Consider the following 42,760-nt stretch of genomic DNA (forward strand, 5'->3'; position numbering starts at 1 on the left):
CGCCATCGCCCACGGCAATGGTCTGTTCCAGTTGCAAGCCCTCATCGCTGGCCAGTTTCTGCAGCAGTTCGGCCTTGCGCTGGGCATCGACGATCGGCTCGACCGCCACACCAGTCACCTTGCCATCCACCACTTCCAGCTCGTTGGCGAACACATAGTCGATACCCAGGCGCGCCTGCACCTGGCGGGCAAAATAGGTAAACCCACCGGACAGGATGGCAGTCTTGTAACCCAGGCGCTTGAGCTCGGCGAACAGGTTTTCCGCGCCTTCGGTCAGGCGCAGCGAGGCGCCGATTTCGTCCAGCACGCCCACATCCAGGCCCTTGAGCAGCGCCATGCGCTCCTTGAAACTGGCGCGGAAGTCCAGCTCGCCACGCATGGCCCGTTCGGTGATCGCCGCCACCTGCTCACCCACGCCAGCCGCCTTGGCCAGCTCGTCGATGACTTCGGCCTCGATCAGCGTCGAATCCATGTCGAATACCGCCAGGCGGCGGTTGCGGCGGAACAGGTCGTCTTTCTGGAAGGCAATGTCGACGCTCAGCGCCTGCGCCAGGGCGAAGAAATCGGCACGCAGGGCCTGGGCATCGCTCGGCACCCCACGCACGGATATCTCGACCGCCGCCTTGCCCTTGTCTGTGTCGGCGTCCAGCGCCACCCGGGCCGACAGCCGCTCGATGCGTTCGATCGTCAGGCCGTACTGGCTGATCACCGCACTGACCCGCTGCAGTTGCTCGGGGGTGATCTTGCGGCTGAGCAGGGTCACCACATGGCGCGCCTCACCATGGCCGTCGGCCCAGTGCTGGTAGTCCGCCTCGGAAATCGGCGTATAACGGGCCTGCAGGTTCAGCTCGTGGGCCTTGGCTTGCACACCCTGCAGCAAGGCAGTTGCCACTTCGTTGTCAGGGATATCGACCAGGATGCCGAACGACAGGGTGCCGTGCATGACCGCCAGGCCGATGTCGAGGATACTCACACCGCCCTGCAGCAGGACGCCGGTGATTGCCGCAGTGAGACCGGGACGGTCCTCACCGGTGATGTTGATCAGGACGATTTCGCGCACAACCTGGCTCCGACTTCGATGAAAAATGCGCATTCTACCGACTTTCCATGACCATCGGGCGCCAACGATACTTTGCCGACAAAACCCGGCTCGCTATACTCCCCCCACTTTCTTGCCATTAAGAGCCGAGCTCTGTGAACCGGCCCACGCCCGTCAAACCAGACAACTTCTTCCTGATGATCTATCGTGCCCTGAGTCAACGTCGCGTGCCGCTGGCACTGCGCATCGCCTGCACCAACATCTTCCTGGTGGCGCTGGCACTGGTGATCTACGCCTGTGTGATGGGCCTGCAGTTCAAGCAGGCCATGCACGAACAGGCCGACGCCCTCGGCCAGAGCCTGACCACGCAAACGGCCACTTCGGCGACCGAACTGCTGGTAGCCAACGATATCCTCAGCCTCAACGTGCTGCTGGGCAACCTGGTGAAAAACCCGCTGGTGGCCCACGCGGCCATCTACAGCGTGGACAACCGCATCCTCGCCGAAGCCGGGCAACGCCCGCGCAATAGCCTGCTGGGCGAGGCCGAAGGCGTGTACCAGACCAAGATCAGCTTCCAGGACGTGGCTGCCGGGCAGCTGCGCATCAGCCTGGACATGAGCCAATTCCAGCAACCCATGCTGATCAGCCTGCAAAGCATGGGCATTCTGGCGGCCATCCTGCTGGCGCTGGCCTTGGCCCTCAGCTTGCGCCAGGGCCGCTACATCACCCTGCCATTGCTGCAGTTGCGGGTATGGCTGCGCGACCCGCAGTACTACACGCCGGCCACCGACCGCCAGGATGAAATCGGCGACATCGCCCGCCAGTTGCATGCGCGCCTGGCGCCACCGCCGCCACCAGAGCCCGAGCCAGAGCCTGAGGAAGACGACGATGAACCGTTCGACGAGCCGCAGCACGTCAGCCCGGCACCCAAGGCCGCGCCGCGCGCCAAGGTCGCCGCAGTGCCAGACGAGGAAGATGACGAAGCGTTCGCCGGCCTGCTCGACGACGACACTGCACCAAGAACCGCAGTGGTAGACGAGTCCGACGAACCGCACTTCAGTGCCATCCTCGCGGTGCAGCTGGGCTCCCAGGAGCAACTGCGCCGTCTGCCGCGTACCCGCCTGACCGAACTGACCGAGCGTTACCGTGACTGCCTGGAGCATGCGGCATCGCTGTACGACGGCGAAACGCACACACTCAACGATGGCAGTACCCTGGTGCTGTTCCACAGCCGCGTATGTGGTGAGGACTACCTGACTAACGCAATCTGCTGCGGCGAGCTGTTGCGCGCCCTGGGCCATGCCCTGCAGATCGAAGTGGCCGACAGCGGCATCACCTTGCAATTGCAGCTGGGCCTGGTATTGGGCAACGATCTGCACGGGCTGGAGCTGGTAGACGTGTTGATCGCCGAAAAAGCCCAGGATGCCCTGGCGCTGTCGCAGCACAGCCGCAACCTGTTGCTGGTGGAGCGGCAGATCAGCGATGACGCACTGATTCGCCAGCGCGCACGCATTCGCCCGATTGCCAGCCCTGAGGGCGCCTGCTGCGTGGAGCGCCTGCTGGAACCGTACCCATCGATGCTGGAACGGCAACTGGCGCGCATGCACGAGCGTCGGGCCTGACAGGCTGCTCTGGGCACTGGGGCTGCGGCGCAGCCCCTTCGCAACGCCAGGCCGCGCCTACAGGGCCCGGGCCAGCTTCGCAATGGTTTGACGCAGACATGAAAAAGCCCGCAGCATCGCGGGCTTTTTTGCACCTGGCGGTTAGGTCAGAACCGATAGACTTCCATATCGGTGCGGATCGGCGAGGCCATCGGGATTCTGGACTTTTCCGGCGCCTTCTTCACCTGCACCGGTGCAGCCGGCTTTTTCGGCGTTTCTTCAGCGATTGCCGGCTGGTTGGCCAGCGGCTTCACCGCCGTGCTCAGCTGCTCGGCCAGCTTCTGCAGCAATTGGCCCTGGGCCTGTACCTGCGACGACTCGCTGCCCTCATGTGGCTGTTCGAGGTGCACGATACGGTTGTCACGTACGCGGCCACGGCGGTCCAGCAGGCGCCACTGGGCGTCGAGGATGGCCGGTTGGTCCTTGCCCGAGTCCAGGCGGGTAATCGACAGCAGCACCTGTACATCCGGCGTGAAACCGGCCGTTGCCGGGGCCAGTACCACACGCTGGCTGTCCAGGCGCCAGGCCAGCTGGCGCACCAGCAACTGGTCAATGTCCGACGACAGGCTACCCGCCCAACGACCGTCGGTCGCCGCGCTCAGGCTGCCATCGGCCTGGCGCTGCAGGAACGTCTCGCGCTGCAGGTAATCGGCCACCGATACCGGCCCGAGTACAACGGCCATGCCCGCACTCTGCGACGGCTGGCCAGGATCACCACTGTCGAGCTGGTACAAGGCGACAGGCTGGTGCATGGTGCACCCGCCCAGCCCCAGCAGGCCAGTCATCAACAGCGCAAGTGGAAGGCGCAGAAATTTCATCATCCCATCCAGGCGGCTGCCTACAGGCACACCGCAGTGATACATATAAATTCAAACGGGCACACGACCACGCCGGCGCCGCAAGGGCCATATCATCCGCGAAATAACCGTCCGACTCCAGTGTTTCTGCCCGGAACGGCGCTGTAATTGCCGTTCCAGACATTTCCACCGGTTACGCCGGCACTTCCACCTGCAAGCTATCGACGCGCTGGAACCCACGCGGCAGCTTGCTGCCGCGCCGGCCACGCTCACCCTTGTAGTGTTCCAGGTCGTCAGGCTTCAGAGACAGGGTACGCTTGCCGGCCTGCAATACAAGGGTCGCCCCGTCGGCGATCACGGCCAGGTCGGTGACGAACTCTTCGCGGCTGGCGACCCGGTCGCCGGGTACACCGATGATCTTGTTGCCCTTGCCTTTACCCAGCTGTGGCAAGTCGCTGACCTTGAACACCAGCAGGCGGCCTTCGGTGGTCACCGCCGCCAGCCAGTCCTGCTCACGGTTGGCCACCGGCCGCGGCGTCATGACCTTGGCGCCGTTGGGCAGGCTGAGCAAACCCTTGCCGGCCTTGTTCTTGGCCTGCAGGTCTTCACCCTTGACCACGAAGCCGTAGCCGGCGTCGGACGCGACCACGTACAGCGCATCGTCCTCTGGCAGCAGCACGCAATCGAAGGTGGCCCCAGGCGGAGGCGTCAGGCGCCCCGTCAGCGGCTCACCCTGGCCACGCGCCGAAGGCAGGCTGTGGGCGGCCAGCGAGTAGCTGCGCCCGGTCGAGTCGATCAGCACGGCAAACTGGTTGGAGCGGCCAGCAGCAGCGGCCTTGAAGCCGTCGCCTGCCTTGTACGACAAGCCGGTCGCGTCGATGTCGTGGCCCTTGGCACAGCGTATCCAGCCTTTTTCCGATAGCACCACGGTCACCGGCTCGGTCGGCATCAGCTCGTTTTCCGACAGCGCCTTGGCTTCGGCGCGCTCGACGATAGGCGAGCGGCGGTCGTCGCCATAGGTTTCGGCATCCTTGATCAGCTCGCTGCGCACCAGCTTGCGCAGTTTGGCTTCGCTGCCCAGCAGCGCCTGCAACTTGGCTTGCTCTTTCAGCAGTTCGTCCTGCTCGCCGCGGATTTTCATCTCTTCCAAACGCGCCAACTGCCGCAGGCGGGTCTCGAGGATGTAGTCGGCCTGGATTTCGGTCAGGCCGAAGCGTGCGATCAGCGCCTGTTTGGGGTGGTCCTCGGTGCGGATGATGTGGATCACTTCATCCAGGTTGAGGAACGCCGTGAGCAAACCGTCCAGCAGGTGCAAGCGCTTCTCGACCTTGTCCAGGCGGTGCTGCAGCCGGCGACGAACGGTATGGGTACGAAACTCCAGCCATTCCACCAGGATCGTGCGCAGGTTCTTCAGCTGCGGCCGGCCGTCGAGGCCGATGATGTTGACGTTGACCCGGTAGCTGCTTTCCAGGTCGGTGGTGGCGAACAGGTGCTGCATCAGTTCGTCGGCATCCACACGGTTGGAGCGCGGGATGATGACGATGCGGCAAGGGTTCTCGTGATCAGACTCGTCGCGCAGGTCGGCCACCATCGGCAGCTTCTTGGCCTGCATCTGCGCCGCGATCTGCTCCAGCACCTTGGCCCCCGAGACCTGGTGGGGCAACGCGGTTACAACGATGTCGCCGTCCTCGACGCGGTACACGGCGCGCATGCGGATCGAACCACGGCCACTTTCGTACATCTTGAGGATTTCGGCCCGCGGCGTGACGATTTCGGCCTCGGTCGGGTAGTCCGGCCCTTGAATATGCTCGCACAACTGCTCGATGGTGGCCTTGGGCTCGTCGAGCAGGCGCACGCAGGCGCTGGCCACTTCACGCAGGTTGTGCGGCGGCACATCGGTGGCCATGCCCACGGCGATACCGGTGGTGCCGTTGAGCAGAATGTTGGGCAGGCGTGCCGGCAACACGGCGGGCTCCTGCAAGGTGCCGTCGAAGTTGGGCACCCAGTCGACGGTGCCCTGGCCGACTTCGCTGAGCAGCACTTCGGCATAGCGGGACAACCGCGCTTCGGTGTAGCGCATCGCCGCGAACGACTTCGGATCGTCCGGCGCACCCCAGTTGCCCTGGCCATCGACCAGTGTGTAGCGGTAGCTGAACGGCTGCGCCATCAGCACCATGGCTTCATAGCAGGCCGAGTCGCCATGGGGGTGGAACTTGCCGAGCACGTCACCGACGGTACGCGCCGACTTCTTGTGCTTGGCATCGGCATCGAGCCCCAACTCGCTCATGGCGTAGACAATGCGCCGCTGCACTGGCTTGAGGCCATCGCCGATATGCGGCAGGGCGCGGTCCATGATCACGTACATGGAGTAGTTGAGGTAGGCCTGTTCGGTGAAGTCAGCCAGTGAGCGGCGTTCTACGCCGTCCAGGCTGAGTTCCAGTGAGTCGCTCATGCGGGCCTCGTCATTTCAGGTTCTGGCGCAGCAGCATGGTGCCACCGCGCTGGGTAAATTCAAGTTGTTGCAGGGCACTCATGCCCAGTAGCACGGTGGGGCCATCCAGGCCCGGCACGACAATGGCGCGTACGTTCTGCAGGTGGATGTCGCCCAGTTGCAGGCTGGCCAGCCGCGTGCGGTAGCCCTCGGTGCGGCCATTGGCGGTACTCAGCAGCACCGGGCTGCCACGCGCCAGGTTCAGGTCGCGGGCCAGCCCTTCGGGGATCGCGACGTCGGTGGCCCCGGTGTCCAGCATGAAGTGCACCACTTGGCCATTGATCGCGCCATCCACCACGAAATGCCCCTGGCCATTACTCAGCAGGCGCACCTCGATGAAACCTTGGCCGTGCTCCGACTGCACCTGGCGGTTGGGGTTACGTTGGCTGTCTTCCCACTGGCCGAAAAAGCGCGTGGCCAGAAACAGCGCAGCCGCCCAGGCGAGCACCATCAGCACCCGCCCTGCGCGCTTGCCCGGTGCCTGGCTCACGGTTTGGCGCCCCAGCCGCCCTGAGGCGCCTCGAAGCGCCATACGATCGGGCGCCGCTCGCCGTCGGCACGGTCAGCGTTGTTGTTGTCCAATCCAACCCAGGCGCCTTTGCCGTCGATCACCAGCGCCTCGGCCAAGCCGAACGGCTGATCGTAGCGGCGCATCGGCTCCAGCGCCTCGGCGGCGAACGACCAGCAGCGCTCGACCTCGCCGCTGTCAGCGTCCCGCCGGCATATCCGGTAGGTGTTGCGCTCAAGGGTGAACAGCTTGCCCTCGAACCAGGCGAGGTCGGAAAAGTCGCGCGACAGGGCCCGGGCCTCTGGCATTTGCGGCGGCTGCATCTCGACCCCAGCCTCGCTCAGCAGCACGCAACCGCGCCCGCAGGTCCATACCGACTGCTGCCGTTCGATGGCCACCAGGCCACGCCGCTCGCGCTCGGCCGCCAGCCACAGGCGGTCACCCGCCGGGTTGATTGCCAGCCCTTCGAACAGCGCATTGAAGTTCAGCAGCATGCCACTGGCCCGCGCCTGACGGACCATGGCCGGGTCGATCTTGAGCCAGTCGGGCTCACCTTCGGGCGGCAGTTGCAGCACCGCAGCGTGTGCCTCGCTGATCAGGTACAGGTTGTTAGCCTGGTCGCAGGTGATGCCTTCGAAGTCCAGCGCGCCGCCGCGAATGTACGACGCCGCCCAGTTGCGTGACTTCAGGCCCCACGGCAGGCCGCTTTCCGGCACCGGCGGCGCAGTGAAGGCAAGCGCCTGCGCGCGCCAGGTAGCGCTCTGCTGGTCGAAGCGGTAGATGCGGTCATCGTCGCGGTCGGACACGCCCCACAACGCCCCCCGGCAGAATGCCAGGCCAGACAGGTTGCCACCGCGCATACCGTCTATCGGGTGCTCGGCAGTCATCTTCAGCTCTGGCCAGTCGCCCGCCAGGCCCGGCAGCGCAACCAGCGCCAGCCAGGCCGCCAGCAGCAGACGAATCAAACCATGACCTCGGCGAGGTTACCTTTGGTTTCCAGCCAGTTCTTGCGGTCACCGGCGCGCTTCTTGGCCAGCAGCTTGTCCATCAGCTCGCAAGTCGCCTGCACGTCGTCCAGGGTCAGTTGCACCAGGCGCCGGGTGTTCGGGTCCATGGTGGTTTCACGCAGTTGTGGCGGGTTCATTTCGCCCAAACCCTTGAAGCGGGTGACTTGGGGTTTGCCGCGCTTCTTCTCGGCCACCAGGCGGTCGAGAATGCCATCACGCTCGGCTTCGTCGAGGGCATAGTAGATTTCCTTGCCCAGGTCGATGCGGTACAGCGGCGGCATGGCCACATACACGTGCCCGGCCTCGACCAGTGCACGGAAGTGCTGCACGAACAGCGCGCACAACAGCGTGGCAATGTGCAGGCCGTCGGAGTCGGCGTCGGCGAGGATACAGATTTTGCCATAGCGCAGTTGCGCCAGGTCGGTGGCACCGGGGTCGACCCCGATGGCCACGGCAATGTTGTGCACTTCCTGGCTGGCCAGGACTTCGCCGCCGTCCACTTCCCAGGTGTTGAGTATCTTGCCGCGCAGCGGCAGGATGGCCTGGAATTCCTTGTCCCGGGCCTGCTTGGCCGAGCCACCGGCCGAGTCACCCTCGACCAGGAACAGCTCGGCACGCATCGGGTCCTGGCCGGCGCAGTCGGCCAGCTTGCCGGGCAATGCCGGGCCCTGGGTGATACGCTTGCGCTCGACTTTCTTGCTGGCCTTGAGGCGGCGGCCGGCGTTGCTGATGGCCAGCTCCGCCAGTTGCATGCCCAGTTCAGGGTGGGCGTTGAGCCACAGGCTGAAGGCATCCTTGACCACGCCAGAAACGAATGCCGCCGCCTCGCGTGAAGACAGCCGCTCTTTGGTCTGCCCGGAGAACTGCGGGTCCTGCATCTTCATCGAGAGGACGAAAGTGATGCGCTCCCAAACGTCTTCCGGTGCCAGCTTGACCCCGCGCGGCAGCAGGTTGCGGAATTCGCAGAACTCGCGCATGGCATCCAGCAGGCCCTGGCGCAGGCCATTGACGTGGGTACCACCCTGGGCGGTAGGGATCAGGTTGACGTAGCTTTCCTGGATGCTGTCGCCGCCTTCGGGCAGCCACAGCAAGGCCCAGTCCACCGCTTCCTTGTTACCGGCCAGGCTACCGCAGAACGGCTCATCGGGCAGGCGCTGGAACTCGTTGACCGAATCGACCAGGTAGGAACGCAGGCCATCCTCGTAGTGCCATTCGACCTTTTCGCCGCTGGCCTTGTCCTCGAAGCTGACCAGCAGGCCTGGGCACAGCACGGCCTTGGCCTTGAGCACGTGCTTGAGACGGCTGATGGAGAATTTCGGCGAATCGAAATACTTGGGGTCGGGGCTGAAATACACGCTGGTGCCGGTGTTGCGCTTGCCGACCGAACCCACAACTTCCAGCTCGCTGGCCTTGAAGCCGTCGGCGAAGGTCATCTGGTACTCGTTGCCGTCGCGTTTGACACGCACGCGCACCTGGGTCGACAGGGCGTTGACCACCGAGATGCCAACGCCGTGCAAGCCACCGGAGAACTGGTAGTTCTTGTTGGAGAACTTGCCGCCGGCGTGCAGCTTGGTCAGGATCAGCTCGACCCCGGACACGCCCTCTTCGGGGTGAATGTCCACCGGCATGCCACGACCGTCGTCGCTGACTTCCAGCGAGTGGTCGGCATGCAGAATGACCTGCACGGAGCGGGCATGCCCGGCCAGGGCTTCGTCGACACTGTTGTCGATCACTTCCTGGGCCAGGTGGTTGGGGCGGCTGGTGTCGGTGTACATGCCCGGCCGCTTGCGGACCGGGTCAAGGCCCGAGAGGACTTCGATGGCGTCTGCGTTATAGGCGCTAGCGCTGGGATTGGCCATAGGGTCTCGTCGTCAGTCTGGTGAGTGCAAAAAAGTCAAAATACAGAAAAATCGAGCGCTGCATACTGCCCACGCGCAATACCGGCAAACGCCAGCAGGGCCGGCAGGCGCTCGGCAAAGCCCTGGAAACTGTGGTCACCACCGGCCTGGATGCGCAGGGCACAAGCACGGTAATAACGTTCGGCATGGCGGTAATCCAGGGTTTCGTCGGCGGTTTGCAGCCACACCTGATAGCGGCTGGCATCGACCGGCGCTGGCACTTCCAGCTCGGCCAGGGCCTCCACGTGGTCCAGGGTCAGCTCCCAGGTTTCATCGGTGTAGTGGTTGCGCTGGGTACCCAGGTAGCCGTCAAAGTGCTTGTGCGGGGTAACCGCCGGGTTGACCAGCAAGGCCTTGAGGCCATGGCGCTCCGCCAGACAGGTGGCATAGTAGCCGCCGAGCGAACTGCCCACCAGTAATGGCGCGCCCAGTTCGGCGATGGCCGCCTCAAGCTGGGCGATGGCCTGGCGTGGGTGATGGTGCAAGGCGGGCACCCGCAGTTGATCGGCCAGGCCGAGCCGCTGCATGACCGCTTCGAGCTGGCGCGCCTTGGTGGAAAGCGGCGAGCTGTTGAAGCCATGGATATAGAGGATGGAACCCGACATGCTGCCCCCGGAATCTGTGGCTTCGCGCCTGATGATGCGGGCGCAGGGACGCGCAGTGTAGCGCGTTCGCCGGGTTTTGACGCAGCGTCACGGGTTTCGCAACAATTTCTTCACCATAGCCGGCTGCAACAGGGCACCCTGTAGGAGCGGCCTTGTGTCGCGAAGGGGGTGCGAAGCAACCCCCATAATTTCAGCTTCGCCGCAGATATTGCCGGGGCCGCTTTGCGGCCCTTTCGCGACACAAGGCCGCTCCTACAGTTGACTGCGCAACCCGCTCAATAACCTGGGCTATCGAAGTCGAGCTTCACTTCAAAGTCCCACGCCCGCTCCACCCCGGTCTCCAGCCGCCCGTCGGCATGCAGGCGCAGCCAGCGGTACCCAGGCTGCTCTTCGCTCACCTTGAAGTCCTCGCTGCGGGCCGCGAACTGAATGCAGGTCGAAGGCGTAGCCAGCAGGCGCCGACCATCGCGCACTTCATCCCACTCCTGATGAACGTGCCCCCACAGCAATGCCCGCACCTGTGGGTAACCTTCAATGATGTCAAACAGCGCCTGGGCATTGCGCAAGCCGATCGGGGCGATCCAGGCGCAGCCGATGTCTACCGGTTGATGGTGGAAACACACCAGGCAATGGCGCCCGCCCGCCCCTTTCAGCGCGGCCTCCAGCACTGCCAGCTGGTCATCCCCCAGCAAGCCATGTGTGGCGCCGTGCACCGCCGTGTTGAGCATCACAATACGCCAGGCGCCGATATCGGTTACTGCCTGTACCAACTCCGGCGCCACTTCGGCCATGATCCGGGCCTCATCATGGTTGCCCGGCAGCCAACGGCTTGGTACGCCAAACGGCGCAGTCAGCTCACGAAAAGCTTCATAAGAAGCAATGCTGGCATCCTGGGACAAATCGCCCGTGCACAACAGCAAGTCGACAAGCGGTTGCTCGCGCCGCACCTGGGCTACTACATGGCCCAAACTTTCACGGGTCTTGAGGCCCAGCATGCTGCCGGCCGGGTCGGCGAAAAGATGGGCGTCGGTCAGTTGCACCACATGTACTGGGCGCGGGTGGTCTGCATGCATGTCAGCGAACGCTTGCCAATTCGTGGCCACAGGCCAGGCAGTGACTCAGCCATTCACCGAGGAACAGGTTGAGCTGGGCCTTTTCGTCTGGCTGGTGCATGGCCTCGTTCGGGTAGGGGTAGATGCTGCGCAGGCGCCGGGTATGTTCGGCGCTGATCACCTCGGCCATGCGCGCGTCGTGATACACCTGCACCTCCAGGTGCGGCACCGGCAGCCACGGCAAGCTGTGCTCCTGACGTATATGCAGGGTGGTGGTGTACGGGCAGGCCAGCACCACGTCGAGCACCAGCACGCCAAGCATCTGGTCGCCCTGGGTCATACCGATGCGGCGCGAGCTCTGGGTAGTACGCATGTCCGGCAGCAAGCGCATCAGCCGGGCATAGTTGGCCTCACAGGCAGCCTGCAGCCCGGCCAGGTCGACTCGATAGCGCTCGCGCAGCAGGTTCACTTCCACATACCTCGTACTTCGTCACGGTTCAGGGCCAGCCATTGCAAGCCGATGATGGTCGCCGCGTTGCAGATGCGCCCATCGCGCACGGCCTGCAAGGCATCTTCGAACGACCAGACCCGCACGCGAATGTCTTCACCCTCGGCCTCCAGGCCATGCAGCCCGCCTGCCCCTTCGCTGCTGCAGTGGCCAAGGAACAAGTGCACGTATTCATCGCTGCCGCCAGGCGACGGGAAGTAGCGGGTCATCGGCCACAGGGCACTGAAAGTCAGGCCCGCTTCTTCTTCGGCTTCGCGGTGGGCGACTTCCTCGGGTTGCTCGTCCTTGTCGATCAGCCCGGCGACCATTTCGATCAGCCAGGGGTTTTCGGCCTTGCCCATTGCACCGACGCGGAACTGTTCGATCAGCACCACTTCATCGCGCAGCGGGTCGTAGGGTAGTACACACACCGCATCGTGACGCACGAACAGTTCACGGCTGATCTCGCGCCCCATGCCGCCCGCGAACAGCTCGTGGCGCAAGTGCACCTTGTCGAGCTTGTAGAAGCCCTGGAAGCAGTTTTCCCGCTTGACGATCTCGACCGCCCTGGGCACTGAGTTCAACGTGTCTGACATGGAAATCCTCGCTACCTCAATCACAGCATCGCGCCATCCTACTCCGCACGCCAGCGCGTTTCACCCCTTTCCAGCAACCATTCGCACAGTCGGGACAGCACGTGCGCACTCTGTTAGCTTAGTGGCGAACCGAAGGCCGCGCAGACGGTCAAAGGCCGACTTTTCCCTGTTTTTGCAAGGATCATCATGACCATTGTCAAACTGACTTCCGTGGCCGTGCTGGCACTCGCTCTGGGCGCCTGCCAGAGCCTGTTCACGCCCAACTACCGGACCCCGCTAGAGGTCAAACGCGACGCCTGGGAGCATGTAAAACCCGGTTGCAGCGAAAGCGATTGCCCGCTGGTGAACATCGACATGGTGCACTTCCCGGCCCTGCCCAAGCTTGACGGCATCGTCGAAAAGCGCTTGCTGCAACTGACCGAAGACAATCAGCATGGCACCGCGCCGGCCACCCTGCAGGCCTATGAACAGCAATACCTGGCCAGTGCCGACAAACGTAACAGCAGCTACCTGCAAGCCAAGGTACGCGAGCAGCATGACGGCCTGGTGATCATCGAACTGTCCAGCTACCTGGACAGCGGTGGCGCACACGGCATGCCTGGGCGTGGTTTCATCAACTACTCCCGCAAGCTGGACAAGGTGCTGACCCTGCAGGACATGCTGCTGCCTGGCCAGGAAGAGACGTTCTGGAAAACCGTCGAAGAGTCGCACCGCGCCTGGCTGATGAGCGTGGGCATGGACAAGGACGCCGAGTTCGTCAAGACCTGGCCGTTCAAGAAGTCGCCGCACATCGCCCTGACGTACGGCGCGCTGGTGGTCAAATACGAGGTCTACGCCATCGCGCCCTATTCCATGGGCCACGTGGAACTGAAAATCCCCTACCCGCGCCTCAACGGCGTGCTCAAGCCGGAACTGTTCCCCGGCCGCGGCTGAAGCTCAACAGCCCGTGCAGCACACCTGCCAGCAGCAATGCTGGCAGGGTGGCGCCCAGCTCGGGGGCATTGGCGGCAATCAGGTGGTAGGCCGCCACCCCCGCGAACCAGGCCAGGAGCGCCTGCCAGTGCAAACCCTTGACCTGTACCGGCAGGCCACGGCGACGCACTACATAGTGGTCCACCAGCACTACGCCGAACAGCGGCGCAAACACCGAACCGATCAGCAACAGGAAGTTCTCGTACTGAGCCAATGGCGCCAGCAAGGCGATCAGGGTGCACAGCACGCCGATGGCCAGTGCCAGGTGCTCCACCTTCAACGGCAGCAGCACCCCGGTGGAGACCGCCGCCGAGTGGATGTCGGCGAATGCCTTTTCCGACTCGTCGAGCAGAATCAGCAGCAACGGAACCCCCATGCCGGCGCCAGCCAAGGCCAGCAACAACGCATTGACTTCGCCGCTGGCGGCGAAGGCCAGGGTGTAGGCCACGCCCAGGCTCATCAGCCAGGTATTGCCGATGAAGTACCCCAGCACGGTACCGCCGAACACGTGCCTGCCATTGCGGGCGAAACGTGAATAGTCGGCGATCAGCGGCAGCCACGACAGCGGCATGGCAATGACGATGTCGAAGCCTACTGCCAGCGACATCGAGCCATCCCCGGCGCGCCCCCACAACTCAGCCAGGTCGGCCTTGGCGAACAAGTTCCAGGTCAGCCAGACGCAGGCGCCCAGCAATAACCAGATACCCCAGGCGCGCAACACCTTGCGCACGAACGCCAGTGGCCCGCTCACCGCCAGCAAGGTCGCCAGGGCACCAAAGCACAGGGTCCACAGCATCGGGCTGTTCCAGGCGCTGTGCTCACCGAACGCACGTGCGCCCAGCAGGCTAGCGGCATCGCGCATGACGATGATCTCGAACGCCCCCCAGCCCACCAGTTGCAGCAAATTGAGCACCGCCGGCAAGCGCGTGCCATGGCTGCCCAGGCTGAGCTTCAGGGTGCCCATGGCCGACAGCCCGGTGTCACTGCCGATGACCCCGGCGGCGCCCAGCAACAGCACGCCCACGCCGGTGCCCAGGGCAATGGCCAGTACGGCGCCAGCAAGGCCCAGGCCCGGCGCGAGCATGGCGCCGACTTGCAGCACCATCAGGCCGATGCCCAGGGAAAACCAGAGGGAGAACAGGTCACGCGCGCCGAAAATGCGCTGGTGGGTGGGGACCGGGTGGTCGGGGGAGAACGGGCTGGGTGATGTCATGGTTGGCGCTCGCCGGCAATGTTGTTGGTGTTCCTGGCGAGGACTTCGTCCTCGTATCGCGACGCAAGGCCGCTCCCACAAAAAACGCCCTGGCCTTGAGCCTGGCGCGGTTCCTGCGGGAGCCGGCCCCAGCGTTCTCAGACTTTGTGGTACAGCTGGCTGCCTTCCTGGCGGAACCGCTCGGCCTGCTCACGCATGCCTTGCTCGACCGTGACGTCCACGGTTTCGATCTTGGCGGCGTACTCCCGCACTTCCTGGGTGATCTTCATCGAGCAGAACTTCGGCCCGCACATCGAGCAGAAGTGCGCGACCTTGGCCGACTCCTTGGGCAGCGTCTCGTCGTGGTAGGCGCGGGCAGTGTCAGGGTCGAGGCCGAGGTTGAACTGGTCTTCCCAGCGAAACTCGAAGCGCGCCTTGGACAGGGCGTTGTCGCGGATTTGTGCGCCGGGGTGGCCTTTGGCAAGGTCGGCAGCATGCGCGGCGATCTTGTAGGTGATGATGCCGGTCTTGACGTCATCCTTGTTCGGCAGGCCCAGGTGCTCCTTGGGCGTCACGTAGCAGAGCATGGCGCAGCCGAACCAGCCGATCATTGCCGCACCAATGCCCGAGGTGATGTGGTCATAACCCGGGGCGATATCGGTGGTCAGTGGGCCGAGGGTGTAGAACGGCGCCTCGTCGCAGCATTCCAGCTGCTTGTCCATGTTCTCCTTGATCAACTGCATCGGCACGTGGCCAGGGCCTTCGATCATGCACTGCACGTCATGCTTCCAGGCAATCTTGGTCAGTTCGCCAAGGGTTTCCAGCTCACCGAACTGCGCAGCGTCGTTGGCGTCGGCGATCGAGCCGGGGCGCAGGCCATCGCCCAGCGAGAAGCTGACGTCGTAGGCCTTCATGATTTCGCAGATTTCGTCGAAGTGGGTGTAGAGGAAGTTTTCCTTGTGATGGGCCAGGCACCATTTGGCCATGATCGAGCCGCCACGGCTGACGATGCCCGTGACCCGCTTGGCGGTCAGCGGCACGTAGCGCAGCAATACCCCGGCATGGATGGTGAAGTAGTCCACACCCTGCTCGGCCTGCTCGATCAGGGTGTCGCGGAACAGCTCCCAGGTCAGGTCTTCGGCCACCCCGTTGACCTTTTCCAGGGCCTGGTAGATCGGCACGGTACCAATCGGCACCGGCGAGTTACGGATGATCCACTCGCGGGTCTCATGGATGTGCTTGCCGGTGGACAGGTCCATGACCGTGTCCGACCCCCAGCGGATGCCCCAGGTCAGCTTGGCCACCTCTTCCTCGATGGACGAGCCCAGGGCGCTGTTACCGATATTGCCGTTGATCTTCACCAGGAAATTACGCCCGATGATCATCGGCTCCAGCTCCGGGTGGTTGATGTTGGCCGGGATGATCGCACGGCCACGGGCAATTTCCTGGCGCACGAATTCGGGGGTGATCTCTTTCGGAATGTTGGCACCGAAGCTATGCCCGGCATGTTGCGCGTGGAGCAGGCCGGCGGCGCGCGCCTCCTGCAGCTTCATGTTCTCGCGGATGGCCACGTATTCCATCTCGGCGGTAACGATGCCCTGGCGGGCATAGTGCATTTGCGAAACATTGGCGCCGGCCTTGGCCCGGCGCGGGTTGCGCACGTGGGCAAAACGCAGCTTGGCCAGCTCGGCGTCGTTCAGGCGCTGCTGGCCGAAGTCGGAGCTCAGCCCGGCCAGGCGCTCGGTGTCGCCACGCGCGTCGATCCAGGCCGACCGCACGTCGGCCAGGCCTTTGCGCACGTCGATGATCACACTGGGATCGGTGTAGGGGCCGGAGGTGTCGTAGACCAGTACCGGGGCATTGGACTCGCCACCGAAATCGGTCGGCGTGTCGGCCAGGCTGATTTCCCGCATGGGTACGCGGATATCCGGGCGCGAGCCCTGCACATAGACCTTGCGCGAACGCGGGAACGGCTGCACGGACTGCTGATCGACTTTTGCCGATTCGCTGAGGTTGAACGTTTTTTCTTGTTGGGTCATCACAGGCTCTCCAGACGGCTTCCTAGCAGTGGAATGTCGGGGTGAACCTGAATGGCGCGGACGCATCCATTAGTGGATGCAGTGCCGGATATGGGGGTGCCTTGAAGCTGCATGCAGCTGTGACAATCCCGGACCTGGCACAAGAGGCTCCCCGGGAAGGCGAGCAATCTTGTTCCCTACGCAGGCGCTAACCTGATCAGGTTCAACGGGATCCGCACCTCTGCGATCTCAGCCTTTGCTTCAAGGCACCCCGACAAGAACCTGCGCAGTCTAGACTGCTGTGGTCGGCAAAGCCAAGCGGGTTTCTACGCAGATGATGAAAGGCGCGCCCGGCGATTGTTGCCGGGGGCACATGGCACTAAACTGGCGCATCGCCAAATACTCAACGGTTCAGTAATTCAATTTCGTACAAGGATTGCCTTTATGCTGCGCAAACTCTCACTGGCAATAGCCGTGTCTTGTGCGTCCAACGGAGTGGCCTGGGCAGCGGACGCGCCCCAGACGGTCAAGACCGACCTGGTCAGCGTGTACCAGGAAGCGGTCGACAACAACGCCGACCTGGCAGCAGCACGCGCCGACTACGGCGCACGCCGTGAGGTGGTACCGCAGGCCCGCGCCGGCTTGCTGCCGAACCTGTCGGCCGGGGCCGAGATGATGAATACCCGCACCAAGCTGGACGAGCCGTCGATTACCTCCAACCGCAGCGGCAACGCCTGGAGTGCAACCCTGGCCCAGCCCATTTTCCGCGCCGACCGCTGGTTCCAGTTGCAGGCCGCCGAGGCGGTCAACGAACAAGCCGCCCTGGAGCTGTCGGCCACTGAGCAGAACCTCATCCTGCAAACGGCGCAAAGCTACTTTGCCGTGCTGCGCGCCCAGGACAACCTGGCCGCGACCAAGGCTGAGGAAGCCGCGTTCAAGCGCCAGCTCGACCAGTCCAACGAACGCTTCGATGTCGGCCTGTCGGACAAGACCGACGTGCTGCAGTCGCAGGCCGGCTACGACACTGCCCGGGCCAACCGGATCATCGCCGAACGCCAGGTACAGGATGCCTTCGAAGCGTTGGTAACGCTGACCAACCGAGAGTACAGCTCGATCCAGGGTGTGGTGCATAGCCTGCCAGTGCAGGTACCTACGCCGAACGATGCCAAGGCCTGGGTGGAAACGGCCGGGCGCCAGAACCTCAACCTGCTGGCGACCAACTATGCGGTGTCTGCCGCCGAAGAAACCCTGCGCCAGCGCAAGGCCGGCCATGCGCCCACCCTGGATGCGGTAGCCAAATACCAAAAGGGTGACAACGACAGCCTCGGCTTTACCAACCCTGCTCCCCAACAGAACGTTCGCTACAGCGGCGACGTCGAGCAGACCAGTATCGGCCTGCAACTGAACATCCCGATCTACAGCGGCGGCCTGACCAGCTCGCAGGTACGCGAGGCTTACCAGCGCCTGAGCCAGAGCGAACAGCAGCGCGAGAGCCTGCGCCGCCAAGTGGTGGAGAACACCCGCAACCTGCACCGCGCGGTGAACACCGACGTGGAACAGGTCCAGGCACGCAAGCAGTCGATCATCTCCAACCAGAGTGCGCTGGAAGCGACTGAAATCGGCTACCAGGTCGGCACCCGCAACATCGTCGACGTGCTCGATGCCCAGCGCCAGCTGTACACCTCGGTGCGCGACTACAACAACAGCCGCTACGACTACATTCTCGACAACCTGAGCCTCAAGCAGGCCGCCGGCACCCTGAGCCCGCAAGACCTGAAGGATCTGGGGCGTTACCTGAAGGCCGACTACAACCCGGACAAGGACTTCTTGCCACCGGATCTGGCGGCTGCTGCAGCCAAGAACTTCGAGCGCCGCCCTTGAAATCAGGGAGCACGCGGACAGTGTAGGAGCGGCCTTGTGTCGCGAAAGGGCCGCACAGCGGCCCCGACAATCTTGCGGTCGTGCGAAAATCCCGGGGGCGCTGCGCCCCCCTTTCGCGACACAAGGCCGCTCCCACAGGGATCGCGCCGCTGCGAATATCAGCGCATTAGCGCAGCCAGCCCATCGAGCAAGCGCTGCAATGCACCTTGGTTGGCCTGCATCACCGCCCTGCCGGCCGCGCCCATGCGCTGGGCATCCTGCGGTAATTCGACCAACCGCCGCACGGCCTCGGCCAGCCCGTCGGCATCGTCCACCTGCTGCAACGCCCCTGCCTCTACCAGCATTGCGCTGATTTCGAGGAAGTTGAACACGTGCGGCCCCATGATCACCGGCAAGGCCAGTGCTGCCGGCTCCAGCGGGTTGTGCCCGCCGGTCGGCACCAGGCTGCCGCCCACGAAGGCGATATCGGCCAGCGCATACAGAAACAGCAATTCGCCCATGGTGTCGCCAAGCAATACCCGGGTTTGTGCGTCGACGGGCGCGCCAGTGGAGCGGCGAATGGTGCTGAACCGTTCGCTGCAAAGCGCATGCACCGCATTGAACCGCTCAGGGTGGCGCGGCACCAGGATCAGCAAGGCATCGCCATGCACCTGCAACAGCTGCTGATGCGCCTGCAGCACCAGCGCATCCTCCCCCTCATGGGTGCTGGCCGCAATCCACACCGGGCGCTGCGTGGCGCCCCATTGCTCGCGCAACCCCCGAGCCCGTGGCAACAGCTGCTCATCGACCTTCAGGTCGAACTTGATCGAGCCGGTCACCTGCACGCAGTGCGGGCGGGCGCCCAGCTCACGAAAGCGTTGCGCCTCGGTTTCGGTCTGCACGGCAATCAGGTTCATCTCCGCCAACATCGGCCGCGTCAGCCTGGCAAAGCGCCCATAGCCACGGGCCGAGCGCGCAGAGAGGCGGGCATTGGCCAGTGCCACCGCAATACCGCGCTTGGCGCACTGATGAATATGGTTGGGCCACAGCTCGGTTTCCATGATGATGCCCAGTTTCGGCTGCACATGGTCGATGAAGCGCCCCGCCGCCCACGGCAGGTCGTAGGGCAGATAACAGTGCTGCACACGGGGTTCGTCGGCGAACATGGCGCGAATGCGCTCGGAACCGGTAGGGGTCATGCAGGTGAGCGTGATCGGCAGTTGCGGGTAGGCCTTGAGCAAGGCGCGCACCATCGGCGCCGCGGCAATGCTTTCGCCGACCGACACCGCGTGCACCCAGATACCGCCCTGGCGCATGGCCGGCAGCCTGAAGGCAAACCGCTCGGCGATGCGCTGGCCATAGGCCGGCGCCTTGCGCGCGCGAAGGTACAGGCGCAGCGCGACCAGCGGCAGGCCCAGGTGAAAGAGCAAGGTATAGAGGGTTCTGTTCATGGCAGCGGAGTTTACCCGATCGCGCGCAAGTGCACTGCAAAGCGCTCGGCCAACCATTGCGCAGCAGGGCCCAGGGGTTCATCACGGCGCCAGGCCAGTTCCGCCACCAACGCCGGTGGGCGCCACTCACTGTCCAGCTCCACCATGTGCGTCTGGTATGTGGGGTACTGCACGACATGCCGTGGCAACCAGGCCCAGCCGAGGCCGCGCATCAACAGCTCCGCCAGAACGTAGAAGCTGTCGGCACGCCACACCTGCGGGCTGATGGCCTCGCCGCCGGGGTAACCGCTTTGCTGCGGGGTGATCAGCAATTGACGATGGCGGGCCAGCTGTTGGCGAGTAACCCGGCCACGACCCGCCAGCGGGTGGTCGACCGCACAGACCGTGACCATTTCCACGCTGCCCAGGGCGCGCCGCTCCAGGGTTGCCGGGATGCTCTCGTGGTGAAAGAACAGCCCCAGGTCGGCGCGCCGCTCGACCAGTTTGCGCGCCACATCACCCTGGGCCCCGCTGGCCAGTTGCACCTCCAGCAGCGGAAAGTGGCTGGCCAATTCATCGAGGCTGTCAATCACCGGCTGGTAGGGCATGGCTTCGTCCTGCGCCACGCGCAGCAAGGCCTCCTGCCCGCGCATCAACGCCAGCGCACGGCCATCCAGGCGTTCGCACTGGCGCAGCAGTTCACGGGCATCTTCCAGCAGCGCGCTGCCGTTTTGCGTCAGTTTCGGCTGCCGGCCACTGCTGCGCTCGAACAGGGTGACGCCCAGGTCGGTTTCCAGCAAGGCGACCGCGCTGCTGATCGCCGACTGGGCCTTGCGCTGTTCACGGGCCACGGCAGAGAACGAGCGCAATTCTGCAACGCGCACAAAGGTTCGCAGTTGTTCGAGGTTCCACTGCTCGGCCATTGGCCTATCTCCAAAATTGATAGGTAATGACTTTACCGCATCCTGGTTGAGCCTAGAATGCCCGCCAGAACCGGAGGATCCCACCATGAATGCCTACACCTATCTCGCCATTGCCATCTGCGCCGAAGTCATCGCCACTGCTTCGATGAAAGCGGTAAAAGGCTTGAGCACGCCGTTGCCGCTGCTGCTGATGGTGGTGGGCTACGGCATTGCGTTCTGGATGCTCACCCTGGTGGTGCGCAGCATTCCGGTGGGTATTGCCTATGCCATCTGGTCGGGGCTGGGCATTGTGCTGATCAGTGTGGCGGCGCTGGTGATCTACGGGCAGAAGCTGGATGTGCCGGCGATGCTGGGGATGGCGATGATTGTCGGCGGGGTGGTGGTGATTCAGCTGTTCTCCAAGACCAGCGGGCATTGAGCTGTGCCCCGCGAGGCAAGCCAGCGCCCACGGGGTAGCACTGGCCGGGTTTGCCGGCGGTAGGGCCCGCTGGGGGATACCCTGTATACTTGCCAGCTGTCCCAGTCTTCGAGGTACCGCCATGCCATCTGCCATTTCCACTGACGTGCTGATCGTCGGCGCCGGGGTCGCAGGCCTCTGGCTCAATGCACGCCTGCGCCGCATGGGGTATTCGACAGTGCTGGTGGAGCGCGCCAGCCTTGGCGGTGAGCAGACTATCAAGTCCCAGGGCATTATCCATGGCGGCACCAAGTACGCCCTGCACGGTGCCCTGACCGGCGCGTCGGAAGCCATTGCCGACATGCCGCGCCGCTGGCGCGAAGCCTTGAGCGGCAGCGGCGAGCTGGATCTTGCCGGCACCCGCCTGCTGTCCGATGCCCACTACCTGTGGTCGCCAGGCACCCTGGCCGGCAACCTCACCAGCTTCTTTGCCAGCAAGGCCGTGCGCGGCCGGGTCGATCAGGTAAAGGGCGAGCAACTGCCACCCGCCCTGCAAGACCGCGCGTTCAAAGGCAAGGTCTACCGCCTGGCTGAACTGGTCATCGACGTGCCCAGCCTGCTGGCCAACCTGGCCGAACTGGCAGGTGACAGCCTGCTGGCTGGCGAGCACATCGAACCGCTGCGCGAAGGTGAAGAACTGGTCGGCCTGCGCGTGGACGGCCGTGACATCCGTGCGCAACGCATCGTACTCAGCGCCGGCGCCGGCACCGCCGACCTGCTGCATGCCGTGGGGCTGCAGCAGCCGGCCATGCAAACCCGCCCGTTGCACATGGTGCTAGCCAAAGGCGCCAACCTCAAACCGCTGTACGCACACTGCCTGGGCAGTGGGCCAAAGCCCAGGGTCACCATCACCACCCACCCCGCGGCCGATGGCCAGTGGGTCTGGTACCTGGGTGGCGACCTGGCCGAAGCCGATGGCGTCGCCCGCGAGCCTGCGGCACAAATAGCCGCCGCCCAGAAGGAAATCGCCAGCCTGCTGCCTTGGGTCGACCAAAGCCAACTGCACTGGGCCACACTGCGGGTCGACCGCGCAGAACCGGCACAGTCCGGCCTGGTACGCCCGGACAACGCCTTCCTCGCCGAGCAACACCGCCTGCTGGTGGGCTGGCCAACCAAACTGGCGCTGGCACCGGACTTCAGCGACCGCGTCATCAGCCATCTGCAACGTGACGGGATCCGCCCACAGGCGCATGCCGAGCTAGGCGACCTGCCTCGGCCGGTGCTGGGTGTGCCGGCCTGGGAGCGCCTGCTGCCATGAGCCTGCCCACCCTGCACGGTTTGCACCGCCCGCTGGGCAGCACCGGCTTTCAGGTTTCGCCACTCGGCCTGGGTACGGTCAAGCTGGGCCGCGATCAGGGCGTGAAATACCCCAATGGGTTCACCATCCCCAGCGACGACGAAGCCCGCATGCTGCTGGCCCAGGCCCGTGAACTGGGCATCAACCTGATCGATACCGCCCCCGCCTATGGCCGCAGCGAGGAACGCCTGGGCCCGCTGCTGCGCGGCCAGCGCGACGAGTGGGTGATCGTGAGCAAGGTCGGGGAAGAATTCGACGGTGGCCAGTCACATTTCGACTTCACCGCCGCCCACACCCGCCGCTCGGTGGAGCGCAGCCTGCGCCGCCTGGAAACCGACCGCATCGACCTGGTGCTGGTGCATTCCGACGGCAACGACCTGGCCATTCTTGAGCAGCAAGAGGTGTACCAGACGCTGGCCGCGCTCAAACAAGAGGGCAAGATCCTTGGCTACGGCCTGTCCGGCAAAACCGTCGCTGGCGGCCTGAAAGCCCTGGAGCATGGCGATTGCGCCATGGTCACCTACAACCTCAGCGAGCAGGCAGAACGGCCGGTGCTGGACTACGCTGCCGAGCACGGTAAGGCCATCCTGGTGAAAAAGGCGCTGGCCAGCGGGCACCTTTGCCTGGCGCCGGGTGTCGACCCTGTGAAGGCCAGTTTCGAACTGCTGTTCGCCCACCCGGGCGTCAGCAGTGCTATCGTCGGCACCATCAACCCGTTGCACCTGGCCCATAACGTGGCCACCGTTGCCCGTATCCTGGGCCAGCACTGAGTTACCCACGGCCCCTGGGCCTGGAAACTGACCCGACGCAAGGAGGAGCCTCGTGGCGCGAACGCTGATCCGCAAGAACCCGAGCAACTTCAAGACACTGCCATTGCACGTCGAGGCGAGCGCCGAAGGGCTGATTTACCAGAGCATCGGCATGCCGCTGAATTTCGCCCAGACCCAACAGCGGCGCAAAGCCATCGAACTGCCCGACCCGCAGCGCTTCGTGGCCGAACTGGCAAACCTGGGCGTATCGGTGCGCCTGACGCTGCATTGGCAGAACCGCGATTACTGGGTGCTGGTGCGCCAGCGCCGGCAAGACCGGGGCGATGTGGTACTGAAACTGATTTCCGGCTACGTGCCGGCGCAGGAGCTGAACCTGCCCCTGCATACTGCCGTGCAGGAAGTAGCCGAAGAATGCCTGCTGGAAACCCCGGAAGGCTGGCTGGGCGGGCGCTTCAACGACACTTGGCTACCCGTCCCCTACGCTGCCGCCCTGCACTACCGCGAAACCCCGCACTTCGTGCTGGCCCCGCAATCCGGTGCCGCCCGGCCCGTACACTGTGGCCAGCTGCCCCTGCTGGAGCGGCCGCGGGCCTATGTGCACTTGCCCACTGCGTCGTTGCAACTGATCTATGACATGCGTTTGCAGGTGCCGCGGGACGCCAAGAAGCTCAGCTTGTTCCACGTTGACGAGCGTTTGGAAGGCGACCAACTGGTGGCGAGGCTCAACCGCAAGCGCCCTGACCTGTACCTGATGCCGTTGCAGGACGGCCAACCGCTGGCAGAGCTGTACACGTTGAAGAAGGACGAATTGGTGCCTGCAAGTACGCGCGGGCTGTACCTGGCCGAAAGCTTTGCCAGGCAGGAAGGTTGGGTAGTGGCGGACGAGCGGGTGCGCTGGAGGGATTGGGTCAAGCAGCAAGGCCTGGTGGAAAGCAAGCCGGCGCGGGCCTCACGCCTGCAACGTTTTGGCGACAAGGCGCGGGCGTTGCTGCAGCGGGCGCGCACCTCACTTCACAAATAAGATTCTGAAGCCTGCGTGGCCCCTGTAGGAGCGGCCTTGTGTCGCGAAAGGGCTGCGCAGCAGCCCCAGCTATTTGTGCGTTTGCAGTGGAATCCTGGGGCTGCTACGCAGCCCATCGCGACACAAGGCCGCTCCTACACAGACCAGTGAAAGAGTGGCGCTCGATCAGTGCTTGCGGATCTTCTCGACAATAGCCGTGGTCGAGCTGTTCTCGACCAGCCCCAGCACTTTCACGGTGCCGCCGTAGGCCTTGACGATGTCGGCGCCGACCACCTGGTCGATGCCGTAGTCACCCCCCTTGACCAGCACATCCGGCTTGACCTGGCTCAGCAGATTCTCCGGGGTACCCTCGGAGAAGCTGATCACCCAGTCCACCGCACCCAGCCCGGCCAGCACGGCCATGCGCCGGTCGACGCTGTTGATCGGCCGGCCCGGCCCTTTCAGGCGGCTGACCGAAGCATCGTCGTTGACGGCCACGATCAGGCGATCGCCTTGGGCCCGCGCCTGCTCCAGGTAGGTTACGTGCCCGGCATGCAGGATATCGAAGCAACCGTTGGTGAAAACGATTTTCTCCTTGTGCGCCCGCGCGTCATCGATGGCCAGCAGCAGCTGTTCCAGGCCCAGCACACCGCGCTCGGAGCCTTCCTCACGCTGGATCGCACGGCGCAGTTCAGGGGCGCTGATGGCGGCGGTACCCAACTTGCCGACCACGATACCTGCCGCCAAGTTGGCCAGGGCCACTGCGTGGGGCAAGTCCTCACCGGCGGCAATCGCGGCGGCCAGGGTGGAGATGACGGTATCGCCAGCCCCGGTAACGTCGAACACTTCGCGCGCCCGCGCCGGCAAATGCAGCGCTGGCTGGCCAACGCGCAGCAGGGTCATGCCGTGCTCGCCACGGGTGACCAGCAAGGCGCCCAGGTCCAGGTCCTGAAGCAGCTGCAAACCCTTGGCGACCAGGTCGCCCTCATCGACGCATCGACCTACGATGGTCTCGAACTCGCTGAGGTTGGGGGTGATCAGGCTGGCGCCACGGTAGATGGAAAAATCCTTGCCCTTGGGGTCGGCCAGCACCGGAATGCCCTTGCCCCGGGCGGCCTGGATCAGGGCCTGGTGGTTTTTCAGCGCACCCTTGCCGTAGTCGGACAAGACCAGCACCTTGACCCCCTCGAGCAGGTTGTCGACCTCGCTGGCCAGCGACAGCGGGTCGGTGGCGAAGGGCTCTTCGAAATCGATACGCAGCAGTTGCTGGTGTCGGCTCATGACCCGGAGCTTGACGATGGTCGGCTGGTGGGCGATGCGCTGGAACACCGAGCGCACCCCGGCAGCCTGCAGGCTATTGGCCAGGCTGTCGGCGGCCTCGTCCTGGCCGGTGACGCCGATCAGCGACGCGGGTGCGCCCAGCGCGGCAATGTTCAAGGCAACGTTGGCCGCACCGCCGGGGCGATCCTCGATCTGATCGACCTTGACCACCGGCACTGGCGCCTCGGGCGAAATACGCGAAGTACCGCCATGCCAGTAGCGGTCGAGCATGACATCGCCGACCACCAGTACCGGGGCTTGATCGAAACGCGGCATGGACAACTTCATGGGCAACCCATATGGAAATAATGAACAGGGGCAGGATATTAGCACAGGGTCGTCAATGGCTTTACGGCCAGATAGCCCATGGAAAATTCCCGTGACAATCGGGGCCATGACGGCCCCGATCAAGGAGGGTTCAGGTGATGTCGGCCTTGGCCGGCTCATCCAGGCCCATGGCATGCAGGCGGGCATAATGGCCATTTGCCGCAAGCAACTCGGCATGGGTACCGCGCTCCACCAACCGGCCCTGATCCATCACCAGGATCTGGTCGGCCTTCTCGATGGTGGACAGGCGATGGGCGATGACCAGCGTGGTCCGCCCCTGCATCACGTGGTCCAGCGCCGCCTGGATATGCCGCTCGGACTCGGTGTCCAGGGCAGAGGTGGCCTCGTCGAGAATCAGCAGTGGGGCGTTTTTCAGCAGTGCACGGGCAATTGCCAGGCGCTGGCGCTGACCGCCGGACAGCAGCACGCCGTTTTCACCGACTTCGGTATCGAAGCCCTTCGGCAGACGGTCGACGAACTCCTTGGCGTAGGCATCGGCCGCAGCGGCTTCGATGTCTGCGCGCGGGGCGCCGGCCAGGTCGCCGTAGGCGATGTTGTTGGCCACGGTGTCGTTGAACAGGGTGACATGCTGGGTCACTTGCGACACATGGCGGCGCAGGTTGCGCAGGCGGTAGTTCTCGATCTCCACGCCATCGAGCAGAATCTGCCCTTTGCTGTGGTGATAGAAGCGCGGGATCAGCGCAGCCAGCGTCGACTTGCCACTGCCCGAGCGGCCAACCAGGGCGATCATTTGCCCGGGCTCGGCAGTGAAGCTGATGTCGCTCAGCACCTCGCGGTCGGTACCGGGGTAGGTAAAGCTGAGGTTGCGCACTTCCAGGTGCCCTTCCACGCGCTCCTTCTCGACCGTGCCGGTGTCCAGCTCAGGGGCTTCGTCCAGTTGCTCGAAGATGCTTTCGGCACCTGCAAGGCCCTTCTGGATGGTCGAGCTGACTTCCGACAACTGGCGAATCGGCTTGGGCAACAGGCCGGCAGCGGTGATGTAGGCGACCAGGTCGCCGGCGGTGGACTCGCCCCGCAGGAACAGCACCAGGAACATCAACGCGGCCATGGCGGTGTAGATCACCAGCTGCAACACCGGCGTGTACAGCGAACCGGTCTTGGTCATGCGCAGCTGCTTGTCGGTGTTGCTCAGGCTGGCCTTGCCGAAACGCTGCTCCTCATAGGCCTCGCCACCGAAGCTGCGGACCACGCGATAGCCCTGGATGGTTTCCGAGGCAACGTGGGTGACGTCGCCCATGGCTACCTGGATCTTCTTGCTCTGCTTGCGGAATTTCTTGCTGGCGACGCTGACCATTACCGCGATGACCGGCAGGATGGCGACCATCACCAGGGTCAGGTGCCAGTTCATCCACAGCAGGTAGGCGAACAGGAACACCACGGTCAGGCCTTCGCGGATCACTACCTTGATGGCATCGGTGGCAGCGCCGGTGACCATGGTCACGTTGAAGGTGATGCGTGAAATCAGGTGCCCGGAGTTGTGGTTGTCGAAGTAGCGGTTAGGCAACACCAGCAGTTTGTTGAACAACTCCACCCGCAGGTCGTGCACCAGGCACAGGGAGACCTTGGCCAGGAAGTAGTTACCAAGGAACGAGCCCAGGCCTTGCCAGGCGGCGATCAGGATGATCAGCAGCGGCACGGCCTGAAGCAGTTGCAGGTCGCGCAGGTACGGCACGTTGGGGAACAACACCGCTTCGGGGTTGCTCAGCCCATCGACGAAATATTTGAGGATGCCGGCCAGCATCGGCTGGGTCGAGGCGAAGATCACGAAACCGATGATGCTCAGCAGGAAAATGCCGACGTAGGGTTTCACATAGCCCAGCAGCCGGAAGTAGATCTTCAGGCTGGATGTGTGCTCCGCCGGTCGCGGTGTTTCGGCCATTATCAAGCTCGCTGTTCAGGTTGAACCGGAAATTTTACCACAGGCGTCATTTTCGGCACGCCCCCATGGCAGCATCATCGCAAGGCCGAGCTACAGGGCTGTGTGGGCGAACCCGTTTCCTACCCGATGAATCGAAGACACCATGCATGGTGCTACCGCATTATTTTCGGCATTATTGCCGGTCATTTTGCTCGCCAGACGACAAGGCCCTATTCATGCAATGCTCGCGGCTCAACCAGGTCGACTTCGACCAGCTGACACACGGCGCCCAGGTGCTTGAGGCAGACAGCCATGGCGCCAAAGTCTACCTGCTCGCAGATGGTAATTTCCTCAAGGTTTTTCGTAGAAAACGTCTGATTTCATCTGCACTGCTGCGCCCGTACTCGCAGCGCTTCGTCGACAACGCTGCGCGCCTGGCACAACTGGGCATTCCCACCCTCGAGGTGATCAGCCAACACAAGCTCGACATGCCAGGCCGCACCGCGGTGCTGTATCGCCCTCTGCCGGGGCGCACCTTGCTGCAAATGTCTCGGGATGAAGGTTTCAGCTGGGATATCTACCTGCCGCGCCTGATCGAACTGATCCGCCAGTTGCACCGCAGCGGTGTGTATTTCCGCTCGCTGCACCTGGGCAACGTGGTGGTAACCCCTGACCAGCGCCTGGGCCTGATCGACGTAGCCGACATGCGCTTCCTGCGGCCGCCGCTGTCAGCGCGCATGATCCGGCGCAATGTGCAGCACATGGTGCGTTACATAGAGCGGGAGAACCTCGGCGAGCGCTTCCCCCTCGCTGCATTCGAGGGCGCCCTGCTCGCGCGTTGAGGTCAGCCGAGACATCGCTCGGCCAGCATCAATCGACGTTGTCGGGGGGGCTTGCTGCGGGCAATCGCGGGCATGACTGCGTTGTTACTGTACAAAAACGGTAATACCTGCGCCGATCAAGGCCCCGGCCACCAGCGTCAATGCCAGCTTCATCCGGTCACGCTGACGGCGCTTGGCCTTGCGTTCCACTTCAATGGGTACGGTCACGTGATTACCGAACCCAGTGTGCAATACCGCATCACCTTCTAGCGTGACCGCTGTCAGGTTGAGCTCGGCATAACGCCGGGACAGCGCCTTTTCTCCAGCATAGGCGGCAAATGGCGCACAGCGCTGGTAATCGCTCAACCGCCGCAGGCCGGGGTTCAACGAAAACGCCTGCCATTCGGCCTTGTCCGACAACAGGGGGTAGCACGGCACGCCGGCGATCACCTGCCGATCCCCGAGGTGAATGTACGGGCTGTGCACGGCCAGGTCGTGGGCATGGCTGCGCAGCCACACCTGCAGCAGGTTGGGGCTGGCAGCCAGAATGGCCTGCGAGTCCTCGACGAAGCCTTGGCGATAGAAGTGCCAATCGTCCTCGCAATGGAAGATGTAGGGCGTCTTGACGTGGCTGTAGGCCAGGTCGATAGACGCCAGCTGGCCTAGCTTGGGCCGGTTGAGGAACACCTTGCAGTGCGGTTTCCAGTGCTCTGGCACAGCGTCATGCACGGCATCGTCACCTGAGTCTTCGGTGATGAATACCTCGCGTATGGGCGCCGTGTTGTAGCGATCGAAACTCTCAAGGGTGTCTTTGAGCAGGTCGAACCGCCCACAACTGGTCACGACAAGCGTGACATCACTCTCATTTGAAAAGCGCACCGGACTCCCCCCGCGTTGCGACTGTCGGCTTTCAACGCCCGTTCCTGGGCGCCAAAGCTCTTATGTTAGAAGCCCAGCTTCAGGCGCAGCCGCTGCCATGCAGACAATGGCGGGCGGGGCCTGAGCGCTGGGCGCATGTGCTCGACAATGCTACGGCCTACAGCGCCGAAGCTGAAACGGGAAACCGCCAGATGGCGGCCGTTTTCGGCAATCTGCCGCGCCAGCTCAGGCTCGGCACGCAAGCGTCGCAGCTTGGCCTGAAGGGTCGGGATGGTGTCATACAACACCGCGTTGTGCATGTCCTGTAGACCCAACGCACGGTTTTCCTGCTCGCCCTGGTCATAGGCCAGCAGTACACAGCCGCAGGCCATGGCCTCGAAGTTCTTGATCATGTATTCGCCCATGCCGACATCGGCGCTGACGAAAAACCGGATTCGGTTGAGCGTGTTGCAATAGTCTTCGCCCGACTTGGTGCGGGTTACCAGCAGGTCCTCGACCTGCCCCAACTCGTCCAGCAGCGCCTTGCGGCCGCTGTAGGCCACGCTGTTGACACTGCCGACGAAGGCCAGTTCGATATCGCGCTCGCGCCCTTGGTCAGCCAGCAACTGCTCGTCATAACCCTTGGGCACGAATACCGCATCGAAGCCTTCCTGGCGCAGGCGCTCGCTGACCATGTAGCCAGAGCTGATCACACGCGCCCATGGCAGTTGCCGGTAGTGGGCGCTGAACTTGCCGGTGTACTTGCACGGGATGTAGTTCTGGTAGGCGTCGTGCTCGAGTATGACCAGGTTCGGCACGGTACGAATGAACGCGACCTGGCGGATTTCCTGCTTGAAGCGCAGAAAGAAAACAATGCGGTCATAGCGCTCGACCTGCACTTGGCGCTTGAAGTAGCGGCGCAGGTTGCGTTGGTCTTCGCTGGTCAACCAGCGCAGGTCGCATTCGCAGTTGGCCGCGACGCCGTCGTACAGGCGATCCAGGATCGCGCGCTGTTCCTTCTGTACCAGAAATAGGACTTTCATCATGTTCCTTGGGCGCTCTGCGCCAACGCGGTCAGTTTTACAGCTCACGCCGCCAGAACAGCTCATGCCGGCGCACCGCCTTGCGGAAGAACTCGTTCTCCCCATAAGGCGACGGGCGGCGACCGGCCAGCCACCGTTGCAGCAAGCGGCGCAGGCGACGCTTGAAGGGGGCTGGCGGTTGCAGGTCGTGCATCATGCCCAGCGCCATCGCCTTGTCACGCTGGCTGGCCAGGTCCAGTACCAGGCTGCAGGGGGCCCAGGCCTGATCCGCGCTCAACTGCGGCGGCAACGCCACGCCGTCACCGCTATCGCCCATTGGCCAGCGATCGTTGTCATGCAGGTGGTTGGCGTAGCACAGCAGGGTCTGTGGCTTCCAGGCCAGCCCCTGCAAGGCTTCGAGCACGGCGGCCTGGGCGCAGACGTGATCGGGGTGCGGGTCCAGCTGGGGGTGCGGCAGCACCAGCACTTCGGGCCTGGCCAACTCGAGCACAGCCCGCAAGTCGGCCAACAGGTTGTGCCAGGTAGGGGCACCGTCCTGGTCGGCGGGCAGCGGGAACGGGTTGAACTGGCGGAACGGGCGGATATCGGCCATGTCGGCTTCACGAGACACCGCAGGCCGATCGGGCGCCGCCTGCATGGCAGGCAATTGCAGGCAGAAGTAACCCAACTGCACACAACGAGACTCCGCCACCCCGGCCCAGCGCGGCACGGCAATGCTGTCCCAGGCGCGCAGGCGACCTTTCAGGCGAGCGGCTTCGGCCTTGCCCAGGCCCATCTGCCGATAATGCTCGGCCTCGATTTCACCGGCGGTCAGCGTGACCACCCAGGCTTCCTGCGCTTGGCTGTATAGCCCGTAGGCGGCCAACTCGGCGTCATCGGCATGGGGTGCAATCACCATTACCCGCCGCCGTTGCAGTTCGACCGCCGGGGTTATCCACAAGCGCGGCTGGCCCAGCAGCCGGCAATGCCGGCCACGCAAGCGCAGTGTGCCGGCCTGCAGGGGCGCGGCCAGGCCGGTGAGGTTGAGATAACGCAAGCCGGCGACACCGCGCTCGAAGGTTTGCTGGTCGGCCTGCTCGCCCGCCAGCAGTTCGACCCGCGGATCGAGAAAACGCCCCAGCCAACTGCTTTTCATGTGCAGTTCGAGCACCAGGGTTTCCCCGCCCTGCAGCACGCAGTCGGCCTTGAGCAGACCGGCCTGCAAGCGCGCGGCCACGGGCCGGGTGTGCTCCCCGAAGTCGTAGGCGTAATCTTCGCCCGGGGTGTAGAACAGATGGTCGGCAAACCACGCCTCATGCGCAGCCCACAGCAGCGGCAACAGCAAAAGCGGCAGCCACCACCAGGTGGCCAGGCCTAAGGCGACCAGCCCGGCCAACCCTGCCAGCAGCGCCAGGCGTTTGTTGCGCCGGTGGCGCTTGAGCAACTGCTGCTTGCGACTCATGCCTGGTACACCGGGACGGGGTTGCACCAACGCTCCTTGTACTCGCGATCGGCACGACCGAACGAGAACCGCAGCGGCTTGTTGCGCGCTCGGGCGTCGTCCCAGGCCGCCTGGGTGTTGAGGAAGCTCAACACGCTACCTGGGCTGAAGGCCTTGGTTTCGGGGTCGACACCGCCGTTGATGTACTCCACGCTGACCCACTGCGGTGCCTCGACGCGGTACACCAGCTGGATCGCTATCGGCTTGCCGTCCAGCAGCAGTACCGAGCCGATCAGCAGCTCACGCAGCCGCTCCAGTACATCGGCCATGCGCTCGGCACCGGTGGCCGGGAAGCCCCAGCGGCGCTGGAACAGGTCGCAGTACATGCTGGCGATTTCCTGTGCGCTGAACGCGCTGATCGGGCGCACCACCCCGCCCGCCTCTTCCAGCAGGCGCAGCTCGCGGCGCTGGTTGTAGCGGAACTTCTTCGACAGGTCTTCGTGCGCGCGGGCCATGGCCAGCTGTTCCTTCTGCACCTTGAGCCCGCTGAAGCGGCCCTGGTTCAGTTCGGACAGGTAGCGCACGCTGTGACGCAGCGGTGCGCCGGCATCGGCTGCGGCCGGCAGGATGATTTCGGCGTTGCCGAGGTCGAACAGGGCTTTCTTGCCGGCGCGTTTGAGCACGTCCTTGGACAGCGCCAGGTGGCGCCCCCAGGTCGCAATGGCGGCTTTCAGCTCGCCATTCTGGTGCCAGCCAAGGTAGCGCACGGGTATCTGCGCCAGGTCAGCCAGTTGCTCGACCACCAGCGGGTGAGTCGCGACGCTGCCGCCAAAGCGGGCCCACGCCTGGGCATAGGCGTGGGCGTCGATCACTTGCCAGCCGCGTTCGCGCCAAGCCTGAATACGATTGAGCATCACGCCTGCCCCACCAGCGCACGCACCTGCGGCAGTTGCCAGAAAGCCTCGCGCACGGCCTGGTCGGAAAAGCGCTCACGCAGGCGTTGCAGCATGTGTTCGGCACAGGCCTGGCGCTGCTGCCCGTCGAGCACGGCCATATGTTCCAGGCCCTGGGCCAACTGCCCGGGGTCGCCCAGCGGGAACAGCACGCCAACGCCCTCGACCACCTCGCGAGCACCGCCACAGGCGGTGGCCAACACGGGCACCCCGGCTACCATGGCCTCGAGCAGGACCATACCGAACGGCTCATGGTCGGAGCTCAGGGCGAACACGTCGAAAGCCCGGAAGTAACGGCGCGCGTCCGGCACCTGGCCAAGGAAGTCGACCTGCCCGGCAATACCCAGTTCGCCAGCCAGGGCCTTGAGCTTGCCTTCCAGCCGCCCCTTGCCAAGGATCGCCAGCCGGGCGCCGGCTGGCAGCCCAGGCAGTGCCTGGGCAAAACCGCGCAACAGCGTGGCCTGGTCCTTGTCCGGGTGCAGCCGGCCGACATTGCCGACGATCCATGCCTGCGCATCCAGGCCCAGCGCCTGACGCGCCTCGGCGCGCGGCACCTGGGCCGCCTGCAGGGCCTCGATGTCGATACGGTTGTACAGCGTCTGGATGCGTTCGGCCGGCCACTGCGGCAAGCAACGACGCATGTCGTCGCGTACGGCATCCGACACCCCGAGCAGGCTCAGGCGTTTGCCGAACAGGTTGGCGAAAATGCGCCGCCCCTTGCGCTGGTAGTCACCAAAGGCATGGTGCACGCCGATCACCGGCAAGCCAGTAGCCAGCAACGCGACATAGATCGGCTTGAAGCGGTGGGCGATGCAGAACGCAAAATTGCGCTCGGCCGCAATCCGCCGCAGGGCGCGGATCGCGCCCAGCTTGAGACCACGCACGGCCTTGGAGCTGAAGCCCAGGAACAGCACCTCGTCCGAGGCGCAACCCGCCGCTACTTGCGGGTCGGCGGCACCCGTGAGGAACACCGTGGTCACCCGGTAGCCACGCCCCTGGAACAGGCTGGCGTACTGACGGGCACAGTCCAGAAACGGCCCGTCATAGCCATGGCAGAACTGCAGGATGCGCGGTTCAGAGCGGCTGGTCATAGGCCGCAGCGCCGTCCTTCACAACCAGGATGTCTTCCATGATCAGGTATTGCAGGTCCGAGCCGAAGAACATGTTCAGGGCGTCGGTCGGCGAGCAGATCATCGGCTCGCCACGGCGGTTCAGCGAGGTGTTCAGCGACACGCCGTTGCCGGTCAGGTCTTCGAGCGCCTTCATCATGTCGTAGTAGCGCGGGTTGTACTCGCGCTTGAGCACCTGGGCACGCGAGGTACCGTCCTCGTGAACCACCTCCGGCACACGGGTTTTCCACTCTTCAGCCACTTCGAAGGTGAAGGTCATGAACGGCGCCGGGTGATCGACCTTGATCATCTGCGGGGCGACAGTGTCGAGCATCGACGGGCAGAAAGGTCTCCAGCGCTCGCGGAACTTGATCTGCTCGTTGATACGGTTGGCGACGCCCGGCACGCTCGGGCAACCGATGATCGAACGCCCGCCCAAGGCGCGCGGGCCAAACTCCATGCGGCCCTGGAACCAGGCCACCGGGTTGCCATCGACCATGATCTTGGCGATACGCTGCGGCATGTCGTCGAGCTTGCGCCACGCCGGTGCATTCGGGTGCCGAGCGCAGGCAGCGATCACGTCCTCGTTGGAATAGGACGGGCCGAGGTAGACGTGCTCCATCTTCTCGACCGGTACGCCACGGGCGTGGGACACGTAGGCCGCAGCGCCAACCGCAGTACCGGCGTCGCCGGAAGCCGGCTGCACGAACAGCTCTTTGACATCCGGGCGGGCGATGATCTTCTGGTTGAGCTTGACGTTCAGCGCGCAGCCGCCGGCAAACGCCAGCTTGCCGGTTTCGCGCAGGGTGTCACCCAGGTAGTGGTCGATCATCTGCAGGGCGATCTTCTCGAACAACGCCTGCATGCTGGCCGCGTAATGGATGTACGGCTCGTCGGCGATATCGCCTTCGCGCTTGGGCCCCAGCCACTCGATCAGCTTGGGCGAGAAGTAGAAGCCCTTGCCCTTTTCTTTATGGCGGCGCAGACCGATGACGTTGGCGTATTCGGTATTGATCACCAGTTCACCGTTCTCGAAGCTGGCCAGGCGCGAGAAGTCGTATTTGCTGGCATCGCCATACGGCGCCATGCCCATGACCTTGAACTCGCCATCAAGCATCTCGAAACCAAGGAACTCGGTAATGGCACCGTACAGCCCACCCAACGAGTCCGGGTCGAAGAATTCCTTGATCTTGTGGATCTTGCCGTTTTCGCCGTAGCCGAAGAAGGTGGTGGCGTACTCGCCTTTACCGTCGATGCCGAGGATGGCCGTTTTTTCCTTGAAGCCCGAGCAGTGATAGGCGCTGGAAGCATGGGCCAGGTGGTGCTCGACCGGCTCGATCTTGATCTTTTTCGGGTCGAAGCCCAGTTGCTCCAGGCACCAGACGATCTTCTTGCGGTAGCGCTTGTAGCGGCGGTTGCCCATCAGGATTGCATCGAGGGCGCGATCCGGGGCGTACCAGTAGCGCTTGGCATAGTGCCAGCGCGCCTTGCCGAACAGGCTGATGGGCGCGAACGGGATGGCAACCACGTCGACGTCGGATGGCTTGATGCCTGCCTGCTCCAGGCAGAACTTCGCCGACTCGTAGGGCATGCGGTTCTTCGCATGCTTGTCACGCACGAAGCGCTCTTCTTCGGCGGCGGCAATCAGCTTGCCATCAATGTACAGGGCCGCGGAAGGGTCATGGCTAAGGGCGCCGGACAGGCCAAGAATCGTCAATGCCAAGGGATTAGCCTCTTCATTCGGTAGAGATGCGCCAGCGGCCGCTTGGGCGGGTGGCGACTAAAAGGCGGGATTATAACGCAAACATGTGCGCAACGCGGCAACCTGTACCGGCCTCATCGCCGGCAAGCCAGCTCCCACAGGTAGAGCATCGCCCTTGAGGCCTGCGCTGCCCCTGTGGGAGCTGGCTTGCCGGCGATGAGGCCGTTACAGCCAACCAGGACTACTCGGCGATCAGCCAGTCCATGCGGTAGCTACCGGCAGTCTGCGCCAGCTCCTTGGCCAGCCACGGCAGCAACTCCTTGAGCTCGTCTTCCAGCCCCCACGGCGGGTTGGCGATGGCCAGGCCAGAACCATTGAGCCCCTGAGGGCTGTCCTGATGGTGCACATACAGCTCCACCCGCAGCAGCTTGGGTGCGCCGGTGCTGGTCAGGTCCTGGTAATAGCGTGTCAACGAACGCTGGTCCTTGATCGGGTACCAGATGGCTGCAACCGTCTGGCGCATGCGCCCAATGGCCTCTTTCATGGCCGTGGTGCAGCGCTTGAGCTCATCGGCCTGCTCGAACGGCGGGTCGATCAGCATGATCGCGCGCTTTTCCTGCACGGGCAGCAAGGCCCGCGGCACGTGCCAGCCTTCACCCAGGTGCACGGTAACGCGCGGGTCTTTCTTCATGTTCTCCTTGAGCAGCGGCCCGTCTTCCGGGTGCTTCTCATTGAGCAGGGCACGGTCCTGCTGGCGCATCAAACGCCGGGCCAGCTCAGGCGAACCAGGGTAGTAGCGCAGCTCGCCGTCGGCGTTCAAACGCTTGATGACGCGCAGGTAGTCAGCGGCCATGGCCGGCAGGTCATCGCGGTTCCACAGGCGGGCCACACCTTGCTGATACTCGCCGGTGCGGCTTGCCTGGTCGCCCTGCAGGTCGTACAGGCCAAGCCCTGCGTGGGTATCGATGTAGGCGAACGGCTGCTCCTTGCGCGACATCAGGGCGATGAGGCGGGTCAGCACGATGTGTTTGAGGACGTCGGCGTGGTTGCCGGCGTGGAAGGCGTGACGATAGTTCATGGCAACTCCTGCGAAGGCGGCAAGTTTACCTTGCCTTGCAGGCGGCGTCAGGCCTGGCTGTCGGTCGGCGGCGGCTTCTTCGCGGGCTTGCCCGCTCCCACACGGATCGCACTGGTTTCAGGTTCCGTGCAAACCCTGTGGAAGCAGGCGCCGCCGGCTCAGCGGGTATTACTTGTCAGCGTGGTACGCCGCATCAGCCGTCTCGAAGCGCTGCACCATCGCCTGCGAAGGGCTGCCCAGCTTGCTCACCACGAAGATGGCAATGCTCGCCAGCAGGAAGCCCGGGATGATTTCGTACAGGCCCCAGACATCGATCTGCTTCCACAGGATCACGGTCAGTGCACCGACCACAATACCGGCCAGCGCGCCGTTACGGGTCATGCCTTTCCACAGGACCGAAATCAGCACCACCGGGCCGAAGGCTGCACCGAAGCCGGCCCAGGCATAGGCCACCAGGCCCAGCACACGGTTTTCCGGGTTGGCCGCCATGGCGATGGCGATCAGGGCCACCGCCAGCACCATCAGGCGGCCGACCCACACCAGTTCACGCTGCGACGCATGCTTGCGCAGGAAGGCTTTGTAGAAGTCTTCGGTCAGGGCACTGGAGCAGACCAGCAACTGGCAGCTCAGGGTGCTCATCACCGCCGCCAGAATGGCCGACAGCAATACGCCGGCAATCCAGGGGTTGAACAGAATCTTCGCCAGCTCGATGAACACGCGCTCGTGGTTTTCGGTAACCGGGCCAGCCAGATCAGGATTGGCCGAGAAATAGGCGATGCCGAAGAAGCCCACGGCGCAGGTACCGGCCAGGCACAGGATCATCCAGGCCATGGAGATGCGACGGGCGTTGGCAATCGACTTCACAGAGTCGGCCGCCATGAAGCGCGCCAGGATGTGTGGTTGGCCGAAATAGCCCAGGCCCCAACCCATCAACGAGATGATGCCGATGAAAGTTGCGCCTTTGAACATGTCGAAGTTGGCCGGGTTGACCGCCTCGATGGCCGCGAAGGTAGTGTCGAAGCCACCTGTGGAGATCAGCACGATCACCGGTGTGAGGATCAACGCGAAGATCATCAGCGACGCCTGCACCGTGTCGGTCCAGCTCACCGCCAGGAAGCCACCCACGAAGGTGTAGGCGATGGTAGCGGCAGCGCCAGCCCACAAGGCGGTTTCGTAGGGCATGCCGAAGGTGCTTTCGAACAGACGGGCACCGGCAACGATGCCGGAAGCGCAGTAGATGGTGAAGAACACCAGGATGACGATGGCGGAAATGATGCGCAGCAAGCCGCTATTGTCGTCGAAACGGCTGGAGAAATAGTCCGGCAGGGTCAACGCGTCACCGTTGTGCTCGGTTTGCACGCGCAGGCGACCGGCCACGAACAGCCAGTTCAGGTAGGCACCCACGGTCAGGCCGATGGCGATCCAGGCCTCGGACAGGCCGGCGAAGTAGATGGCGCCCGGCAGGCCCATCAGCAGCCAGCCACTCATGTCGGAAGCACCGGCAGACAGTGCGGTTACCACGCTGCCCAGGCTGCGCCCGCCCAGAATGTAGTCGGAAAGGTTGTTGGTGGAGCGATAGGCGGCGAAGCCGATCAGCACCATTGCCGCGATGTAGATCACGAAGGTGATCGTTAGTGGGTTGCCCATGTGTGTGCCCTGGCGTTTGTTTTTATCTCATGCACAACCGCAGCGTTTGCGGTTGCACCCAGGCGGCGAATGCTATGCAACAACGCAAAGTGGGTGCAACCATTTTTCATTTGCAAGTTGCACCTGCCCGTGCATTTTCCGACAAAGCCTATTTCTTGCCCCATTTTGGAGCGAGAAGGTCGTTTTCGTGATTGGACCGCGCCAAAAACGACCCTTCGCCCCACCCGAAAATCACTGTCGGACGAGTTGCACCTTTTCCTCGAAAAATTCGGGTTGCACCTGGTTGCACCCGAATTGTCCTACAGCTAATCTTGGCGCCAGCTTAGGCCACAGCCGTGGCAATAACGAGGATAAGAAATGGCGACGACCACCCTTGGGGTCAAACTCGATGACCCTACCCGTGAGCGACTCAAGGCAGCAGCGCAGTCGATAGACCGCACGCCGCATTGGTTGATCAAGCAGGCGATCTTCAACTACCTGGAGAAGCTCGAGGGTGGCGCGACCCTGAACGACCTCAACGGCCATGCCGGCAGCCTGGCCGATGACGCCGGCGAGGTCCAGCCTGACCATGGTCACCAGTGCTTCCTGGAATTCGCCGAGAGCATCCTGCCCCAGTCGGTACTGCGCTCGGCCATTACCGCCGCATACCGCCGCCCCGAGCAGGAAGTGGTACCGATGTTGCTGGAACAGGCGCGCCTCAGCGCACCGCTGGCCGAGGCGACCAACAAGCTGGCCGCCGGCATTGCCGAGAAACTGCGCAACCAGAAAAGCGCCGGCGGCCGGGCGGGCATCGTTCAGGGCCTGCTGCAGGAGTTCTCGCTGTCTTCGCAGGAAGGCGTGGCCCTGATGTGCCTGGCCGAAGCCCTGCTGCGCATCCCCGACAAGGGCACCCGTGACGCACTGATCCGCGACAAGATCAGCAACGGCAACTGGCAGCCGCACCTGGGCAACAGCCCGTCGCTGTTCGTCAACGCCGCCACCTGGGGCCTGCTGCTGACCGGCAAGCTGGTCAGCACGCACAACGAAGCCGGCCTCACCTCCTCGCTCACCCGCATCATCGGCAAGAGCGGCGAGCCGATGATCCGCAAGGGTGTCGACATGGCCATGCGCCTGATGGGCGAGCAGTTCGTCACGGGCGAAACCATTGCCGAAGCCCTGGCCAATGCCAGCCGTTTCGAGGCCAAGGGCTTCCGTTATTCCTACGACATGCTCGGCGAGGCCGCCCTCACCGAGCACGATGCGCAGAAATACCTGGCGTCCTACGAGCAGGCCATCCACTCGATCGGCAAGGCTTCGCATGGCCGCGGCATCTATGAAGGCCCAGGCATCTCGATCAAGCTGTCGGCGCTGCACCCGCGCTACAGCCGTGCCCAGTACGAGCGGGTGATGGAAGAGCTGTACCCGCGCCTGCTGTCGCTGACCTTGCTGGCCAAGCAATACGACATCGGCCTGAACATCGACGCCGAGGAAGCCGACCGCCTGGAGCTGTCGCTGGACCTGCTCGAGCGCCTGTGCTTCGAGCCGGCGCTGGCTGGCTGGAACGGCATCGGCTTCGTCATCCAGGCCTACCAGAAGCGCTGCCCGTACGTGATCGACTACGTTATCGACCTGGCCAAGCGCAGCCGCCACCGCCTGATGATCCGCCTGGTCAAAGGTGCCTACTGGGACAGCGAGATCAAGCGCGCCCAGGTCGAGGGGCTGGAGGGCTACCCGGTATACACGCGCAAGGTGTACACCGACGTGTCCTACGTGGCGTGCGCACGCAAGCTGCTGGCCGTACCCGAGGCCATATACCCGCAATTCGCCACCCACAACGCCCACACCCTGTCGGCCATCTACCATATTGCCGGGCAGAACTATTACCCGGGCCAGTACGAGTTCCAGTGCCTGCACGGCATGGGCGAGCCCCTGTACGAGCAGGTGGTCGGCAAGCTGGCCGATGGCAAGCTGAACCGCCCATGCCGCGTCTATGCTCCGGTGGGCACCCACGAAACGTTGCTGGCCTACCTGGTGCGTCGCCTGCTGGAAAACGGCGCCAACACCTCGTTCGTCAACCGCATTGCCGACCACTCGATCTCGATCCAGGAACTGGTCGCCGACCCGGTCGCCAGCATCGAACGCATGGGCACCCAGGAGGGCAGCATCGGCCTGCCGCACCCGCGCATCCCATTGCCGCGTGACCTGTATGGCAGCGAACGGGCCAACTCGGCCGGTATCGACATGGCCAACGAGCACCGCCTGGCTTCGCTGTCCTGCGCCATGCTGGCCACCGCTCACAACGACTGGAAAGCCGCCCCGCTGCTGGCCTGCGCCGCCAGTGAGGCGGCTGCGGTAGCGGTGCTGAACCCGGCAGACCACCGCGATGTGGTTGGCCATGTGCAGGAAGCCACGGTCGCCGACGTGGACAATGCCATCCAGTGCGCCATCAACGCGGCGCCGATCTGGCAGGCCACCCCGCCGGCAGAGCGCGCCGCGATTCTGGAGCGTACCGCCGACCTGATGGAGGCAGAAATCCAGCCGTTGATGGGGCTGCTGATTCGCGAAGCCGGCAAGACCTTTGCCAACGCCATCGCCGAAGTGCGCGAGGCGGTGGACTTCCTGCGCTACTACGCGGTGCAGGCCCGCAACGACTTCAGCAATGACGCGCACCGCCCGCTGGGGCCGGTGGTCTGCATCAGCCCATGGAACTTCCCGCTGGCGATTTTCACCGGTCAGGTGGCCGCAGCCCTGGCTGCCGGCAACCCGGTACTGGCCAAGCCTGCCGAACAGACCCCACTGATCGCCGCGCAGGCCGTGCGCCTGTTACTGGACGCCGGCATTCCGGAAGGTGTATTGCAGTTGCTGCCAGGGCGCGGTGAAACCGTGGGTGCCGGCCTGGTCGGTGACGAGCGGGTCAAAGGCGTGATGTTCACCGGCTCCACCGAAGTCGCGCGCCTGCTGCAGCGCAACGTCGCCGGCCGCCTGGACAACCAGGGGCGGCCGATCCCGCTGATCGCCGAAACCGGTGGCCAGAACGCCATGATCGTCGACTCTTCTGCGCTCACAGAGCAAGTGGTGATCGACGTGGTATCGTCGGCCTTCGACAGTGCCGGCCAGCGTTGCTCGGCCCTGCGTGTGCTGTGCCTGCAGGAAGACTCCGCCGACCGCGTGATCGAAATGCTCAAGGGGGCCATGGCTGAAAGCCGCCTGGGCTGCCCGGACCGCCTGGCAGTGGACATTGGCCCGGTGATCGACGCCGAAGCCAAGGCCGGTATCGAGAAGCACATCCAGGGCATGCGTGAAAAAGGCCGCTCGGTCTACCAGGTCGCGATCGCCGATGCCGCCGAGATCAAGCGCGGCACCTTCGTCATGCCGACCCTGATCGAGCTGGACAGCTTCGACGAGCTGAAGCGTGAAATCTTCGGCCCAGTGCTGCACGTGGTGCGCTACAACCGCCGCAACCTCGACCAGTTGATCGAGCAGATCAACAACTCCGGCTATGGCCTGACCCTCGGCGTGCACACCCGCATCGACGAGACCATTGCCAAGGTGGTGGAAACCGCCAACGCCGGCAACATGTACGTCAACCGCAACATCGTTGGCGCCGTGGTAGGCGTGCAGCCCTTCGGTGGTGAAGGCCTGTCTGGTACCGGCCCGAAAGCCGGCGGCCCGCTGTACCTGTATCGCCTGCTGTCGACCCGCCCGGCCGACGCGATTGGCCGCCACTTCCAGCAACAGGATGGCGAAGGCAAGCCGGACCGTACCCTGCATGAGAAACTGGTGAAGCCGCTGCACGGTTTGAAGGCCTGGGCCGAGAGCAATCAGCTGGCCGAACTGGCCGCGCTGTGCGACCAGTTCGCTGGCCAGTCGCAGAGCGGTATCGCCCGCCTGCTGCCAGGCCCGACCGGTGAGCGCAACAGCTACACCATCCTGCCGCGCGAGCATGTGCTGTGCCTGGCGGACAATGAAACCGACCTGCTGGCGCAGCTCGCTGCGGTGCTGGCTGTTGGCAGCTCGGCGGTGTGGGCTGACAGCGAACCGGGCAAGGCCTTGCGCGCGCGCCTGCCGCGTGAGTTGCAGGCCAAGGTGAAGCTGGTGGCGGACTGGAACAAGGATGAAGTGGCCTTCGACGCCGTGATCCACCATGGCGACTCGGACCAGCTGCGTGGCGTTTGCCAGCAGGTGGCCAAGCGTGGCGGGGCGATCGTGGGTGTGCACGGGTTGTCCAGCGGGGATCATCAGATTGCGCTGGAGCGGCTGGTGATTGAGCGCGCGGTTAGTGTGAATACTGCGGCGGCCGGTGGTAACGCCAGCTTGATGACGATTGGCTGAGGCTGAGGCTGAGGGTTGTTGAGGGAAGGGAGAGCTTTGGCTCTCCTTTTTTTATGGGTGTCCGCCTTGAGATTGGGGGTGGGCTGACAGGTGACCGACACAACATTTTCAGCGCCTGTGAGACCGAGCGCCGCCCGCGCGGCGCATCGAGCTAGCGGGCGCCCTACGGTTCTTGCCCGACAACCACCTGCGGAACATCCACGCGAACGCTTCCGCGCATCGCTTGATATGC

The 42,760-nt window shown here is 64.0% G+C and carries 33 protein-coding genes and 1 riboswitch; of the genes, 9 read left to right on the forward strand and 24 right to left on the reverse strand.

Annotated features, from left to right (window positions below; all coding sequences use genetic code 11):
• Positions 1-1,060: phosphoserine phosphatase SerB (gene serB, locus GYA94_RS12845; protein WP_161892425.1), on the reverse strand; the 1,060-nt coding region annotated here is incomplete at its 3' end.
• A gap of 134 nt (positions 1,061-1,194) precedes the next feature.
• Between serB and GYA94_RS12850 the strand changes: the two genes are divergently transcribed.
• Complete coding sequence (locus GYA94_RS12850) at positions 1,195-2,661, forward strand: AhpA/YtjB family protein (protein WP_110676622.1); 1,467 nt, start codon at positions 1,195-1,197, stop codon at positions 2,659-2,661.
• Between the two features lie 146 nt (positions 2,662-2,807).
• Here the strand turns inward: GYA94_RS12850 and GYA94_RS12855 are convergent, their stop codons facing one another.
• The 9 genes from GYA94_RS12855 to GYA94_RS12895 form a co-directional block, all read right to left on the reverse strand.
• Positions 2,808-3,518, reverse strand: a complete 711-nt coding sequence (locus GYA94_RS12855) for a PqiC family protein (RefSeq protein WP_009681322.1) — start codon at positions 3,516-3,518, stop codon at positions 2,808-2,810.
• Between the two features lie 172 nt (positions 3,519-3,690).
• Positions 3,691-5,949, reverse strand: coding sequence for a DNA topoisomerase IV subunit A (gene parC / locus GYA94_RS12860; protein ID WP_110676621.1), 2,259 nt, complete (start codon positions 5,947-5,949; stop codon positions 3,691-3,693).
• 10 nt (positions 5,950-5,959) lie between these two features.
• The gene (locus GYA94_RS12865; protein ID WP_009681325.1) at positions 5,960-6,478 is read right to left on the reverse strand and encodes a retropepsin-like aspartic protease family protein; all 519 of its coding nucleotides are present in this window, start codon (positions 6,476-6,478) and stop codon (positions 5,960-5,962) included.
• Complete coding sequence (locus tag GYA94_RS12870; RefSeq protein ID WP_110676619.1) at positions 6,475-7,461, reverse strand: esterase-like activity of phytase family protein; 987 nt, start codon at positions 7,459-7,461, stop codon at positions 6,475-6,477. The genes GYA94_RS12865 and GYA94_RS12870 overlap by 4 nt, the downstream gene beginning before the upstream one ends.
• Positions 7,458-9,362: a DNA topoisomerase IV subunit B gene (gene parE, locus GYA94_RS12875; protein ID WP_009681328.1), complete on the reverse strand. Its 1,905-nt coding sequence runs from the start codon at positions 9,360-9,362 to the stop codon at positions 7,458-7,460. The genes GYA94_RS12870 and parE overlap by 4 nt, the downstream gene beginning before the upstream one ends.
• A 35-nt stretch (positions 9,363-9,397) precedes the next feature.
• Positions 9,398-10,006 (reverse strand): YqiA/YcfP family alpha/beta fold hydrolase, encoded by a 609-nt coding sequence (locus GYA94_RS12880; protein ID WP_110676618.1) that lies wholly within the window; start codon positions 10,004-10,006, stop codon positions 9,398-9,400.
• A 275-nt stretch (positions 10,007-10,281) separates the two neighbouring features.
• A complete protein-coding gene (cpdA, locus tag GYA94_RS12885) occupies positions 10,282-11,079 on the reverse strand; it encodes a 3',5'-cyclic-AMP phosphodiesterase (protein ID WP_161892426.1) in 798 nt (265 codons plus the stop codon).
• A 1-nt stretch (position 11,080) separates the two neighbouring features.
• A complete protein-coding gene (locus tag GYA94_RS12890; RefSeq protein ID WP_110676616.1) occupies positions 11,081-11,533 on the reverse strand; it encodes a DUF1249 domain-containing protein in 453 nt (150 codons plus the stop codon).
• Positions 11,524-12,141: an NUDIX domain-containing protein gene (locus GYA94_RS12895; RefSeq protein ID WP_009681332.1), complete on the reverse strand. Its 618-nt coding sequence runs from the start codon at positions 12,139-12,141 to the stop codon at positions 11,524-11,526. The genes GYA94_RS12890 and GYA94_RS12895 overlap by 10 nt, the downstream gene beginning before the upstream one ends.
• 186 nt (positions 12,142-12,327) lie before the next feature.
• Between GYA94_RS12895 and GYA94_RS12900 the strand changes: the two genes are divergently transcribed.
• Complete coding sequence (locus tag GYA94_RS12900) at positions 12,328-13,074, forward strand: RsiV family protein (protein ID WP_009681333.1); 747 nt, start codon at positions 12,328-12,330, stop codon at positions 13,072-13,074.
• Here GYA94_RS12900 and cytX read toward each other — a convergent pair.
• Positions 13,043-14,326: a putative hydroxymethylpyrimidine transporter CytX gene (gene cytX / locus GYA94_RS12905; protein WP_110676615.1), complete on the reverse strand. Its 1,284-nt coding sequence runs from the start codon at positions 14,324-14,326 to the stop codon at positions 13,043-13,045. The genes GYA94_RS12900 and cytX overlap by 32 nt on opposite strands.
• Before the next feature lie 137 nt (positions 14,327-14,463).
• On the reverse strand, positions 14,464-16,344 hold the full coding sequence (gene thiC / locus GYA94_RS12910) for a phosphomethylpyrimidine synthase ThiC (RefSeq protein WP_161892427.1): 1,881 nt from the start codon (positions 16,342-16,344) through the stop codon (positions 14,464-14,466).
• Between the two features lie 156 nt (positions 16,345-16,500).
• Positions 16,501-16,607: riboswitch (TPP riboswitch) on the reverse strand.
• 160 nt (positions 16,608-16,767) lie between these two features.
• Between thiC and GYA94_RS12915 the strand changes: the two genes are divergently transcribed.
• Entirely contained in the window at positions 16,768-18,204 is a 1,437-nt protein-coding gene (locus GYA94_RS12915; protein ID WP_054913589.1) for a TolC family outer membrane protein, read from the forward strand.
• Between the two features lie 158 nt (positions 18,205-18,362).
• Here GYA94_RS12915 and waaA read toward each other — a convergent pair whose 3' ends face one another.
• Together waaA and GYA94_RS12925 are read right to left on the reverse strand one after the other, a co-directional pair.
• Positions 18,363-19,634: a lipid IV(A) 3-deoxy-D-manno-octulosonic acid transferase gene (gene waaA, locus GYA94_RS12920; protein ID WP_161892428.1), complete on the reverse strand. Its 1,272-nt coding sequence runs from the start codon at positions 19,632-19,634 to the stop codon at positions 18,363-18,365.
• Between the two features lie 11 nt (positions 19,635-19,645).
• Entirely contained in the window at positions 19,646-20,536 is an 891-nt protein-coding gene (locus GYA94_RS12925; protein ID WP_054904853.1) for a LysR family transcriptional regulator, read from the reverse strand.
• Positions 20,537-20,621: 85 nt separating this feature from the next.
• Here GYA94_RS12925 and GYA94_RS12930 point away from each other — a divergent pair, with 85 nt between their 5' ends.
• The 4 genes from GYA94_RS12930 (at position 20,622) to GYA94_RS12945 (ending at position 24,081) form a co-directional block, all read left to right on the forward strand.
• Positions 20,622-20,954, forward strand: coding sequence for a DMT family transporter (locus GYA94_RS12930; protein ID WP_110676613.1), 333 nt, complete (start codon positions 20,622-20,624; stop codon positions 20,952-20,954).
• 121 nt (positions 20,955-21,075) lie between these two features.
• Positions 21,076-22,251 (forward strand): NAD(P)/FAD-dependent oxidoreductase, encoded by a 1,176-nt coding sequence (locus GYA94_RS12935; protein ID WP_009681341.1) that lies wholly within the window; start codon positions 21,076-21,078, stop codon positions 22,249-22,251.
• Positions 22,248-23,060 (forward strand): aldo/keto reductase, encoded by an 813-nt coding sequence (locus GYA94_RS12940; RefSeq protein WP_110676612.1) that lies wholly within the window; start codon positions 22,248-22,250, stop codon positions 23,058-23,060. Before GYA94_RS12935 ends, GYA94_RS12940 begins: the two co-directional genes overlap by 4 nt.
• 52 nt (positions 23,061-23,112) lie before the next feature.
• Positions 23,113-24,081, forward strand: coding sequence for a hypothetical protein (locus GYA94_RS12945; protein ID WP_054904857.1), 969 nt, complete (start codon positions 23,113-23,115; stop codon positions 24,079-24,081).
• A 165-nt stretch (positions 24,082-24,246) separates the two neighbouring features.
• Here GYA94_RS12945 and hldE read toward each other — a convergent pair whose 3' ends face one another.
• Together hldE and msbA are read right to left on the reverse strand one after the other, a co-directional pair.
• Positions 24,247-25,668, reverse strand: a complete 1,422-nt coding sequence (gene hldE, locus GYA94_RS12950) for a bifunctional D-glycero-beta-D-manno-heptose-7-phosphate kinase/D-glycero-beta-D-manno-heptose 1-phosphate adenylyltransferase HldE (RefSeq protein ID WP_009681344.1) — start codon at positions 25,666-25,668, stop codon at positions 24,247-24,249.
• 130 nt (positions 25,669-25,798) lie between these two features.
• Positions 25,799-27,607 carry a lipid A export permease/ATP-binding protein MsbA gene (msbA, locus tag GYA94_RS12955; protein ID WP_009681345.1) on the reverse strand — a complete coding sequence of 603 codons (1,809 nt, stop codon included), beginning with the start codon at positions 27,605-27,607 and terminating at the stop codon, positions 25,799-25,801.
• Between the two features lie 215 nt (positions 27,608-27,822).
• On the opposite strand from msbA, the gene GYA94_RS12960 reads away from it, so the two are divergent.
• Positions 27,823-28,428, forward strand: a complete 606-nt coding sequence (locus GYA94_RS12960; RefSeq protein ID WP_009681346.1) for a serine/threonine-protein kinase — start codon at positions 27,823-27,825, stop codon at positions 28,426-28,428.
• 84 nt (positions 28,429-28,512) lie between these two features.
• Here GYA94_RS12960 and GYA94_RS12965 read toward each other — a convergent pair whose 3' ends face one another.
• The 8 genes from GYA94_RS12965 to putP form a co-directional block, all read right to left on the reverse strand.
• Positions 28,513-29,286, reverse strand: coding sequence for a glycosyltransferase family 2 protein (locus tag GYA94_RS12965; protein ID WP_161892429.1), 774 nt, complete (start codon positions 29,284-29,286; stop codon positions 28,513-28,515).
• Between the two features lie 65 nt (positions 29,287-29,351).
• Complete coding sequence (locus GYA94_RS12970) at positions 29,352-30,308, reverse strand: glycosyltransferase family protein (RefSeq protein ID WP_161892430.1); 957 nt, start codon at positions 30,306-30,308, stop codon at positions 29,352-29,354.
• A gap of 37 nt (positions 30,309-30,345) precedes the next feature.
• On the reverse strand, positions 30,346-31,749 hold the full coding sequence (locus tag GYA94_RS12975; protein ID WP_161892431.1) for a PIG-L deacetylase family protein: 1,404 nt from the start codon (positions 31,747-31,749) through the stop codon (positions 30,346-30,348).
• A complete protein-coding gene (locus tag GYA94_RS12980) occupies positions 31,746-32,642 on the reverse strand; it encodes an antimicrobial resistance protein Mig-14 (protein ID WP_161892432.1) in 897 nt (298 codons plus the stop codon). The genes GYA94_RS12975 and GYA94_RS12980 overlap by 4 nt, the downstream gene beginning before the upstream one ends.
• On the reverse strand, positions 32,642-33,772 hold the full coding sequence (locus GYA94_RS12985) for a glycosyltransferase (protein ID WP_161892433.1): 1,131 nt from the start codon (positions 33,770-33,772) through the stop codon (positions 32,642-32,644). Before GYA94_RS12985 ends, GYA94_RS12980 begins: the two co-directional genes overlap by 1 nt.
• Positions 33,756-35,513, reverse strand: coding sequence for a carbamoyltransferase family protein (locus tag GYA94_RS12990; RefSeq protein WP_054906200.1), 1,758 nt, complete (start codon positions 35,511-35,513; stop codon positions 33,756-33,758). The genes GYA94_RS12985 and GYA94_RS12990 overlap by 17 nt, the downstream gene beginning before the upstream one ends.
• 220 nt (positions 35,514-35,733) lie before the next feature.
• Positions 35,734-36,570 carry a 23S rRNA (adenine(2030)-N(6))-methyltransferase RlmJ gene (locus tag GYA94_RS12995; protein ID WP_054914014.1) on the reverse strand — a complete coding sequence of 279 codons (837 nt, stop codon included), beginning with the start codon at positions 36,568-36,570 and terminating at the stop codon, positions 35,734-35,736.
• Between the two features lie 168 nt (positions 36,571-36,738).
• Entirely contained in the window at positions 36,739-38,217 is a 1,479-nt protein-coding gene (putP, locus tag GYA94_RS13000) for a sodium/proline symporter PutP (RefSeq protein ID WP_009681355.1), read from the reverse strand.
• A gap of 357 nt (positions 38,218-38,574) precedes the next feature.
• Between putP and putA the strand changes: the two genes are divergently transcribed.
• Positions 38,575-42,528: a trifunctional transcriptional regulator/proline dehydrogenase/L-glutamate gamma-semialdehyde dehydrogenase gene (gene putA / locus GYA94_RS13005; protein WP_161892434.1), complete on the forward strand. Its 3,954-nt coding sequence runs from the start codon at positions 38,575-38,577 to the stop codon at positions 42,526-42,528.
• The last annotated feature ends 232 nt before the right edge of the window (positions 42,529-42,760 follow it).

This window comes from Pseudomonas juntendi, from assembly GCF_009932375.1.
Classification (GTDB): Bacteria; Pseudomonadota; Gammaproteobacteria; order Pseudomonadales; family Pseudomonadaceae; genus Aquipseudomonas; species Aquipseudomonas juntendi.

Bases quoted from the DNA above. Each gene is read 5' to 3' on its own strand.
- GYA94_RS12855 (WP_009681322.1), bottom strand. From the start codon at position 3,518: ATGAAATTTCTGCGCCTTCCACTTGCGCTGTTGATGACTGGCCTGCTG.
- parC (WP_110676621.1), bottom strand. From the start codon at position 5,949: ATGAGCGACTCACTGGAACTCAGCCTGGACGGCGTAGAACGCCGCTCA.
- parE (WP_009681328.1), bottom strand. From the start codon at position 9,362: ATGGCCAATCCCAGCGCTAGCGCCTATAACGCAGACGCCATCGAAGTC.
- GYA94_RS12880 (WP_110676618.1), bottom strand. From the start codon at position 10,006: ATGTCGGGTTCCATCCTCTATATCCATGGCTTCAACAGCTCGCCGCTT.
- cpdA (WP_161892426.1), bottom strand. From the start codon at position 11,079: ATGCATGCAGACCACCCGCGCCCAGTACATGTGGTGCAACTGACCGAC.
- GYA94_RS12895 (WP_009681332.1), bottom strand. From the start codon at position 12,141: ATGTCAGACACGTTGAACTCAGTGCCCAGGGCGGTCGAGATCGTCAAG.
- GYA94_RS12900 (WP_009681333.1), top strand. From the start codon at position 12,328: ATGACCATTGTCAAACTGACTTCCGTGGCCGTGCTGGCACTCGCTCTG.
- cytX (WP_110676615.1), bottom strand. From the start codon at position 14,326: ATGACATCACCCAGCCCGTTCTCCCCCGACCACCCGGTCCCCACCCAC.
- thiC (WP_161892427.1), bottom strand. From the start codon at position 16,344: ATGACCCAACAAGAAAAAACGTTCAACCTCAGCGAATCGGCAAAAGTC.
- GYA94_RS12915 (WP_054913589.1), top strand. From the start codon at position 16,768: ATGCTGCGCAAACTCTCACTGGCAATAGCCGTGTCTTGTGCGTCCAAC.
- waaA (WP_161892428.1), bottom strand. From the start codon at position 19,634: ATGAACAGAACCCTCTATACCTTGCTCTTTCACCTGGGCCTGCCGCTG.
- GYA94_RS12925 (WP_054904853.1), bottom strand. From the start codon at position 20,536: ATGGCCGAGCAGTGGAACCTCGAACAACTGCGAACCTTTGTGCGCGTT.
- GYA94_RS12930 (WP_110676613.1), top strand. From the start codon at position 20,622: ATGAATGCCTACACCTATCTCGCCATTGCCATCTGCGCCGAAGTCATC.
- GYA94_RS12935 (WP_009681341.1), top strand. From the start codon at position 21,076: ATGCCATCTGCCATTTCCACTGACGTGCTGATCGTCGGCGCCGGGGTC.
- GYA94_RS12940 (WP_110676612.1), top strand. From the start codon at position 22,248: ATGAGCCTGCCCACCCTGCACGGTTTGCACCGCCCGCTGGGCAGCACC.
- hldE (WP_009681344.1), bottom strand. From the start codon at position 25,668: ATGAAGTTGTCCATGCCGCGTTTCGATCAAGCCCCGGTACTGGTGGTC.
- msbA (WP_009681345.1), bottom strand. From the start codon at position 27,607: ATGGCCGAAACACCGCGACCGGCGGAGCACACATCCAGCCTGAAGATC.
- GYA94_RS12960 (WP_009681346.1), top strand. From the start codon at position 27,823: ATGCAATGCTCGCGGCTCAACCAGGTCGACTTCGACCAGCTGACACAC.
- GYA94_RS12970 (WP_161892430.1), bottom strand. From the start codon at position 30,308: ATGAAAGTCCTATTTCTGGTACAGAAGGAACAGCGCGCGATCCTGGAT.
- GYA94_RS12975 (WP_161892431.1), bottom strand. From the start codon at position 31,749: ATGAGTCGCAAGCAGCAGTTGCTCAAGCGCCACCGGCGCAACAAACGC.
- GYA94_RS12980 (WP_161892432.1), bottom strand. From the start codon at position 32,642: ATGCTCAATCGTATTCAGGCTTGGCGCGAACGCGGCTGGCAAGTGATC.
- GYA94_RS12985 (WP_161892433.1), bottom strand. From the start codon at position 33,772: ATGACCAGCCGCTCTGAACCGCGCATCCTGCAGTTCTGCCATGGCTAT.
- GYA94_RS12995 (WP_054914014.1), bottom strand. From the start codon at position 36,570: ATGAACTATCGTCACGCCTTCCACGCCGGCAACCACGCCGACGTCCTC.
- putP (WP_009681355.1), bottom strand. From the start codon at position 38,217: ATGGGCAACCCACTAACGATCACCTTCGTGATCTACATCGCGGCAATG.
- putA (WP_161892434.1), top strand. From the start codon at position 38,575: ATGGCGACGACCACCCTTGGGGTCAAACTCGATGACCCTACCCGTGAG.